The sequence below is a fragment of the Gilliamella sp. X-57 genome (genome assembly GCF_057063565.1).
In genome coordinates this window covers 1-56917 of sequence record NZ_JBXSQI010000020.1, presented here as the reverse complement: position 1 = coordinate 56917, position 56917 = coordinate 1, and the positions used below count along the sequence as shown (strand labels likewise).

The 56917-nt window shown below is 35.8% G+C and carries 51 protein-coding genes and 1 rRNA gene; 15 read left to right on the top strand and 37 right to left on the bottom strand.

From position 1 onward, the window contains the following. The 10 genes from ACYIAL_RS10005 to parE form a co-directional block, all read right to left on the bottom strand. A partial coding sequence (locus ACYIAL_RS10005; protein ID WP_483751594.1) for a GTP-binding protein occupies window positions 1-196 on the bottom strand: 196 nt, incomplete at its 3' end. A 68-nt stretch (window positions 197-264) separates the two neighbouring features. Next, entirely contained in the window at window positions 265-2367 is a 2103-nt protein-coding gene (gene fusA / locus ACYIAL_RS10000) for an elongation factor G (protein ID WP_065638791.1), read from the bottom strand. Between the two features lie 114 nt (window positions 2368-2481). Beyond that, complete coding sequence (gene rpsG / locus ACYIAL_RS09995; protein WP_034915550.1) at window positions 2482-2952, bottom strand: 30S ribosomal protein S7; 471 nt, start codon at window positions 2950-2952, stop codon at window positions 2482-2484. Window positions 2953-3052: 100 nt separating this feature from the next. Then, entirely contained in the window at window positions 3053-3427 is a 375-nt protein-coding gene (gene rpsL, locus ACYIAL_RS09990) for a 30S ribosomal protein S12 (RefSeq protein WP_034883792.1), read from the bottom strand. 308 nt (window positions 3428-3735) lie between these two features. Continuing rightward, window positions 3736-5046: an NCS2 family permease gene (locus ACYIAL_RS09985; RefSeq protein ID WP_174797749.1), complete on the bottom strand. Its 1311-nt coding sequence runs from the start codon at window positions 5044-5046 to the stop codon at window positions 3736-3738. Between the two features lie 195 nt (window positions 5047-5241). Then, window positions 5242-6816 carry a TerC family protein gene (locus tag ACYIAL_RS09980; RefSeq protein WP_483751593.1) on the bottom strand — a complete coding sequence of 525 codons (1575 nt, stop codon included), beginning with the start codon at window positions 6814-6816 and terminating at the stop codon, window positions 5242-5244. A gap of 142 nt (window positions 6817-6958) precedes the next feature. Then, window positions 6959-8404, bottom strand: a complete 1446-nt coding sequence (locus ACYIAL_RS09975) for a TrkH family potassium uptake protein (RefSeq protein WP_483751592.1) — start codon at window positions 8402-8404, stop codon at window positions 6959-6961. A gap of 11 nt (window positions 8405-8415) precedes the next feature. Beyond that, entirely contained in the window at window positions 8416-9261 is an 846-nt protein-coding gene (gene djlA / locus ACYIAL_RS09970; RefSeq protein WP_483751591.1) for a co-chaperone DjlA, read from the bottom strand. Window position 9262: 1 nt separating this feature from the next. Continuing rightward, entirely contained in the window at window positions 9263-11491 is a 2229-nt protein-coding gene (parC, locus tag ACYIAL_RS09965; RefSeq protein ID WP_174797745.1) for a DNA topoisomerase IV subunit A, read from the bottom strand. Window positions 11492-11518: 27 nt separating this feature from the next. Further along, window positions 11519-13408, bottom strand: a complete 1890-nt coding sequence (gene parE / locus ACYIAL_RS09960; protein WP_174797744.1) for a DNA topoisomerase IV subunit B — start codon at window positions 13406-13408, stop codon at window positions 11519-11521. Between the two features lie 449 nt (window positions 13409-13857). Between parE and ACYIAL_RS09955 the strand changes: the two genes are divergently transcribed. The 6 genes from ACYIAL_RS09955 (at window position 13858) to ubiA (ending at window position 22145) form a co-directional block, all read left to right on the top strand. Beyond that, entirely contained in the window at window positions 13858-15207 is a 1350-nt protein-coding gene (locus tag ACYIAL_RS09955) for a hypothetical protein (RefSeq protein ID WP_483751590.1), read from the top strand. 532 nt (window positions 15208-15739) lie between these two features. Then, window positions 15740-17089, top strand: coding sequence for a hypothetical protein (locus ACYIAL_RS09950; RefSeq protein ID WP_174797742.1), 1350 nt, complete (start codon window positions 15740-15742; stop codon window positions 17087-17089). Between the two features lie 360 nt (window positions 17090-17449). Continuing rightward, window positions 17450-19891: a DMSO/selenate family reductase complex A subunit gene (locus ACYIAL_RS09945; RefSeq protein WP_483751589.1), complete on the top strand. Its 2442-nt coding sequence runs from the start codon at window positions 17450-17452 to the stop codon at window positions 19889-19891. Between the two features lie 16 nt (window positions 19892-19907). Then, window positions 19908-20522, top strand: coding sequence for a DMSO/selenate family reductase complex B subunit (locus ACYIAL_RS09940; protein ID WP_483751588.1), 615 nt, complete (start codon window positions 19908-19910; stop codon window positions 20520-20522). Between the two features lie 82 nt (window positions 20523-20604). Beyond that, window positions 20605-21162 (top strand): TorD/DmsD family molecular chaperone, encoded by a 558-nt coding sequence (locus ACYIAL_RS09935; protein ID WP_483748474.1) that lies wholly within the window; start codon window positions 20605-20607, stop codon window positions 21160-21162. A gap of 155 nt (window positions 21163-21317) precedes the next feature. Further along, a complete protein-coding gene (gene ubiA / locus ACYIAL_RS09930) occupies window positions 21318-22145 on the top strand; it encodes a 4-hydroxybenzoate octaprenyltransferase (RefSeq protein WP_483751587.1) in 828 nt (275 codons plus the stop codon). Window positions 22146-22240: 95 nt separating this feature from the next. Here ubiA and ACYIAL_RS09925 read toward each other — a convergent pair whose 3' ends face one another. The 4 genes from ACYIAL_RS09925 to plsB all read right to left on the bottom strand — a co-directional run bounded on the left by ACYIAL_RS09925 (window position 22241) and on the right by plsB (window position 26372). After that, window positions 22241-22549: a hypothetical protein gene (locus ACYIAL_RS09925; RefSeq protein ID WP_483748476.1), complete on the bottom strand. Its 309-nt coding sequence runs from the start codon at window positions 22547-22549 to the stop codon at window positions 22241-22243. A gap of 210 nt (window positions 22550-22759) precedes the next feature. After that, window positions 22760-23245, bottom strand: a complete 486-nt coding sequence (locus ACYIAL_RS09920) for a CPCC family cysteine-rich protein (protein ID WP_174797737.1) — start codon at window positions 23243-23245, stop codon at window positions 22760-22762. An 89-nt stretch (window positions 23246-23334) separates the two neighbouring features. Next, window positions 23335-23859 carry an SMI1/KNR4 family protein gene (locus ACYIAL_RS09915; RefSeq protein ID WP_174797736.1) on the bottom strand — a complete coding sequence of 175 codons (525 nt, stop codon included), beginning with the start codon at window positions 23857-23859 and terminating at the stop codon, window positions 23335-23337. A 95-nt stretch (window positions 23860-23954) separates the two neighbouring features. Next, a complete protein-coding gene (plsB, locus tag ACYIAL_RS09910) occupies window positions 23955-26372 on the bottom strand; it encodes a glycerol-3-phosphate 1-O-acyltransferase PlsB (protein ID WP_174797735.1) in 2418 nt (805 codons plus the stop codon). A 435-nt stretch (window positions 26373-26807) separates the two neighbouring features. On the opposite strand from plsB, the gene dauA reads away from it, so the two are divergent. Both dauA and ACYIAL_RS09900 read left to right on the top strand, forming a co-directional pair. Further along, a complete protein-coding gene (dauA, locus tag ACYIAL_RS09905; RefSeq protein WP_174797734.1) occupies window positions 26808-28481 on the top strand; it encodes a C4-dicarboxylic acid transporter DauA in 1674 nt (557 codons plus the stop codon). Window positions 28482-28673: 192 nt separating this feature from the next. Continuing rightward, window positions 28674-29219, top strand: a complete 546-nt coding sequence (locus ACYIAL_RS09900) for an HdeD family acid-resistance protein (RefSeq protein ID WP_174797733.1) — start codon at window positions 28674-28676, stop codon at window positions 29217-29219. A 137-nt stretch (window positions 29220-29356) separates the two neighbouring features. On the opposite strand, the gene rsgA is transcribed toward ACYIAL_RS09900, so the two are convergent. After that, on the bottom strand, window positions 29357-30385 hold the full coding sequence (gene rsgA / locus ACYIAL_RS09895; RefSeq protein WP_174797732.1) for a small ribosomal subunit biogenesis GTPase RsgA: 1029 nt from the start codon (window positions 30383-30385) through the stop codon (window positions 29357-29359). 79 nt (window positions 30386-30464) lie between these two features. Between rsgA and orn the strand changes: the two genes are divergently transcribed. The 6 genes from orn to ACYIAL_RS09865 all read left to right on the top strand — a co-directional run bounded on the left by orn (window position 30465) and on the right by ACYIAL_RS09865 (window position 37451). Beyond that, window positions 30465-31028: an oligoribonuclease gene (gene orn, locus ACYIAL_RS09890; RefSeq protein ID WP_065638472.1), complete on the top strand. Its 564-nt coding sequence runs from the start codon at window positions 30465-30467 to the stop codon at window positions 31026-31028. A gap of 5 nt (window positions 31029-31033) precedes the next feature. Then, on the top strand, window positions 31034-32305 hold the full coding sequence (gene waaA, locus ACYIAL_RS09885; RefSeq protein WP_483751586.1) for a lipid IV(A) 3-deoxy-D-manno-octulosonic acid transferase: 1272 nt from the start codon (window positions 31034-31036) through the stop codon (window positions 32303-32305). Window positions 32306-32314: 9 nt separating this feature from the next. Continuing rightward, window positions 32315-33310, top strand: coding sequence for a ferrochelatase (hemH, locus tag ACYIAL_RS09880; RefSeq protein ID WP_483751585.1), 996 nt, complete (start codon window positions 32315-32317; stop codon window positions 33308-33310). A 195-nt stretch (window positions 33311-33505) separates the two neighbouring features. Continuing rightward, on the top strand, window positions 33506-34837 hold the full coding sequence (locus ACYIAL_RS09875; protein WP_483751584.1) for a CoA-disulfide reductase: 1332 nt from the start codon (window positions 33506-33508) through the stop codon (window positions 34835-34837). A gap of 93 nt (window positions 34838-34930) precedes the next feature. Further along, window positions 34931-36352 carry a cation:dicarboxylate symporter family transporter gene (locus tag ACYIAL_RS09870; RefSeq protein WP_483751583.1) on the top strand — a complete coding sequence of 474 codons (1422 nt, stop codon included), beginning with the start codon at window positions 34931-34933 and terminating at the stop codon, window positions 36350-36352. Window positions 36353-36902: 550 nt separating this feature from the next. Beyond that, entirely contained in the window at window positions 36903-37451 is a 549-nt protein-coding gene (locus ACYIAL_RS09865) for an NADAR family protein (protein ID WP_483751582.1), read from the top strand. Between the two features lie 251 nt (window positions 37452-37702). Here the strand turns inward: ACYIAL_RS09865 and ACYIAL_RS09860 are convergent, their stop codons facing one another. From ACYIAL_RS09860 to ACYIAL_RS09760, 21 genes are all read right to left on the bottom strand, one after another. Continuing rightward, window positions 37703-38497, bottom strand: coding sequence for an ABC transporter ATP-binding protein (locus ACYIAL_RS09860; protein ID WP_483751581.1), 795 nt, complete (start codon window positions 38495-38497; stop codon window positions 37703-37705). A 2-nt stretch (window positions 38498-38499) separates the two neighbouring features. Next, the gene (locus ACYIAL_RS09855; protein ID WP_174797724.1) at window positions 38500-39444 is read right to left on the bottom strand and encodes an ABC transporter permease; all 945 of its coding nucleotides are present in this window, start codon (window positions 39442-39444) and stop codon (window positions 38500-38502) included. A gap of 58 nt (window positions 39445-39502) precedes the next feature. Next, window positions 39503-40480: an ABC transporter substrate-binding protein gene (locus ACYIAL_RS09850; protein ID WP_483751580.1), complete on the bottom strand. Its 978-nt coding sequence runs from the start codon at window positions 40478-40480 to the stop codon at window positions 39503-39505. Window positions 40481-40773: 293 nt separating this feature from the next. Then, entirely contained in the window at window positions 40774-41733 is a 960-nt protein-coding gene (locus ACYIAL_RS09845; protein ID WP_174797723.1) for an ABC transporter substrate-binding protein, read from the bottom strand. Window positions 41734-41931: 198 nt separating this feature from the next. Continuing rightward, the gene (gene fdhE, locus ACYIAL_RS09840; protein WP_483751579.1) at window positions 41932-42840 is read right to left on the bottom strand and encodes a formate dehydrogenase accessory protein FdhE; all 909 of its coding nucleotides are present in this window, start codon (window positions 42838-42840) and stop codon (window positions 41932-41934) included. A 110-nt stretch (window positions 42841-42950) separates the two neighbouring features. After that, complete coding sequence (locus ACYIAL_RS09835) at window positions 42951-43643, bottom strand: formate dehydrogenase subunit gamma (protein ID WP_174797721.1); 693 nt, start codon at window positions 43641-43643, stop codon at window positions 42951-42953. Beyond that, a complete protein-coding gene (fdxH, locus tag ACYIAL_RS09830) occupies window positions 43636-44610 on the bottom strand; it encodes a formate dehydrogenase subunit beta (protein WP_174797720.1) in 975 nt (324 codons plus the stop codon). Before fdxH ends, ACYIAL_RS09835 begins: the two co-directional genes overlap by 8 nt. Window positions 44611-44625: 15 nt before the next feature. Then, a complete protein-coding gene (gene fdnG, locus ACYIAL_RS09825; protein WP_483748421.1) occupies window positions 44626-47694 on the bottom strand; it encodes a formate dehydrogenase-N subunit alpha in 3069 nt (1022 codons plus the stop codon). An 813-nt stretch (window positions 47695-48507) separates the two neighbouring features. Next, window positions 48508-49056: a hypothetical protein gene (locus ACYIAL_RS09820; protein ID WP_174797718.1), complete on the bottom strand. Its 549-nt coding sequence runs from the start codon at window positions 49054-49056 to the stop codon at window positions 48508-48510. 3 nt (window positions 49057-49059) lie between these two features. Continuing rightward, window positions 49060-49353 (bottom strand): hypothetical protein, encoded by a 294-nt coding sequence (locus ACYIAL_RS09815; RefSeq protein ID WP_483751578.1) that lies wholly within the window; start codon window positions 49351-49353, stop codon window positions 49060-49062. Window positions 49354-49466: 113 nt separating this feature from the next. Next, window positions 49467-49766, bottom strand: coding sequence for a hypothetical protein (locus ACYIAL_RS09810; RefSeq protein ID WP_483751577.1), 300 nt, complete (start codon window positions 49764-49766; stop codon window positions 49467-49469). Window positions 49767-49868: 102 nt separating this feature from the next. Then, the gene (locus tag ACYIAL_RS09805) at window positions 49869-50993 is read right to left on the bottom strand and encodes a hypothetical protein (RefSeq protein ID WP_483751576.1); all 1125 of its coding nucleotides are present in this window, start codon (window positions 50991-50993) and stop codon (window positions 49869-49871) included. Between the two features lie 102 nt (window positions 50994-51095). Further along, the gene (locus ACYIAL_RS09800; RefSeq protein WP_174797715.1) at window positions 51096-51365 is read right to left on the bottom strand and encodes a DUF7710 domain-containing protein; all 270 of its coding nucleotides are present in this window, start codon (window positions 51363-51365) and stop codon (window positions 51096-51098) included. Window positions 51366-51407: 42 nt separating this feature from the next. Next, window positions 51408-51800, bottom strand: a complete 393-nt coding sequence (locus ACYIAL_RS09795) for a hypothetical protein (protein ID WP_483751575.1) — start codon at window positions 51798-51800, stop codon at window positions 51408-51410. Between the two features lie 75 nt (window positions 51801-51875). Further along, window positions 51876-52205, bottom strand: a complete 330-nt coding sequence (locus ACYIAL_RS09790; RefSeq protein ID WP_483751574.1) for a DUF7716 domain-containing protein — start codon at window positions 52203-52205, stop codon at window positions 51876-51878. 141 nt (window positions 52206-52346) lie between these two features. Further along, the gene (locus ACYIAL_RS09785) at window positions 52347-52577 is read right to left on the bottom strand and encodes a hypothetical protein (RefSeq protein ID WP_483751573.1); all 231 of its coding nucleotides are present in this window, start codon (window positions 52575-52577) and stop codon (window positions 52347-52349) included. A 33-nt stretch (window positions 52578-52610) separates the two neighbouring features. Next, window positions 52611-52940 (bottom strand): hypothetical protein, encoded by a 330-nt coding sequence (locus tag ACYIAL_RS09780; protein ID WP_174797711.1) that lies wholly within the window; start codon window positions 52938-52940, stop codon window positions 52611-52613. 184 nt (window positions 52941-53124) lie between these two features. Continuing rightward, window positions 53125-53454, bottom strand: coding sequence for a hypothetical protein (locus tag ACYIAL_RS09775; RefSeq protein ID WP_483751572.1), 330 nt, complete (start codon window positions 53452-53454; stop codon window positions 53125-53127). Between the two features lie 181 nt (window positions 53455-53635). Beyond that, the gene (locus tag ACYIAL_RS09770; RefSeq protein WP_483751571.1) at window positions 53636-54016 is read right to left on the bottom strand and encodes a hypothetical protein; all 381 of its coding nucleotides are present in this window, start codon (window positions 54014-54016) and stop codon (window positions 53636-53638) included. Between the two features lie 459 nt (window positions 54017-54475). Then, the gene (locus tag ACYIAL_RS09765) at window positions 54476-54781 is read right to left on the bottom strand and encodes a hypothetical protein (RefSeq protein WP_483751570.1); all 306 of its coding nucleotides are present in this window, start codon (window positions 54779-54781) and stop codon (window positions 54476-54478) included. 90 nt (window positions 54782-54871) lie between these two features. Continuing rightward, window positions 54872-55321, bottom strand: coding sequence for an SMI1/KNR4 family protein (locus ACYIAL_RS09760; RefSeq protein ID WP_483751569.1), 450 nt, complete (start codon window positions 55319-55321; stop codon window positions 54872-54874). Between the two features lie 1055 nt (window positions 55322-56376). Here ACYIAL_RS09760 and ACYIAL_RS09755 point away from each other — a divergent pair. Next, window positions 56377-56670, top strand: coding sequence for a hypothetical protein (locus ACYIAL_RS09755; protein WP_483751568.1), 294 nt, complete (start codon window positions 56377-56379; stop codon window positions 56668-56670). 137 nt (window positions 56671-56807) lie between these two features. On the opposite strand, the gene rrf is transcribed toward ACYIAL_RS09755, so the two are convergent. Then, window positions 56808-56917 (bottom strand): 5S ribosomal RNA (gene rrf / locus ACYIAL_RS09750); the annotation flags it as partial.

Below are 56917 nucleotides of genomic sequence, written 5' to 3'. Positions count from 1 at the left end.
AAGTGTTGATGGTGATACCACGTGCTTTTTCTTCTGGTGCGTTATCGATTTGATCGAATGCACGAGCTTGACCGCCGTATTTTTTAGCAAGTACAGAAGTAATTGCCGCAGTTAAAGTTGTTTTACCATGGTCAACGTGGCCGATTGTACCAACGTTAACGTGGGGTTTTGTACGTTCAAATTTTTCTTTAGACATCTTAATGTTCCTTTATTAAATCACTTCCCTTATGTTATTAAGGGAAGTGTTACTTTATTTAGATAAAATTATTTTGCTTTACGAGCTTCAATAATTGCGGTTGCAATATTTGTTGGTGCTTCATTGTACTTCAAGAACTCCATTGAGTAAGAAGCACGACCTTGAGTTTGTGAACGAAGGTCTGTTGCATAACCAAACATTTCTGAAAGTGGAACTTGTGCTTTAACTGTTTTACCAGTTGCAGTATCTTCCATTCCTTCAATCATACCGCGACGACGGTTTAAGTCACCGATAACATCACCCATATAATCTTCTGGAGTTTCAACTTCTACTTTCATAATCGGTTCTAAAAGCACAGGTTTAGCTTTCATGAAGCCGTCTTTAAATGCCATTGAACCGGCAATTTTAAATGCCATTTCTGATGAGTCAACATCATGGTAAGAACCATCAAAGATAGTGACTTCAACATCAACAATTGGGTAACCAGCAAGAACACCGTTTTTCATCTGTTCTTGACAACCTTTATCAACTGCAGGAATGTATTCTTTAGGAACCACACCACCAACAATTTCATTGTTGAATTTGTAGCCTTCGCCACCCGCTTCTAATGGTTTGATTTTCAACCATACATGACCATATTGACCACGACCACCAGACTGACGAACAAATTTACCTTCTTGTTCTACTTCATTGCGAATTGTTTCACGGTAAGCAACTTGTGGTTTACCTACATTTGCTTCCACTTTAAATTCACGTTTCATACGGTCAACGATGATTTCCAAGTGAAGCTCACCCATACCAGAAATAATGGTTTGACCCGATTCTTCATCTGTGTGAACACGGAATGAAGGGTCTTCTTGTGCTAGTCGACCTAAAGCAAGCCCCATTTTTTCTTGGTCTGCTTTGGTTTTTGGTTCAACAGCAACCGAAATTACTGGCTCAGGGAATTCCATTCTTTCAAGGATGATTGGTGCGCTTTCCGCACAAAGTGTATCACCTGTAGTTACATCTTTAAGACCGATTGCAGCAGCGATGTCGCCAGCGCGGACTTCTTTAATTTCTTCACGTTTGTTAGCGTGCATCTGAACGATACGACCAAAACGTTCTTTTTTATCTTTAACAGAGTTAAGAACAGTATCACCAGAGTTAACCACACCAGAGTAAACACGGAAGAATGTTAAGTTACCAACAAATGGGTCTGTTGCAATTTTGAATGCTAATGATGAGAATGGTTCATCATCACTTGAATGACGCTCTGCAGCTTCACCGTTTTGTAATTCACCTTTGATTGCTGGTACATCAGTTGGTGCTGGTAAATATTCAATAACCGCATCAAGCATGAATTGAACACCTTTATTTTTAAAGGCACTACCACAAGTGACTAAGATGATTTCATTAGCAAGTACGCGTTCACGTAATGCTGCTTTCACTTCTTCTTCAGTTAACTCTTCACCACCAAGGTATTTTTCCATTAACTCTTCACTTGCTTCAGCAGCAGTTTCAATTAAGAAAGAACGCCATTCTTCGACTTCTTCAACCATATCTGCTGGTACATCTTCATAAGTGAATGTTACGCCTTGATCAGCATCATTCCAGTTGATTGCTTTACGTTTAAGTAAATCAACAACACCAGTAAATCCTTCTTCTGCACCGATTGGTAAAACTAAAGGAACAGGTACTGCTGCTAAACGAGTTTTGATTTGATCAACAACACGTAGGAAGTTAGCACCCATACGGTCCATTTTGTTAACAAATGCAATACGTGGAACTTTATATTTGTTTGCTTGACGCCATACAGTTTCAGATTGTGGTTGCACGCCACCAACTGCACAGTAAACCATTACTGCACCATCAAGAACACGCATAGAACGTTCAACTTCGATTGTAAAGTCAACGTGTCCCGGGGTGTCGATGATGTTGATACGGTGTGGTTCAAATTGTTGGCCCATACCAGACCAGAATGCAGTTGTTGCAGCAGATGTGATAGTAATACCACGTTCTTGTTCTTGTTCCATCCAGTCCATGGTAGCTGCACCATCATGAACTTCACCAATTTTGTGACTTACACCAGTATAAAACAAAATACGTTCAGTCGTTGTTGTTTTACCTGCGTCAATATGTGCACTAATACCGATATTACGGTAGCGTGCTATAGGGGTTGTACGAGCCATATTAATCCTCTGTTTAGAATCGCTTGCTTAATAAAACATCATTTTGGTTGACTGATAGCAAATAAGGGCTATCAGTCCTAATTCAAGTCACTTATATAAATACAAGTGTGAATATTACCAACGATAGTGTGCAAACGCTCTATTAGCTTCAGCCATACGATGAACATCTTCGCGTTTTTTCACAGCGGTACCTTTGTTTTCAAAAGCATCCATAAGTTCATTCGCTAGGCGTAAAGCCATTGATTTATCGCCACGTTTACGTGCAGCATCTACAATCCAACGCATTGCAAGTGCATTACGACGAACTGGACGCACTTCAACAGGAACTTGGTATGTAGAACCACCAACGCGACGAGACTTAACTTCTACAGTTGGTCTTACGTTATCTAGTGCAACTTCAAAAGCTGCTAAGTGGTCTTTTCCACTACGCTCAGCTAATTTATCAAGAGCTGAATATACGATTGATTCTGCGATAGATTTTTTACCATCTATCATTAAAATATTTACAAATTTCGCCAGTAACTCTGAACCGAACTTCGGATCAGGAAGAATTTTTCTTTGACCGACAACATGACGACGTGGCATTGGAATACTCCGTTTATATGTTATAAATTTTTCAGGTTTACCCAAAACTCAAATGAGTTAAATGGAATTATATAGTTTGGCCTTACTTAACGGAGTCCCATTAAGCTTTAGGTCGTTTAACACCGTATTTAGAACGGCTTTGTTTACGGTCTTTAACACCTGCACAGTCTAGTGCACCGCGAACAGTGTGATAACGAACACCCGGTAAGTCTTTAACACGACCACCACGGATTAAAATTACGCTATGTTCTTGTAGGTTATGACCTTCACCGCCGATATAAGAAGTCACTTCAAAACCATTGGTTAAACGTACACGACATACTTTACGTAATGCTGAGTTTGGTTTTTTCGGTGTAGTTGTGTAAACACGAGTACAAACACCGCGTTTTTGCGGGCATGCTTCAAGCGCAGGAACGTTACTTTTCGCTTCCTTTAGTGCTCTTGGTTTGCGTACCAGCTGATTAATTGTTGCCATTAATAAGCTCCTGATTAATTAAAATAAATTTAAAATTGCTTTTTAGATACGTAATTAATAACTGTAGACCAAAACCTATGTATATAAGTTTTGGGTCGCAAGATTCTAGACCCCAGAGGAGATAATGTCAAGTTTTTGCTATCAATAAGTGCTTGATCTTAGCGTTAATTATTTGTAGAAGGTGGTCGCTATTTTAATGAAGAAAAACCTGTAAATTTTAAAACGGGTAATAAGTATATCCAGACATATACTAGCTGTTTTGCTAATTGCTATATACCCCACCGTAAGTAACGATAGGGTATTATTTTTTAGTGGTGATCGATAAAAATAAATTTTAAAGCGAATAGTACAGCAAATATAATCACACACAGATTTAATTGTTTAAATTTACCCGTAAAGGTTTTTAACACTACGTAAGAGATAAAACCAAGTGCCACACCTTCAGTAATGGCAAAGGCAAATGGCATCATGATTGCGGTAATAAAGGCTGGCGTCGCCTCTGTTAAGTCAGACCAATTAACTTTAACTAAGCTTGAAACCATTAAGATCCCAACAAAGATAAGTGCGCCAGATGTTGCATAACTTGGTACTAAATGAGCAAGTGGCGATAAAAATGTCACGATTAAGAATAATAGACCCACTACAACCGCTGTTAACCCTGTGCGTCCCCCCACTGAAATACCGGCTGAACTTTCGATATAGGTTAACACTGATGATGTGCCAAATAATCCCCCTAAAGATGAACTAAAACTATCGATCAATAGCGCTTGGCGCATTTTGGGAAATCGACCTTTTTCGTCACTGATTCCAGCTTTATCAGTTAATGCTAAAATAGTGCCTGATGAATCAAATAGGCTGACAATCATTATCGAAAAAATAACGCCCATGATGCCGATATTAAGCGAGCCAGCTAGATCAACATGACCAACAACGCTAGTCACACTTGGTGGCATAGACACAATACCTTGGTAACTGATATTAGGATCAAGCCATAATGCCAGTAATGTTACGACTAAAATCGAAACTAATACGGCTGCATGAAAGTTACGAGCTGCTAAAATAACAATGATGAAGAAACCAAGCGATCCCAATAAAACTTTCAGCGATAAGATATTACCCATTGTTAAGAGTGTCGAAGGAGATGCAACCACAATCCCCATATTTTGAAAGCCCATAAAAGCAATAAATAGCCCAATACCGGCACTAATGCCTATGCGTAAACATTGTGGAATATGCTCAATTAACCAATGGCGGACTTTAAAAAGTGACAAAGCAAAAAAGGCTAAAGAGCCCCAAAATATGGCGCCCATGCCGACTTGCCAAGAGTAGCCCATTGCACCGCATATACCATAGGCGAAAAAGACATTAAGTCCCATCGCAGGCGCTAATGCAATCGGTAAATTGGCAAATAAACCCATTAGAATCGTCGCAAAGGCAGTAACCACACAGGTTAATACAAAAACAGCAGAAGTATCCATTCCAGTTGCAGATAAGATGGATGGATTGACGAAGATGATATAAACCATTGTTAAAAAAGTGGTACAACCAGCGATAATTTCGGTACCGACAGTTGTTTTTTTCTCTTTCAGCTGAAATATTTTTTCAAATATTGAATTCATAAGTTAAGGCCTAATTTAGATTGATAAGCAAGAATAAAAGTTTATTGAGTGCTATCTATTTTTACCAAGAGGTAAAAATAAAAAAGATGAAGAGCTGTTGCCCCACATCTTCAAATAAACAGAAATTTTACTGCTTTATTATTGCCAGTTATTTATTTTGGTCAAGCGTTATTCTAGTTATTTCGCTGCACTATACTATAACGTTACAGAATCAAGTTTGTTTAACGTGATTTTTACTTTAAGAATTCTGTGGCTTTCTATTTCGGCGACTTCAAATAAATAATCGCCGATTTGTAATGTTTCGCCAACATTGAGTAAATGCTGCGCTTTTTCCATTAACAGCCCTGCCAAGGTATGATATTCACGCTTATCATCAAGGGCAATTGGCACAAAACGCACTAGTTCTTCAACAGGAATGTAACCATTAGCCATCCAACTATTATCACCAAGGCATTGAATATCATGTTTGGCATCAATTTCCTCTTCTTCAGTTGGAAAATCGCCAGCAATGGTTTCGATAATATCTGTTACCGAAACAACCCCTTGCATTGAGCCAAATTCGTCCACCACAAAAGCAAAATGGGTTTTGGCTTTTTTAAATTGATCTAATGCAACTAGTAACGATACGGTCTCAGGGAAGATCAGCGGTTGTTTGATAAGCGAGTGAATATCAATGGGCTCTTTACTTTGTAGTATATCTTTTAATAGATCATTAACTTGGATAATACCTAAAGGCTCATCAATTGAATCATTATCGGTGACAACTAAACGTGAATGAGGATTATCAAAAATTTCTTTTATAATAGCGTCACGATCGTCATTAATATTAACCATATCAACGTCAAGTCGAGATGTCATAATGCTACTGACTGAACGTTGTGCCAGTCCAAGAACTCGTTCAACCATGCTCAGCTCTTGATGATTAAACACCGGAGCTTTTTTATGAGTATCTGATGCCACATCAGTAGTGTGACTATCTGGATCTTCTTCAGCATCCCCCTTTAATAGGTGTAAAATTGCTTCAGCTGTGCGTTCGCGTAATGGTTTTTTGTTTAATGCTTTGCGACGATTAAAAATAGCTAATTGATTGAAAAACTCAATCATAATTGAAAAGCCGATAGCCGCATATAAATAACCTTTCGGAATCATAAAATCAAAACCTTCGGCAACGAGACTAAAACCGATCATTAATAAAAAACTCAAACAGAGGATAACAATAGTTGGGTGAGCGTTGACAAAATTAGCCAGAGGTTTACTCGCAACCATCATAATACCTATTGCAATACATACCGCAATAATCATCACAGGAATATGCTCAACCATACCAACAGCAGTAATAACTGAGTCAAGTGAGAAGACGGCATCTAATACCACAATTTGCGCAACAACAGTCCAGAAATGAGACGTTTTTTTCGGTTTACCATCTTCATGAGATGAACCTTCTAGGCGTTCATTGAGTTCCATGGTTGCTTTAAATAGTAAAAATACCCCGCCGATTAACATAATCAGTTGGCGTGCATTAAAGTTGATTCCAAATATTGAAAATAGCGGCGTGGTGAGCGTAACTAACCATCCTGTAAACATTAACAATAAAACGCGTGTAATTAATGCGAAAGCGAGACCAGTAACGCGTGCTTTATCTCGTTGTTGGGGAGGAAGTTTCTCGGCAAGAATGGCAATAAAAACAATGTTATCAATGCCAAGGACGATTTCAAGTACAACCAGAGTGGATAAGCCAATCCAAATTGTAGGATCCATGATCCATTCCATATGTCAGGTGATTACCTCTAATAAATACAGCACATGCTGCGTTGTAATTCTGGCTGTAATTGAGCAAATAATCAATAAAATATTTATAAAAATTACGTATTTTGTCAAAAACTTTCAGGAAAGTATGTGTTTTAGTATAAAATCAGCTTCGCCAAAAAGTAGGCGTAAATAAAACCAATAGTGTAAAGATTTCCAACCGTCCAAATAACATATCAACAACCATTACCCACTTTACTATATCGCTCACACTAGCAAAATTATCGCTCACACTACCAAGGCCGACCCCTAAATTATTCAGTGATGAGGCAACAATGTAAAAAGAATCTGTAGTATCAATGCCGGTTGCCATAATAGCAAATAAGCTAACTAAAAAGACTAACGCATATGCCGAAAAGAATCCCCAAACAGCTTCAATAATACGTTCAGGAACTACTCGATTATTTAATTTTAAAGTATAGATAGCATTTGGATGAATTAAACGCTTTAATTCACGCGACCCTTGCATAAACAACAGCAGAACTCGAACTACTTTTAAGCCACCGCCAGTTGAACCGGCACAACCACCAATAAATGAAGCGCACAGTAAAAAAATCGGTAATGATGAAGGCCATGTGTTAATATCATCAACCGTAAATCCAACCGTTGCCGTTATCGATACAACTTGCAGTACTATTTTATCGATACTTAATTTCCGTTCTGGTTGATAAAAATAAATGCCAAACGTACAGATTGCAATTAAAACAGCTAAAATAAAAACAAAAGTTCTAAATTCTTGATCTTGCCAGTAAACTTTAATTGAAAATCCACTTAATGCGGCAAAATGAAGTGCGAAGTTACAACCCGATAAGATTAAAAAGAGAGTAACAATGTAATTGATTGTGGCGCTATTAAAGTAAGCAAGGTTATCGTCGTGAGTTGAAAATCCCCCCATTGATATTGTCGAAAAGCTATGTGATACAGCATCAAATACATTCATGCCAGCCAGCCAAAGACAAATAGCGCAAAGTGTTGTCAGCAAAATATAAATTGACCAAAGTGTTTTTGCGGTTTCGGCAATGCGAGGACGCATTTTACTGTCTTTTTGTGGGCCGGGGATTTCAGCGCGATAAAGTTGCATGCCCCCTACACCCAACAATGGTAAGATGGCGACAGCCAAGACAATAATCCCCATACCACCAAGCCATTGTAGTAATTGGCGGTAAAAAAGTAGAGCTTTAGGTAGATGATCTAACTTAACAATTGTTGTGGCGCCCGTAGTGGTTAGACTCGAGAACGATTCAAAAAAAGCATTGGTTAAATTTAAATTAATATGCGTATCAAAAATAAAAGGAAAGGCACCGATTGTACCAAGCACAACCCAAAATAGTACGACGATAAAAAAGCCTTCACGCGTGCTCAGTTCATGGCGATGGTGACGATTAGGTAGCCATAATAAACATCCTAATATCAATGCAGCAAAAAATGATCGAACAAAGATTGCACCAGCGCCGTCACGATAGATTAAAGCAATAAGAGCTGGTAGTAGCATAAATATCGATAACAGGGCAATTAATAGCCCAATAATGCGAAGGATTGATCGCCAATGCATAATAATAGTCTCTATTTAAAACCACGAGCTGTTTTGATAAGATCATAAGCAGCTTGAATTTCTTGTGCACGTTTTTTGGCAGCTTCCAACATTTCTTTTGGTAAACCTTTAGATACTAATTTATCTGGATGGTGTTCATTCATCAATTTACGATAAGCTCTTTTGATTTCTGAGATTTCAGCAGATGAGTCAATACCCAAAATTCTGTAAGCATTTTGTAGATCTGATTGCGTCGATCGGCCTTGATAACCACCATAATGATTACTACGTTGATATTGATCCCGCTGATTTTGTTGGTTGTTATAACTATTATGACGAAAATGGTAACTACCCATCATCATTTGAATATATATTGCCATTTGTTGACGTGGAATATTAAATTCTTCAGCTACAATAAAAAGAATTTGTTGCTCTTTTTCATCTAAAATTCCATCAACTAATGCCGCTTGGATCAATTGCTCACAAAAAATATTTAACACATTACGTCGGTAACGATATTGTGCATATAGCTCAGCTAAACGAGACCTGAGTGGATAGTCACTGGCTTTGCCTCGATTAAATGAGTCTTGTGCTAGTTTTCGACTATTTCGATCCAGTTGTAATCTGTCCATGAATTGGCTAGCCAGATTAATATCATCTTGAGTGACAACACCTTTTGCTTTACTTAAATGACCAAGGACTTCAAAAACAACCGTTAAGTAAAGTTCTGGGTTTGCTTTGGTTTTTTGTTCGGTTAATTTATTGCAAAATGCTTGGTAAAGCATTGGACCAATAAATAACCCAAATAAAAACCCCCATCCCGTTTTTAATACAATACTTAATACAAAGCCAGTAATCATCGCCCAGATAAAAGACATATTATTCGTTCACCTCAATCTTATCTATCTTTTGTAAACCTCGTGGTAACGCTGTGCCTTTGCGTGCGCGTTCTGCTCTAAATTTTTGTAAATCAGCAGGATTGAGTGTCAGTTTACGTTTTCCTGCATACAAAGTCACTGATGCCTCTGAGGTAATGAATATCATATAAGAAAGACTATCATCTGCGCCAGATAGCGACACAATTTTATTTCCTTTACCTTTGGCAAGTTCTGGTAAATCTTTTACTGGAAAGATGAGCATTCGACCTGCTTGAGTAATAGACAGCAGTAAACTATCTTCAGATAGAATTTCCATAGGTGTAAGTATTTTTGCATTATTTGGCAAATTGATAACCGCCTTACCGTTACGATTGCGAGCAACTAAATCATTAAATTGACAAATAAAACCATAACCTGCACTGGATGCCATTAGAAATTTTTGATTATCATTTTGACACATCAGCACATGTTCAACCGTTGCGCCAGCAGGTAACGCTAGTTTACCAGTTAATGGTTCACCTTGGCTTCGGGCAGATGGTAAGGTATTTGGCTCTATAGCATAACTACGACCTGTTGAGTCGATAAAGATAACTGGCTGATTGCTTTTTCCTTTCGCGGCGACTTTAAAGCTATCACCCGCTTTATAACTTAAACCTGTAGCATCAATGTCATGACCTTTAGCGGTTCTAACCCAGCCCATTTCAGACAAAATAACAGTAACAGGTTCGGATGGTGTTAACTCTTGTTCACTAATAGCTTTAGCTTCACTGCGCTCAACAATCGGTGAGCGACGCTTATCACCATATTTTTTTGCATCTTCTTGTAACTCTTTTTTAATTAAATTACTCAGTTTCTTAGGTGAAGCTAACAACGCTTGCAGATGATCACGCTCTTTTGCAAGCTCACTTTGTTCACCTTTAATACGTACTTCTTCAAGTTTGGCTAAATGACGGAGTTTTAACTCTAAAATCGCTTCGGCTTGAATATCGGTTAATGCAAAACGGCTAATTAATTCTTGTTTCGGTTCATCTTCGTTGCGAATAATTTCGATCACTTCATCAATATTTAAAAATGCAATCAATAGACCATCAAGGATATGTAGTCTTTTTAAAATTTTATCTAAACGATAATTTAGGCGACGAGTGACAGTGTTTTTACGATATTCAAGCCATTCAGTGAGAATTTCAACCAAACCTTTGACTGACGGGCGATTATCAAGCCCAATCATATTCATATTAACGCGATAACTTTTTTCGAGATCGGTGGTTGCAAATAGATGATTCATCACTTGTTCTAAATCGACTCGATTTGAACGTGGCACAATCACTAAACGAGTTGGATTTTCGTGATCTGACTCATCGCGTAAATCTTCAATTAAAGGTAGCTTTTTAGCTCGCATCTGAGAAGCAATTTGTTCTAGGATTTTAGCGCCTGACACTTGATGAGGGAGATCTGTAATCACAATATCTCCATCTTCTTTTTTCCATACCGCACGCATACGAATTGAGCCACGCCCTGTTTTATAGATTTTCGCGATATCATCAGGTGGGGTAATAATCTCAGCTTCGGTCGGAAAATCAGGCCCTTGTATGTGAGCCATTACTTCGCTTAAAGTTGCATTTGGATTGTCAGCCAGCATAATTGCCGCATTCGCCACCTCACGAATATTATGTGGAGGAATATCAGTTGCCATACCAACCGCAATCCCCGTTGTGCCATTTAATAAAATATTCGGTAGTCTGGCTGGTAACATTTTCGGCTCTTGTAAAGTACCATCAAAATTTGGCGTATAATCAACCGTTCCTTGCCCTAACTCACCTAATAATAATTCAGCATATTTCGATAAACGTGATTCGGTATAACGCATAGCAGCAAATGATTTAGGATCATCTGGTGCCCCCCAGTTACCTTGTCCATCAACTAATGGATAGCGATATGAAAATGGTTGTGCCATGAGCACCATAGCTTCATAACAGGCACTATCACCATGAGGATGATATTTACCAAGCACATCCCCTACAGTACGTGCTGATTTTTTAAATTTTGCTTGCGCATTTAAACCTAGTTCTGACATGGCATAGACAATACGTCGTTGCACGGGTTTGAGACCGTCACCAATAAACGGTAGTGCGCGATCCATAATGACATACATTGAGTAGTTTAAATAAGCGCTTTCGGTAAAGGTACGTAGCGACTGGACTTCTACTCCGTCATGAGTTATATCACTCATTATTGTTCCTCTAAATCATTCTGTTTGTTAGACATCAAGTTCAACTTGATCGCCTTTTTCTTGTAGCCACTCGCGGCGATCTTCTGCGCGTTTTTTGGCAAGTAGCATATCCATTAATGCCATCGTTTGCTCACTATCATCAAGCGATAGCTGTACTAAACGGCGCGTATTGGGATCCATCGTTGTTTCACGTAGTTGAAGAGGGTTCATTTCCCCTAATCCTTTAAAACGCTGTACATTTGGTTTGCCTTTTTTACGTTTAAGCTGCTCTAAAATGCCTTCTTTTTCTTCTTCATCTAAGGCGTAATGGACTTCCTTGCCTAGATCGATACGATAAAGTGGAGGCATAGCAACAAAAACATGCCCATGCTCAACCATGGTACGAAAATGACGAACAAATAACGCACAAAGTAAGGTGGCAATATGTAATCCATCCGAGTCAGCATCGGCTAAAATACAAATTTTACCATAACGTAATTGGCTCAAATCGTTGCTATCTGGATCAATACCTATTGCCACTGAAATATCATGAATTTCTTGAGATCCTAATACTTCGTCGGATGACACTTCCCAAGTATTTAAAATCTTACCTTTAAGCGGCATAATGGCTTGAAATTCACGATCTCGAGCCTGTTTAGCTGAACCGCCAGCCGAGTCCCCTTCCACTAAAAAAAGTTCAGTACGGCTTAAATCTTGCGATGAACAATCAGCCAGCTTACCCGGTAGTGCAGGGCCACTAGTTAGCTTTTTACGGATAACTTTTTTTGAGGCTTTTAAGCGTTTTTGCGCACTGGAAATTACCATTTCAGCTAATAATTCAGCTATTTGCACATGTTGATTTAACCAAAGACTAAACGCATCTTTCACAATTGCCGACACAAATGCCGCACTCTGGCGTGATGATAATCGCTCTTTAGTTTGACCTGCAAATTGAGGTTCTTGCATTTTAACCGAAATAACATAAGCACAGCGTTCCCAAATATCATCGGCAGTTAATTTTAAGCCTCGCGGTAACAAATTGCGAAACTCACAAAACTCACGCATTGCGTCTAACAAGCCTTGACGTAAACCATTAACATGCGTACCACCTTGTATCGTTGGAATTAAGTTAACGTAACTTTCAGTCAATAGTTCTCCACCTTCGGGCATCCAAACTAGTGCCCACTCTACGGCTTCTGTTTCACCAATATGGCTGCCAGTAAAAGGGATTTGTGGTAATAGTGGGTAACCACTAACAGATTCCATTAAATAGTCTTTTAGGCCATCTTGATAACACCAGCGCTGTTCGGTTTTGTTGATTTTATCTTTAAAAATAATATCAAGACCTGGGCAAAGCACGGCTTTGGCTTTAAGAAGATGAGACAAACGTAGGACAGAAAATCTTGGAGAATCAAAATATTTTTCGTCTGGCCAAAAATGCACTTTGGTACCGGTATTACGTCGCCCACACGTACCAGTAACATGCAGATCCTCAACCTTATTGCCGTTTTCAAAAGCTATTTCGTACACTTGACCATCACGATGAACGGTCACATCAACGCGTTTAGATAACGCATTGACCACCGAAATACCCACACCATGCAAACCACCCGAAAATTGGTAATTCTTGTTCGAAAATTTACCACCAGCATGTAAACGGCAAAGTAATAGCTCAATTGCAGGCACGCCTTCTTCCGGATGAATATCAACAGGCATTCCTCGCCCATCATCAATGACTTCTAGTGAATTATCTTCATAAAGAGTTACCTTGATTTGACGAGCATGGCCAGCGATGGCCTCGTCGACACTGTTATCAATGACTTCCTGCCCTAGATGGTTTGGGCGACTTGTGTCAGTATACATTCCTGGACGATGACGAACAGGATCTAGCCCTTTTAATACTTCAATATCAACGGCATTATAAGTGGATTGCGACATAATGTTTCTATATTACTCGAATAAATGGCGGCTATTATACCAACCTTTGAACAATAAGACCAAGGTCAATGGTAAAGGCACTTTAACAAGTGATGAGATCCGCTATTAATTAGGTAAGCTAAATAATACGATTTTTTAAGGAGGTAAGATAAAAATTTATTACTAAAAACACAAAATCGTTTATAATTCACCCTGATATTGATTGTTTATTAGCGTTTACTTAATGATTTTATTTTGATTTTTTAATAAAAAACAAACATAAATAATAAAATCCGCATATGGAAAGGAAATGAATAATGTTAGAAATAGTCACTTACCTGTCGTGGCAAGTAAGCCACAATTATAAGCATTTGGTCGTTTTATTTTTCGTTTCGATATTTTGCCTTTTTTATTGGTATTATTGTAAAACAAAACCAGTATTACATTATATTATACCGATTCTATTTTTCATGACATTCCGTAGTCATTATGCAGGTGCGTTATCGGCCACAACAGCAGATGTGATACACGGTCATGCACCTTATCTTACTTTTGATGGTGGTGCAACCAAAAGCGATATTAAAGCGTTATTCGGCATCAGACTCCCTGATGGGCGTGAATATGTGCCAGATGGTGGGAAGTCAAATCTATATCCAAATGCTGAAGTAGTCATAAATGGGTATGAACCAATTGAGTTGCCAAGCAATGCAAACACTTTTGATAGTATCCAAACACTAGTGCCTCTATCTGATTCAAGTATTAATTTAAACGATTTAATAGGTGAAAATAGCTATTGGTCAGATGATGATGGCGATGGGAATGTCAGTATAACAGGTCTTCTAGAACTTGCTTGGTATGATGTAAATGATAACTATATTACAGATACTACAAGTAATTTTGACCCCTGCTCGGCCCCCTATCAGTTAGAACTTTACTTAACCAACCCTCAACTATCAACTCAATATGGCGTACCAAGGACAAGGATCTTACCGAATGCTTGGCAACTGTACAGGTTTAAAGTGACAAATGAAGTACGTGTTTGTTATGCACAACCTCCGGCTCTGTATGGTATGGAAGGTACAAACTGGAGCAGAGGTCTTGGCTTTCAGGTGAAAAATATTGATGACCCCAAGCAAAACTTTCCGACAACGGGATCAAATGAACTCAGTTTCCGTTTACTGTTAGGCGGTATCACACCAAAGCAAATCATTGATGCGAATGGTACAACAGTGTCAGCAGTAAGTGGTGGTCAATCTGTGACATTATTATTAAGTACAGAAACAGGTCAAGGATGGGATGGCTATAATCAAGAGCTATTAAAGATAACATTAAAAGGTCCAAATAAAGATTCGAGTAACAAAAGTTTTAATCCCTCGTTATTTAAGCTTTACGCCGATGGTAGCCACAATAAATTGCTTTATAGCTTTAAAATAGAACGCTGGTATATTGCCAATCCAGATGATTCTAATGATGGTTCTTATGCTGAAGCTGAAATATTCTGTAATAGTTTAGGTAACGATTATCGTATACCTAGTGTTGGGGACTATACCAATGCGAATAACTCCTCTTGGCAGTGGGGCGAGCCGGGACAAGGAAATGAAAGCCTAAGACAACTAAGTTACAAAATTGATGACAAGTGGATAGGCGGTTTATTTAATGAATGGGGAGAATTTACCTACAATAATCGCCATAGAAATGACGATTGGAGCGATGACCAATATTGGGCATCTGACGGATATATAGTCTCTCCATATGGAGATATTACCACCTCAAATAATAATATCTACACCTACGCCGTGGCAGCATGTGTAACGCCTTAAAATAACGCGTGTTAGATTACCCGTTATTAAATGGGTTGCATATAGATAATCTCAATTTTTAATAAAGATTGGGATTATCTGAGTAGTATCTTATAAATAGATCTTTACAAATCTTAACCAAAAAAAAAGCGGTTTTTCTTTAAACAACATTGCTTTTTGTTTAAAATTAGAACAGTATTACTACTCAAAAGTGATATTTTTTAACATTAGCACCACAAAAACATTATTAGCAAATGGTTGAAAATAATTTAACTATTTATTTTTAAAATAAAAAAAATCATAAACTATATAAAATAGAATAGGTAACGGTATAATGTCGTCTAATAACACTCTTCAACAACCAAAACATTCAATTTCTCAAATATCGCCGCTTTTTAATTATTTAAAACTTTTTTTCAATTGTCTGAAAAAGTTATTTTATACCTCATATAAGTGTCATCTTTCATTTCTAAAATTTTTCTCTTTACATTTAACTCTATTTATTTGTATTTATCTTCTTCTATCTGCTAATAATGCGATAGCCTTGTCGACAATGACAAATCAAGTCATACATGGTAGTGCACCGTATTTAACTTTGGATGGTGGAATTACGAAAACAGAGAGTTTAGAAGAATTGTTAAGCATAACGTTATCAAATAATAAAAGCTATATTCCACAGGGTATAAACAATGGGTTATATCCTAGTGGTATAATAGATTTTTCAAGCGAAATCAACCCTATTGAGTTACCGAATAAAGCTGATACGTTTGAGAGTGTGCAAACAATAGTACCTGTGGCAAACTACCCACGCATTAACCTAGCTGAGTTGGTTGGAGAACCATATAATTATGGGAAAGACGATGATGGTGATGGGCGTGTGAATGCAACAGGTAGCTTAACGATTAAGTGGCAAAATAAAAAAGGCGAAGATATTACTGATGAGGTTAAAGCACACCCAAATAAACTATTAAATATTTGTAATGCACCTTATAAACTAACATTAACAGCAACCGATGCTGAGTTATGGACACCGTATGGTATACCAAAAGGGAGCCATTTTTCTGGATCTAGCCACTCATATTACATTAAACCAAAGATTGATATACCTTTAGTGTGCTATGCTCAACCTAATTTAAACAATGGTACGGGCGTATATGCGGGTCCAAAAGAACAGTGGAGTGAAAATGATGGATTTAAATTACAAAGCCTTAGCGATGCATCAAAGAATTTCCCTACAACTGGAGCAAATAATTTATATTTTAAATTAATACTTGCAGGTATGACTGCAAGACAAATGATTGCTATCAATGGCAGTATAGTAAGGCCAGTATCAGGTATGGGGATTACTCTGTCATTAACTGCTGAAAATAATGCATTAGACGAAAATGTTGTTCGGGTGACCTTAAAAGGACCAACAAAAGACTCGATGAATAAAATGTTTAAACCAGCAAGATTTGAACTTTATCGTGATATGGCAAAAAACTTGATATATCAATTTAAAATAGATCGTTGGTTTATCGTAAAATCAGGAGATACAGGTCAGCATTACGATAATGCGGTTTCGTTTTGTAAAAATCTTTCCTCACCACAAACGTATTTTGTCCCTGCAGCACAAGATTATACAAATGCAAATGGTTATGATTGGAATTTAGGGGTGCCAGGACAAGGAAATACGTATCAACGTAGAATTAGTTATTGGAATAATTCTCAATGGGTTGGAGGGTTGTTTAGTGAATGGGGAATTATTTATGATTATCGTGATGCAGGTTGGGATTCAGGTGACTATTGGGTAACAGATGTCTCTCAAGAAGGTAGAAGATACAATGTTTTCGCTCGATTGGGTGATGTAGATATTCACTTCTGGAATAATTCTAGTGATAGGGTTGCTTGTGTTGCTTGGTAAACGCTTAATAAATTTATTTACATAAGAATAATGTGAATAAATTTTGTTCCTTTGGATTTATACAGCAAATTTAAAAATGCTTGTTAATAAAGATAAAAAAGAAGTCCCTATAATATTAAATTTTTGATAGTGACTTCTTAGATAACAAATGGCATAGTATTTTACTTTTTTAAAAAATTTGATATCAAAATATTTATAATGTGGTGGATAAAATATTGACATTATATATTGCTAACCTATCTACTTAATCATTGCTCCATTGAATTTTGATTAATTTAATAGCACTTTTCGTTTTTAGTTTGTTTATTCATCTTTTAGTATTATTATCAACATAATTTCATATCAACATTAGGGAATGATGTGAGTAAATTACAGAATAAAACAAGCAAATGCGATTTTTTACAAAAACCGATAACAATTGATGATGTAGCTGCCCTGACTAATAATATACAATTACCTTTTTCCTACGTTGAACCAAGTACTAATGCTAATAGTACAATTTCAAATCCCACCGATGAAGAAAAAATTGTTTATAGTGCGTGTTTAGTTAACTGCGGTAGTCGCTGTCCTTTAAAAGTCCATGTTAAAAACGATATTATTACTAAAATAGCGTCAGAAGATGGGGTAAATGATGCCGTTTTTGGTTTACATCAAATCCGCCCTTGCCTTCGCGGTAGATCTGTTCGTTGGCGAACTTATGATCCAGATCGTTTAAAATATCCTATGCTACGCATTGGTCAACGTGGTGAAGGTAAATTTAAACGTATTTCATGGAGCGAGGCGATTAATTTACTGGCAGATAAATTGAAATATACTATTAATCGGTATGGCAACGAGGCAATTTATTACCAATATGGTTCAGGAACAACTGGCGCTAATCTTTCAGGTCGTAATGCATGTCAGCGTTTTTTAAGTACGATTGGTGGTTTTTTAAATTATCATGGTGATTATTCCAGTGGGCAAATTTCGGCTATTCGACCTTATATTTTTGGTAATGCTAAGGATTCTTTGCTTGATCAAATAAAGCATTCCGATTTAGTTGTGATGTTTGGGCATAATATTGCCGAAACCCGAATGTCAGGTGGAGGGCAAGTTACAGAGCTTTTTCATGCATTAGAACAGAGCAACGCACGGGTGATTATTATTGATCCGCGTCATAGCGAAAGCGTGGTGGCTTATAATGCCGAGTGGATCCCAATTATTCCCGGTACCGATGCCGCATTAGTTGCCGCAATTGGCTATACATTACTTGAGCAAGATCGCATTGATGAAAACATGCTTAATCAATATTGTATTGGTTGGAGTGCCGATTCTTTGCCTGATAGTGCGCCACCTTATAGTGATTATAAATCTTACCTTTTAGGATTAGGCTATGACAGAATGCCTAAAACACCAGAATGGGCAGCTAAAAAAACCGGTATTCCGGCTGTACAAATTCGTAAATTAGCGATGGAGATTATCAATGCTAAGGCAGCTTGGATTTCGCAAGGTTATGGTGTACAGCGTTGGCAAAATGGCGAACATACCGCTCGAGCTATTATGATTTTACCCATTATAACCGGTCAATTTGGTAAGCCGGGTACCAATATCGGCACGTGGGGTGGTAGTATTGTTTATCCGATACCTAGCTTTAATTTGCCAAATCCAGTAAAAACTAGCATACCTTTCTTTTTGTGGACGAAAGCAATTGCAGACGGCCCAAACATGACAGCTAAAAATGCTTACCTAAAAGGTAAAGATAAGCTGGATGTTGGTATTAAATTTATCTGGAATTACGCCGGTAATGTAATGGGAAATCAGCATTCGGATCTTAATTATACCCATCAAATTTTACAAGATGAGTCTAAATGTGAATTTATTGTTGTTTGGGATACGCATATGACCGCATCAGCCAAATATGCCGATTTATTATTACCGGATGTTTCATCAGTTGAAAATACTGATTTAATTAATAATTCTTATTCATCTGGTGCGTATAGCTATCTTATTCGTATGCAACGCGCAATTAAGCCACTTTGGGAAAACCGATCAGCGTATGATGTGTTAACCGAACTGTCCGAGAAAATGGGCGTAAAAGATAAATTTACCGAAAACCGTAGTCAAGATGAGTGGATAGCGTATTGTTATGAGCAGTTACGAAAACGTGAACCTCATTTACCCCCTTTTGCCGATACTGACGGTATGGGAGTAATTGATCGTAAACTTGCTGATAGTGATACTCAAATTGGATTAAAAGCCTTTAGAGATGATCCAATTAAAAATCCATTAAATACGCCGTCCGGAAAAATTGAGATCTATTCTGAAGCGCTAGCTAACATAGCCAATGAATGGGAACTTGATGTAGACGATATACTCTACCCCATTCCGGCGTATTTACCTGCGATTGAAGGCAGTGAAGATAAACTCAAACGTAAAAAATATCCGTTGCAACTTATCGGTTTTCATACCAAAGGGCAATGCCATTCCAGTTACAGTAATTTACCGCAACTGCGCGAAGCGGTTGCTAATAGTCTTTGGATTAATCCATTAGATGCTGAGCAAAGGCAAATAAAACATGGCCAGTTAGTTGAGGTTTATAATGACCGCGGTCGGCTTTCTATCCCTGCTAAAGTCACACCCAGAATATTACCGGGTGTCATTGCTATTCCGCAAGGGATGTGGGCAAAAACCAATGAGATAGGGATTGATATTGGCGGTTGTATTAATCGCTTAACATCATTGCGTCCAACAGTACTTGCAAAAGCGAATCCCCAGCATACCAATTTGGTTGAAGTCAAACCATTATTAAACATCATAAATTAAACAACGGATAATAAAAATGCAATATGGATTTTATATTGATTCTTCAAAATGCACCGGTTGCAAAACTTGCCAACTCAGTTGTAAAGACGAAAAAGATAATGCATTAGGTGTTCATTTTCGCCGTGTTTACGAGTATGGCGGAGGTACTTGGCAGCAAGTTGATGGTATGTGGCAAAACGATACTTTTACCTACTATTTATCCATCTCATGTAATCATTGCCAAGAGCCTGCTTGTGTACAGGGTTGCCCTACAGGTGCAATGCATAAACGATCACAAGATGGCTTAGTTGTTGTTAATCAAGATATTTGCATCGGTTGTCGAAATTGTGAAACCCATTGCCCTTATGGTGCACCGCAATTTGATCATCAAAAACAGGTCATGTCAAAATGTGATGGCTGCTATGAACGTGTTGCTGAGGGATTAAAACCTGTTTGCGTTGAATCGTGTCCACAAAGAGCCTTAGATTTTGACGAAATTGACAAACTACGTCAGCATCATGGTCATGAATGTGATATTGCACCACTACCAAGTTCGCAACTCACTAAACCCAATATAGTGATAAAACCCCATGCGCAAGCCAAGGCGTCTGGCAATACTTTAGGTAAAGTACTCAATCCTGAGGAGTTATAAGTAATATGCGCAACTTACCACTAGTGTTTTTTTACGGTTTTAGAACAATTAACTAATGACATAGTTTTGAGGAGATATTTCTTTGAATAAAATCGCTTCTATCACATTAGCAAAGCTACTTGGTGCTTTTTTTTATTATCCACCAAATAGTAACGTTACTACGCCATTAATGCAGGCATTATTACATATTAACCATTTGGTTAAGTGGCCAGATCCTGCTTTTATTGATAAGCAGTGTAGTATATTGGCTAATCATATGGATGATCCTGAACTTAACTATCAATTTTCATTACTATTTGAAGGTCAAGGAACGATGCCGGCACCGCCGTGGGGTTCATTTTACCTCGATAAAGAACACCTATTGCTAAGTGAATCACAAGCATACTATCGTAAATTTTTGCAACAACATGGTTTGACACTCAATACAGGCATAAATGAGCCAGAAGATCAATTTGGATTAATGCTAATGGCCTATGCCATGTTGCTTGAAAATAATAACGCTGTAGTGGCAAAACAATTAATCAATGAACATTTGATGATTTGGTCTTCTGCCTATCTAAAAAAGCTAAAGCAAAACAGGGTTAGCCCGTTTTATCAAGCTTTAGCGGAGATTGTTGATCAATATTTACAGATGCTTTAATGACATAATATGCATGCTCATTGATCAAAAGCTAGTTATTTTATTCAAATATTCATTTTGTTTCGTTATAAGAGATAACCTACGATATCATAATATTGCAGCTTTTATCGTAATCGGTATAATGCCTCCTCTGATTTTTAAGGTAAATAATATTGATGTTAGCTTATATACAATTAATGCGGTTAGACAAACCAATTGGCACCTTATTACTACTTTGGCCTACACTCTGGGCAATTTGGCTTACTGGCTTACCTTATACTTATATCACGCTCATTTTTATTTTAGGTGTATTTGTTATGCGTGCAGCTGGCTGTGTAGTCAATGATTATGCCGATCGCCGTTTTGATGCACACGTTGAACGGACAAAAAATCGCCCCCTTGCCCGTGGTGCATTGACCGAAAAAAACGCATTATTGACCTTATTTATATTATTATTTATCGCCCTTTGTTTATTATTAACTTTAAATAAACTCTCTTGGTTGATTGCCTGTTTTGCATTATTAACCGCACTTATTTATCCTTTTATGAAGCGTTATACCCATTTACCACAAGTCATATTAGGCATTGCATTTAGTTGGAGCATTCCGATGGTATATGCGGCAACCATTGAGCAGTTTCCGTTAACCTGTTGGTTGCTTTTCTTCACCAATATATGTTGGACAATTGCTTATGACACTGAATATGCCATGGTCGATCGCAATGACGATGTAAAAATTGGCATCAAATCCACCGCCATCTTATTTGGATGTTATGACAAATTAATCATTGGATTATTGCAGATAGTTTCAGTTATTGGTTTATTATTTATTGGTTTAACTAATCAGTTATCACAGATCTTCTATATTGCTTTATTACTAGCCACAGCACTATTTATTTACCAACAATGGCTAATAAAAGATCGAGTTCGAAACAGATGTTTCAACGCGTTTATGAATAATAATTATGTGGGTTTTATCGTGTTTTTAGGTCTGTTTTTTGCTTAAAAATTAAAGGTATTTGTGAGGTTATAGATTGATTGGTATAAATATCGCCATGATAAAATTTTATTTAGGGCTCCCTTTTGCTATTAAAAAAATAATTAAAGCACTTCAACAGTTGCTACTTGTTTAGGTCCCTCATAAATAATTATTTTAAACCCTTTGTTGAGTAAATAACTGGGCGCATTTTCCATTAAAAAATAAGCTTCCCCAAAACCTATTCTTTCGTGAGTATTAATGTTCTCATTATTTTTAACATTTATTACCAATGACCAACTTGTCATATCACCCTGCTTATCTTTAAGCGGTTCAGTGATCGGATAGTATTTTGTATTTATGGGAAGCGTTTGTTTTCCACCTTGTTGTATAGATCGCCAATAAATTTTGACATTAACTGTCGAACGTTGCATTTTTAGATTCCTATTTAGTTATTTGTTATTCTTTTATTTTTCAATATGTGTACCAATTTATTTAAAGGGCTTCTTAATAATAAATTATCAAATTTTACTTAGCCATAAAGATTCTTTTGTGTTTAAAAAAGACAGATCTTACATACTCCCATTGTGAGAGGAAAATTTATATAGAAAATTACACTTGCTTCAATTTTAAGTGGTAGGTGTCTACCTTCTTATAAATATATCACTAAATTGCTCAATCATTTCTTTTGTGACGATATTATTTTTATAATCTGTTAAGTAACTTTTGTTTAATTTGCTATAACCATTTTTATCCAATTTATCCACCTGCCAATTGCAAACAGGGCATAGTTCAAAAAGAGCATCTTCAGCGCTTTCGAACACCATAAATTGGCAACAAACACAAGCTACCCCTGATATTTCACTATCTGGATGATCAATAATCTTGATTTTATTACCGGTAATTTGCTCGATTTTTGTTTCGAGATAACGATTTTTGAATAACGGTGAGGGTTTATAATTATCAAGAATATCATTATTAAATATTGCTTGTTTAGCATGCTCGCAAGATTGCTGGTTTATCATGCCATTTTCAAATAAATACGTTGTTCTAGCTTGTAAGCTTAAACTAAATAACGCATGATAACTTAAAAAATTGATGACCTCATCACGCAAAAAAGATATACACATAATACTGCTATGTCTCTATTAAGCTCATAATTAAATGAACGCTATAGTGCTAATTACCTATTTAGAAAGAATATAATTACCACAAACGGTCATTTTTTGAAATAAATGTAAAGCACAATTGAAACTATAACCCAACTCCATATAACAATATCTAGCTGGCGATTTTTCTTATATTTTTTGTCAAGAGACTGTAATACCTCATCCAAAAATAAAATAAAACGGTTAAATGAATCAAATTGCAATGTTAATTCTTGCTCTACGACTGACCAGTAGTAAACACAACCATTATCTTGAGGCCTTAATGAAAGCAGGTAACAATTCAAGTTTAGATCAGAAGCAAAAGGTAGCATATCTTGTAGCTGCGGAAAATCTCGCCTAAACTGCGCATAAATATTTTCTATTGTAAGGCCATATTTTATGCTAAAAAAATTAATCAAAAACTTGTCATCAACATAATTACTCATTTTACTATCAACTTGTATAAAAGTTCCTCCGTTAAATTGGCGGTAAAAGCTGATAAAATCATCGGGAATTTTATTCCCAACTAATTGACTAAATTCGTTGAGTTCTTCATCAGTTAATTGCTGTTGTGTTTCTTCTAGTTTCAATACCATCTGTTTTTTCTTTTCACCAAAACCGTATCAACTAAAAAGCATGACTTATTATTTTTTTATTTAATAGCTTCATCATGCACTTTTTATTATTTGAGTTATAAATTGATTTCATCGATAGTTTGCATTACTCGTGCTGTAATTAAAGGCTTAAGTATTGTATTCATGGTTTCAATTTTTGCTAAGTTGGTATCATTCTGGTCATCTAAATAACCTTGCTCTCGTAGTGATGCAACTAATGTTGAAAAGACACCTTTGTCGAAGAATTCCGGAGCATTAATACCATGCAAAACAGATAACCTCTCAGCAATGAGTCTCGCCTCTTTTTCTAGTGTCGCACGGCTAATCGTTGGATCTTTTTGCAATAAAGAAAACGCAATGGCATAACGTTGCAATGTATCTTTAGATGATGACGCAATTAACTGTAAATCCGACATTTTTAAATAATTCAATGTTAATTTATCTGGTGAATAGCTGATGAGGTTTAATTCGGCATACGTTTTAATAATTTTATTCACATATTCAGTAAGTTGTTCTGCATTATGATAAACAAATAGTTCTGATTTGATTAAAGGAAAAATTAGTTTTACCTGTTCTAGCACTTCAGTAGATGAAATTCGATTATGTTTGAGTAAAATTCTCGCCACGATAGCAGGAATAATCAGCAAATGCTGAATATTATTTCGATAATAAGTCATTAAAACCGCTTGTTCGGAAGTAAGACCGACGATTTCGCCAGCTTCATCTGTTGTGATAACAAATTTCCCCATTTCTTTGGCATGTTCATACAATTCTTCTGGTGTTTGATCTGGAATAGTTATCAAATCTGAATAAGGAATACTTTTTAATAATTTTAACAAATGATCTATCTGTTCAATTAACCTAACTTTAGTTAGCGCTCGTTGATCTGCCGCTAATAATATTGAACAACATAAATTCATCGCGTTGATTGCCGCTGATGAATTAATATGCTCCATAATTTGCTTAGCAAGTAAGTTAGTTGTTGGTGTCAACCATTGTGGGCGTTGGGTGCCGGTTGGTTCGATAGCATCTCGCCATTCTGGTATATGTTGGTTCAAAAATTGGTTTAACGGTATCGGTTGACCAAAATTGACATAACCAAACCCCAATTTTTTTAGTTTTAAAAATGCTTTTATAGTACGCCATAAACTCTCTTTTTCTTTTTTTGCTCCTCGTAATTCATTAGCATAGGTAGCAACTTCTAGTACATGCTCATAACCAATATAAACGGGCACAACAGTAATTGGTCTTGCATCACCTCGTAATAATGTTTGAATTGTCATCATTAACATGCCTGTTTTAGGATCGAGTAACCGACCGGTACGTGATCGCCCACCTTCAACAAAATATTCAACAGCATAACCGCGGATAAAAAGTTCAGCTAAATATTCTCTAAAAACCGAAGTATAGAGTTTATTACCTCTGAATGAGCGGCGAATAAAAAATGCACCTAATCGCCTAAAAATAGGACCTGCGGGCCAAAAGTTCAAGTTAATGCCAGCTGCAATATGGGGCGGGACTAGCCCTTGTCGATAAAGTACATAAGATAATAATAAGTAGTCCATATGGCTACGGTGACAAGGGGCATAGACAATTTCATGACCATTTTGCGCTAACTCACGAACAGGATCAGCATTTGTCACTTTTAACCCTTGATAAAGCCTATTCCACGCCCAAGTGAGGACAAAATCTGTAACTCTTAGCATACGATAAGAAAAATTAGCCGCAATTTCATTTAAAATGACTAATGCATTTTTTTGGGCTTTATCAAGACTCACATTTTTACTTTTGGCTTCTTCTTGTATAGCTTCAGAAAGTACTTGTTTTTTGAGTAAATTATTTAACATTGCTTGACGAACAGGAAGTTTAGGGCCAATTGAGGCCATGCGCTGTTTTGCAAAATGAATCCGTGCAACACGTGCTAATTTATGTGCTAAAACAGGAAGATCTTGCTGTTTATCCACATGAATATCTTTAAATGAAACCGTGCGAGAAAATCGCGTATAACAGTCTCTGCCTAGCGTAATTATTTTAAAAAACTTACTGGTTGCACCAAGCACTTGTAGTGATAACTTTTTTTTCCCTTCAATATCGGGACGACGCCCAAACATTACCGAAACAGGTAACATTTGGATATCAAGATCATGATTTTGTTGATGTGCCGAAATATAATCTCTTAAAATTTCAATCGCTTTGTTTTTTTGTTGATTAGAGGCAAAAATACCTGGCCCTTTATCAATATAGAGATAAGCAGGAATGTTTTTACCATTGATATCAATGCCAACTAATGGATCAGGTAAATTATATTGTAAACAAAGAGAACGAATGACCATCAAATCAATTTGAGAGTTATAAGGTAACACATATAAAATTGGTCTGTCGGTATCAAGGTCTAATTCTGTTATTGGATCGGTAGGAATCGGTTTACTTTTAACAAAAAGTTTGACCAAGATTTGGATAAGAAAAAAATAAACTTTAGTCCACCAAGAAAACATAAAAAATAAACCTCATACTTTTGCGTTATTGATATACCTAACTAATTTTAATTATTTAACCCATCAACCAAACAAAAATAAAAGTTTTGCTTGTAAAGCTAGATAGTGTTTTTATGTATTAAAAAGAGCAATGAATTAAGTATATACTTGTTACCGTTTGACCGTTAACAAATTTGCACAATCTTTAGTCCATGTAATTTTAGGTAAATAAAAAACAGATTATAACGTTTTATTGCTATCAACGCCACGAATCTACTTGGCTTTTATCTTCAATATTAATCCTGTAATATTGATTAGATAATGAGTTGATTAATCCTTGCCTACATAAACATCTTTACAAAAAGGTGTTTATTTTTATAACACTCTTTTATTTTTTGTAAAAAAGATTATCTTATTAGACACCCAAGATAACTTCCCTCTAATTGATTAAAAACAATGAAATTATATGGCCTTTCTAGCACCAAAATTAGCTGTGCATTTATATCAGCATGTATAAACACCCCTTATAACACAACTCGTTTTATCAAGGATTTAATAGCGGGAATAACTGTCGGTATTATTGCTATACCACTAGCAATGGCGCTAGCAATTGCTAGTGGCGTACCACCACAGTATGGTCTATACACCGCAATTATAGCGGGCTTTGTGATCGCATTAACGGGCGGATCACGTTTTAGCGTTTCAGGTCCTACTGCAGCATTTGTGGTTATTTTATACCCGGTATCGTTACAATATGGATTATCTGGATTACTCGTTGCAACATTACTGTCTGGCATATTTCTTGTATTAATGGGATTGATTCGACTAGGGCGATTAATCGAATACATTCCATTACCCGTGGTATTAGGTTTCACATCAGGTATTGCCATAACTATAGCAACCATGCAAATTAAAGATTTCTTTGGCTTAACGCTTGAGCATATGCCAGAGCGCTATATTGAAAAAGTTATTGAGTTAACGAAAACACTACCCACCATAAATATTGCTGACACTATAGTCGGAACAGTAACACTGATAGTGTTAATTGTATGGCCAAAACTTAAAGTCAAAATATCGGGGCACTTACCGGCACTGGTTGCTGGCATTGCTGTCATGTTTATTTTTAATCAATTTGGTTATCAAATTGAAACCATTGGTTCACGATTTACCTATACGCTAGCCGATAATACAATAGGTCATGGCATACCCTCTGTATTACCAGAATTTATTTTACCTTGGCAGCATGCTGAATTTAATTGGGATTGGTCAACACTGACCGCCTTATTACCGATTTCGTTAACCATGGCAATGTTATGCGCAATTGAATCGCTATTGTGTGCTGTCGTATTAGATGAAATGACGCATACCAAACATCACTCAAATAGCGAACTTATTGGTCAAGGTTTAGGAAATATTATTGCGCCCTTTTTTGGTGGCATTTCAGCAACAGCAGCTATCGCGCGGTCGGCGGCAAATGTCAAAGCCGGTGCAACATCGCCGATTGCTGCCGTTTTGCATTCACTCGTTGTGTTACTTGCACTAATTTGCTTTGCACCTGCATTATCGTTTATCCCACTTTCTGCAATGGCTGCATTGTTACTTATCGTCGCATGGAATATGAGCGCGGTTCAACGCGTCATTTATATTATTAAATGTGCGCCAAAAGATGATATATTGATTATGCTTATTTGCATGTCGCTCACAGTTCTATTTGATATGGTGATTGCAATTACACTCGGGATTGTGCTTGCATCAATTCTATTTATGCGCCGTATTGCTCGAATGACTCGCTTAGTTGAGCTAAATCGCAGTGACGATAAAACTTTAGTGTTACGTATTAATGGGCCACTGTTTTTTGCTGCTGCTGAACGCACATTTTTAGAGATCTATCAAAAGATTAATGGATATAAGCACATAGTGCTACAATGGGATGCAGTACCTATTCTTGATGCTGGTGGACTTAATGCTTTAATACATTTTATCGATGAACTACCTGAACATGTTGATTTATCAATTTGTGAATTACAATTTCAACCATTAAAAACATTAGCTCGCGCCAAAATTGTTCCAATTTCTAATAAACTCATGTTCTATTCGACGCTAGACGAAGCACTGAAAGATAAAAGTTAATTCTCAATTTAGTTTTATTATATTGACTAATTTATATGCACAGTGAAAGTTTGCATAAAAACGCATTACTGTGCAATAAATTGTACCTTCATGACCTTTCTTTTCATTTACTCATCGCTGTTAACAGACTAAGGTCTTTGCAGTGGTTTGCATTTGAAATCCAAAATTAACTCATAAAAATAGGTAAATAACATGATATCTAACGAACACAAGTTCCACGCTCTTAAAGAAAAATCAAGCTGGTTTATTTTAGTCGGTGTTATTTTAATTGTATTAGGGTGCTTAGCATTAGGTTATCAGTTCATTGCAACCGTTTTTTCTATCTATTTTATTGGTACATTAATTCTCATTGCAGGTATTGCCCAAGCACTACATTCTTTTAGCATCAAAAGTTTTGGTCAATCAGCCTTATGGGCAGTAATGGGAATTTTATATATTTTTATTGGATTAATGTCATTTTTCCAACCCGTTGCTGTTTCATCTGCCTTAACATTAGTGATGTCGTTCTTGTTAATTATGGGCGGCTTTACCCAAATATTTGCGGCTCTAAATAACCGCAATTTACCTCGGTGGGGATGGGTTTTAACCTCTGGGATTATTACATTAATTTTAGGATTTATGATTATTGCAGGTTGGCCGTATGACAGTCTTTGGATATTAGGTATGTTTTTAGGTATTGATCTTATTTTCCAAGGTTGGGCATATGTCGTTATCGGCTTTGCACTAAAAAATCGTTAATACCTAATATTTTTTATTTTGCTACTCCCAATTTAAATTTCACAAATTGTGAGTAGCAACAAATAATATTCGAGCCTATCATTACTAAACCAACTAAAATTAAATTTTTTAATTTTGTTTAAAGCTCATTATTTATATTATTTATAGCTTTTATTCGTTTTTGCCTTTACTTCTTGCATTGTCTGTAAAATTCGATGATAGTTATCAAGCCTTGATGGGGCAATTTGACCGTCTTGCATTGCTTTTTGTAGCAAACAACCTGGCGTATCAAGGTGATTACAATCACGAAAGTGGCAACCACCTAAATAATTGTCAAATTCTTTAAACCCCCTAATTACCTGTTCTGGCTCTAAATGCCATAAGCCAAATTCGCGGATCCCTGGTGAGTCAATAATATCGCCACCATTTGGTAAGTGGTAAAGCCGAGAGGATGTGGTTGTATGTTGACCAAGACCTGATATTTCTGAAATACCTCCAGTCATCGCTGATTGTGATTGATGAGGTAACAGTAAATTAATAATACTTGATTTACCTACGCCTGACTGCCCAACTAAAATAGAAACCTTACCTTGCAAGGCATCTTGCAATACCGCAATACCTTGTTGATTTTGGCATGAAACATATAATAATTGATAACCAATATGAGTATAAATCGCCAATTGTTTTTCAACATTAGCGCGTTGCTGATCATTGAGTAAATCAATTTTGTTTAAAACAATAATGGGTTGTATATCAGTACTTTCACAAGCCACTAAATAGCGATCGATAATATTTAGTGATAGTTCTGGCAAGACAGCCGAAATAATCACGATTTGATCAACATTTGCGGCAACGGGTTTAACACCATCATAAAAATCAGGCCGAACAAGTTCAGAATGCCGAGGATGAACCGCTTCAATAATACCATTGGTGTTCGGCTCTAAACTTTCGCGCCACAAAACTTTATCGCCAGTGACTAACGACGGTAACGTGCGCCGAATACTACAACGATAAATCAGGCCTGCATCATCTTCGACATCAGCCGATTTACCAAAACGACTTATCACAACACCATCACGAGGGGATGAAAAATTTGATAGACTTTCATCTTGTTTTATAGCTAATCGTTGCTGGTGTTTTGCCGCTACGCGCCTTTTTTGATTTTGGGAGAGTTGATTTTTTGCCATAGCACTCATTTTTTACTAAAACAGATTGTCAGTTATGCTACACTACTCAGTATCAAAAAGAAAATGTCTATCGCAAATTATGAGCAAACAACCACAAATTAACAGTAGCAATCTTATTTGGATTGATCTTGAAATGACAGGACTTAATCCAACCACTGATCGCATTATTGAAATTGCAACCATTGTTACCGATTCTAATTTAAATATCCTTGCTGAAGGACCTGTAATTGCCGTTCATCAATCTGATGAGCAATTAGCATTAATGGATGAGTGGAATCAAAATACCCACGGCAAATCAGGACTTATTGAGCGCGTTCGTACAAGTACTATTAGCGAACAACAAGCCGAACAACAAACCATCGAATTTTTAAAACAATGGGTACCTGAAAACAGCTCACCAATTTGTGGTAATACTATTGGGCAAGATCGTCGTTTTTTATTTAACTATATGCCTAATTTAGAACGTTATTTTCATTATCGTTATTTAGATGTTAGTACAATTAAAGAATTAGCTAAACGCTGGAAACCTGAAATGTTAAAAGGGATTAGCAAACAGAGTTCGCACCAAGCGCTTGATGATATTCGTGATTCGATTGCCGAACTGGTTTATTACCGCGAACATTTTTTTGATCTAACCAAATAATTAGCATGCAAATTTTATATACTGTTTTATTATATTTGATTCAACCCTTTGTTTGGCTAAGGCTACTTTGGCGTAGCTGTAAAGCGCCCGCTTATCGTAAGCGTTGGCTTGAACGCTATGGTTTTTGCCAAAATAAAGTTGAATCTAACGGTATTTTACTGCATGCCGTATCAGTGGGGGAAACGATTGCCGCTATTCCACTAATCAAAGCATTGCAACAACAATATCCTAATTTACCTATCACTGTGACCACAATGACGCCAACAGGCTCAGAGCGAGTGAAATCGTTACTCGGTGATAGTGTTCATCATGTCTATTTACCTTATGATTTACCTTGCGCAATAAATCGTTTTTTAAAAATAGTTCAGCCAAAATTAGTGATTATTATGGAAACTGAGCTTTGGCCTAATTTTATTTGTCAGTGTTACAAACGAAATATTCCGCTGGTTCTTGCCAACGCTAGATTATCAGAACGATCAGCTAACCGATATCGCAAACTAGGACGAGCGATTAGCCATTTACTATCAAAAATCAGCACCATTGCCGCACAAAATAAGCAAGACGGTGAGCGTTTTGTATCACTGGGTTTGCCGAGTGATCATTTAGCCATAACCGGCAGTATTAAATTTGATATTGATTTAACGGCTCAACAGCAGCAAAAAATTGCAATGCTAAAACAACAATGGCAATTAAATCGCCCTGTCTTTATTGCTGCAAGTACACATAGTGGCGAAGATGAAATCATCTTGTCTGCCTTTGAACGATTATTAAAAACATGCCCTGATTTGTTATTAATCGTTGTTCCCCGCCACCCTGAACGCTTTAAAACCGTCGAAAAATTAATTAATGACCGTGGGTTAAATTATATTAACCGCAGTAGCAACCAAGTTCCGACTAAACAAACACAAGTCATTTTGGGCGATACAATGGGAGAGTTAATAGAACTTTATGGCATTGCCGATATTGCCTTTGTTGGTGGTAGTTTAGTGAAGCATGGTGGGCATAACCCATTAGAGCCAGCACTTCACCACATCCCAATCATTAGTGGCGAGCACTTTTTCAATTTTAAAGTTATTTGTGAACAGCTCATTTCAGCTAACGGGATGATCATTTGTACTAGCTCAGCAGACGCTCTTTATTCAGCGGTTAATACGCTTTTGGAAAATAAAAGTAATAGTCAGCAAATTGGCGAACAGGCATATCAAGTATTAAAACAAAATCAAGGGGCACTAGATCGGCTGCTTAACATTATCAACCATTATCTTTGCGCAAAATAAGGATTGCTTGTGGAAAAAAAACAAGGTCTATTATTGGTTAATTTAGGCACGCCAAGTTCGGCAACGCCAGATGCAATAAAGCAGTATTTAACCGAGTTTTTGCTCGATCGGCATGTGGTTGATTTGCCAAAGCTGTTTTGGTCTCCCATTTTAAAGTACTTTGTGATACCAAAACGAGTACCTTATATTATTCACCATTACCAAAAAATTTGGATAAATGGCGCATCACCTTTATTGCATTATAGCCGATTATTATGTGATAAATTACAACGTCATTTACCGAATATACAATGTGAATTAGCCATGACTTATGGTGAACCGGATATTCAATCGGCATTGAATAACCTTCGATCATGTTCAAAAATTACCGTATTACCACTCTTTCCGCAGTATTCCACAACCACAACTCTTGCAGTACTTGATAAACTCAAACAGATTATTGCCTCTGATCAAATCATTGATAATATCTGTTATATTCGTGATTATGCTGATCATCCAAGCTATATCAATGCACTTTATTTACAAATTAAACAGGCTTTTCAAGATCAAGGAGAACCTGAAGTGCTCGTACTTTCTTATCATGGTATCCCAGAGCGTTATATTCACAAACGAAAAGAGGATTACATTGAACGTTGTGAAATGACCACGCAGTTATTAATCGAAAAATGTCGAGCAAATGGTATAAATCGACCAATCCAAATGGCGTATCAATCAAAATTTGGTAAAGGTAAATGGGTTACGCCAAGTACCAGCGACACACTACAAGCATTGGCACAAAGTGGTGTTAAAAACGTGCACGTCATCTGCCCGGGGTTCTCGGTAGACTGTATTGAAACCCTTTATGAAATTGATGAAGAAAATCGAGAACTGTTTTTTAATGCAGGCGGAAAAACGTTTTATTATATCCCCGCATTAAATGAAAGCGACTTACAGATTAATTTAATCGTAGCGTTAATCAATCATACTCAACCAATTATATTTAAAAACTTATACTCAAACACATAGTTTCCTGAAACTTTTTGACAAAAGCCATTTGACTTAAAAAGATGATACAAAGTTGGTAATTGTTAACGTTCAAATTATTCAAATTTTAAATTAATAAATATTAATGCTAAATAGCTATCTATCTCCCCAATAATTTATGACGTATGATAGGATATTATTAATAATTGAATATCTGAGCACTGAGGAGAAAATTAAGTGAAAATCATCATCATTGGCGCTCAAGCCGCAGGTGCAAGTGCTGCCGCAAAAGCCAAAAGAATGAACCCAGAGGCAACCATCCGTATTTATGAGAAATCGAATATTGTCTCGTTTGGCGCTTGTGGTTTACCCTATTTCATTGGTAACCACTTTACTGATGCCAATGAAATGATATCTCGAACACCAGAACAATTTCAAAAAGATGGTATTGAAATTAAAACGTTACATGAAGTAATGGCGATTGATGTTAATCAAAAAAAATTAACCATTAAAGATCACAATACTGGGCATTGCTTTGATGACAACTACGATAAATTATTACTGGCGGTTGGCGCAAGTCCTATTATGCCTGCTTTTAAAAATGGTCAGCTAAAAAACATTTTTACATTACGCGATCTGCACGATGGATTAGCAATCAAACACGTATTATCAGACCAAAACACCCAAAATGTTATTGTTGTCGGTGCTGGCTATATTGGGCTTGAAATCGCTGAATCGCTGGTCGCCTTACAAAAAAAGGTTAAATTGATCCAATTGGATGACAGAATCCTTGTCGATGCGTTTGATGAACAAATTACCGACCTTATTGAAGAAAATATTAAACAACATTGCGACCTACACTTGCAAGAACGAGTACTTGGCTTTGAAGGCTCACACAGTGTCACGCATGTGATTACCGATAAAGGACGATATCCCGCTGATATGGTTATTATTGCAACAGGAGTAAAACCAAATAGTGATATCTATAAAGATCTTGGCATCAACACACTTGAAAATGGCGCCATAATCACTAACAGCTTAGGGCAAACCAATATTGCCGATATTTATGCCGCTGGCGATTGCGTCGCGCTTTACCATAAAGTTAGCCATTCAATGATATATATCCCGCTCGCCACAGGAGCAAACAAGCTTGGCAAAATTGTAGGCGAAAATTTAGGTGGCGGACATTGCGAATATCCCGGCACAATTGGCACTTCAGCGTTAAAAGTTTTTGATATCGAAGCCGGACGCACTGGTTTAACCGAAAACGAAGCCAAAAAAGCCACAATCCCCTATAAAACTGTCATGGTTAAAGATAAAAATCACAGTAATTATGTTGCTGGACAAACAAGTGTAACAGCAAAACTTATTTATCATGCCGATACGCGCGTGATTTTAGGTGGACAAATAGCCGGTGGGCAGGGCGCGGTATTAAGAGTGAACACGTTAGCAACGGCTATATGGGCGAATGTGAAAATTGATGAATTGGCCATGATGGATTTTCTGTATGCGCCACCTTTTTCCAGACCTTGGGATATTTTAAATATTGCCGGCTCTATAGCCAAATAAGCAGCATTAATGTATTTATAGTTAAACAGCAAGTCATGTGATTAAATATAGATTGTTAACCAGATAATTGAATTATCAAAAGAGAGGCTAATTATGTCAGATGCCATTTTTCAGGGGACTTTTTTTGAAAAGTTCCTATCAATAACTCATTATCAAACCCTCATTGGTATTGGGCTACTTCTCATCTGTTTTTTTGCGGTAATGAAACCGTTACAAGATAAAAAAGTCAATTTTTCAATTCGTATGTTAGTTGGCTTAATCCTTGGTGCTGTGCTTGGCTTAGGCATTCAAGCTGTAGCGGGCTTTCCTGATACATCAACCATTTGGATGCAGGAAACCGCAACATGGTATGGGCTATTTGGTCGAGCATTTATTGCCTTTATCCGAATGCTAGTGATACCACTTATTTTTGTATCGATTGTTAAAGTGATTATCGACTTTTCGGGCAAAAAAAATCTACCTCAAATTGCATTTAGAGGGATTTTTTGGTTACTGTTTACAACAGCCATTGCCTGTACCATCGGTATTTTGCTAGCGAATCTATTTGCTTTAGGTGAAATAAGCTCAAGCCCTGTACATCAAGCCCAAGCAAAACAATACACTAATATTATTGATACCTTTGTGAATCTAATTCCAAGTAATATTATTGCATCAATGGTAAATGAAAACATTGTTGGATTAGTCATTTTCTCGGCTTTAATGGGGCTTGCCGCCAATAGAATGGAAAAGAAGAATCCACAACCTATTGCACTTTTTAAAACATTTATCGAAGCACTTTACAAAATCGTAATGTCCATTGCGATGACAATCATTAAATATATGCCTTACGCAGTCATTGCGTTACTGGCTCGCACTATTATTTCTAATGGAATACCGGCTATTATTCAGGTTTCAAGCTTTGTTGCCGCCATCTATATTGCCACATTGATTATGCTAATTGTGCATGTCGCCATTGTCTCGATTCATGGTATTTCACCAATCATGTTTATCAAAAAAGCATTAGGAACATGGTTATTAGCCTTTACTAGTCGCTCATCAGTTGGCTCACTACCTATGACTATTTCAACGTTAACCGTTCGAATGGGAGTGAATACCGGCACGGCAAATTTAGTCGGCTCACTTGGCAGCACTATGGGAATGAACGGTTGTGCTGGTTTTTTTCCTGCTTTACTTGCCGTGATGGTAGCCCATATGGTTGGCATTGAAACGAATATCCAATTTTATATTATGCTTGTCATTGTGGTAGTTATTGGTTCAATCGGCATCGCCGGCATTCCCGGCACAGCAACTGTTGCCGCAACCGTTGTTTTATCTGGTATGGGGATGGCTGAATACTTCCCATTAATTGGGATGGTTTTAGCCGTGGATCCAATTATTGATATGGCAAGAACTTTAGCCAATGTATCTGGCGCCATGACAGCGGCTGTGGCAACTGATCGTGAAATTGGCCTTATGGATATGGCTGTGTATAACGATCCTAATATCACCCTTGAAAATGAGCCGTCAGAAGTTTGACGGCAATAACTATTTCAAAAAAGGGAATATTCACTCTGTTTTAACGCATCGGCTATGATTTGTTTGTAACAAAGCATAGCCTTGCATCTCTGTTTACCTCATTAACCTCACTCATTTATCGGCATATTGTGATGCTAGATTAATCGCAATATCAACCTTTGGATGCGATAAAATATTAGTTGAAAAATTACAATAAATAACACGAATAATTCCTATCCTTACGCAACGAAATGAGTTCATTAAGAACCTTTAATAAACCATTTAATCGTATACCTACATTTTTATCTTATTGATTAGTTTAATACTGACAAAGGGCGATTGATATCGAGCTATAGCAATAACTTTTGAGCGAACATATTCAATAGAAAAAGAGAAAAACATCGCAGCTTGAAGCAAATAACTAATCTTGCCATTTTTATAAACAAAAATTTATACTCATTATGATAATATTATTTATATAGCCTTTCTTATGCAATTGAGGGCGTTTTTTATTACTTTTTAATAAATATAACAATGATAATACATCGTTTATTATACATAAGGAGAGATTGTGGATATTGATGAGTTATGCCAACGTTATAGAGCAGGAGAAAGGTTTAAATATGTATATTTTTGGGGGCATAACCAAAGAGAGCCTTCCTCTATAATTACCAAAGCTTGCTTTAGCCAATGGTACCCTAGCGGATTTATTGTTGATGATATTTATTATGCTACAGCAGAACATTATATGATGGCAGCGAAAGCAAGATTATTTGATGATAAAAAGATATTACAAGAAATTCTTAAAGCTAACAGCCCAGGCCTTGCTAAGTCATTGGGGCGCCAAGTCAGAGGATTTGTTGATAAAACATGGGATGAACAATGTTTATCTATTGTTATAGAGGGTAACTTCGCTAAATTTTCTCAGAATCGACAATTAGCTGATTTTTTATCATCAACTCAACAAAGAGTTTTAGTTGAAGCCAGTCCCGTTGATAAAATTTGGGGAATCGGTTTAGCGCAAGATACTCCTAATATAGATAATCCTTTGACATGGCAAGGTAAAAATTTATTAGGCTTTGCCTTGATGGCGGTTCGCCAACAATTGAAATCATATTAATTGGTTATTAAAAATAGCTAATTAGAATTTTTGGATTTATTGATTTTGAGACTCAATGATTGATAATTTAATATTATTTCTTTGATATTATGAAACGTTTTATACTCAAACATAGGTTATTTTATTACAATTTGTAATAAGAAGTAAATATAATGGCTCGATGCATAACACGATGTGACCAGAATAAAATTTGTAGCAATAAGTATAAAAAAGCAATATTTTTGATAGAAATATTGCTTTTTGATTTTTCGTTAACCTAAAAGTAACGCATCATCAGTAACTTTTTCACCGCGCGTTTTTTCAAACATATCTAATAAATCAGTTACAGTTAATTTAGCTCGTTGTTCTCCAGATACATCAAGCACTACTTGCCCTTGATGAAGCATCACTGTTCTAGTGCCATACTCTAATGCTTGTTTCATTGAATGAGTCACCATCATGGCCGTTAATTGATTTTTTGAAACAATTTCATTGGTGAGTTCTAAAACAAACTGTGCAGTTTTGGGATCAAGTGCTGCTGTATGTTCATCAAGCAATAATATTTTAGATGGCTGTAAAGTTGACATTAACAAACTAATAGCTTGCCTTTGACCACCAGAAAGTAATCCCATCATATCTGATAACCGATTTTCAAGACCTAAATTTAATGTGTCCAATTTTTCTTTAAATATTGATCTGATTTCGTAATTAAGAGCTGAAGATAGCCTAAAACGATGTCCACGATTATAAGCGATAGCAAGATTTTCTTCGATAGTTAAATTTTCACAAGTTCCAACCATAGGATCTTGGAATACACGAGCCACCATACCAGCTCTTTTCCATGCTGGCCAGCGAGTTACATTTTGACCATTAATGACAATATGGCCTGAGTCAACAAGTAAATCGCCACTAATCACATTAAGCAACGAACTTTTCCCCGCTCCATTACTGCCTATAATAGTGACAAATTCGCCCTGACTAATATTGAGATTTAACCCTCGTAAGACATGATTTTCAATAGGAGTACCTCGATTAAAGGTTAATTGCAATTGTTCTACTTTAATCATGCTTACTTCCCTCTTATCTTAGCGTGTTTTTTTAATTGCTTAGGCACAACTAGAGCTAGCACAACAAGTATTGCTGTGATTAGATTGAGATCTTCTGTTCCGACACCGATTTCTTGTAAAAACTCATTACTAAGTGCAAAAGCAATGAATAAACGATATAAAATAGAACCGAAAATAACGGCTAGCATCACAGCCCAAATACGTTTAGCTGGGAATAGGCTTTCACCAATAATAATCGAGGCAAGACCAATTACAATTGTACCAACACCAATGGTAATATCAGCACTACCTTGCGTTTGCACAAAAAGGGATCCACCTAACGCAATTAAACCATTTGAGATGGCCATACCCAAAATGGTTATGCTATCTGTCGGTATGCCTTGAGATTTTGCCATTCGAGGATTAGTCCCTGTTGCTCTTAAGGCTAGTCCTTTTTGGGTACTTAAAAATAGATTTAGTAACATCCAAAATACAAGCACAAATCCTAATATCATAAGGGGTTGTACAAAATATTGATTACTGTAGTCTTCAGCAATAAATGGTGAAAATATTGTTTTGGCATCAAGTAAAGAAAGATTAGGTGAACCAGCTAGTCGAGTTGTTTCATCCATCACATAAGGCCCTATACCTAATATCCTTAAATTAATAGAATAGAGCCCTATCATAACAATAATACTTGATAATAATTGAAGAATATTGAGCTTCACATACAGTATTCCTGTCATGGCACCAGCAAAACAGCCAGCAAGCATACCAAATAATGTTGCGATCCAAGGATCGATGCCTACATAAATGCACAATCCACATACTGCGCCACCAAGAGGGAAGCTCGCATCTGCGGTAAGATCGGGAAAATCAAGTAAACGGAAGGAGATAAATACACCTAAACTTACTAGTGCATAAATAAGTCCTATTCCAATTGAGCCTAATAAAAATTCAAAAGACATGAAAAAATCCATTAAAGTTAATCGCCAAAGTTGGCGATTGAGTTAGAAAATAGTAAATTTATTTTTCGACAATTTTGGTCGCTGATTTTAATACATTTTCAGATAATATAACACCTTGCCGTTCAGCCGCTTTTTTATTTATTGTTAATTGAGTGATATTGCCTACTTGTGGTGCAATATCGCCTGGATTTTCACCATTAAGTATGCGGATAACAATTTTACCAGCTTGGCGACCAAGATCATAATAACTCATACCTAAAGCGGCAATTGCGCCACGTTCTGCCGATTCAGGATTAGAAGCAATAAGTGGGATTTTACTTTCATTAGCCACTTTAGCTAAAGCTTCATAAGCAGAAACTACGTTATTATCAGTAGTAGTATAAATCATATCTACCTTACCTTTTAAACTTCTCGCTGCTGTTGATATATCAGAAGTGCGCTGGGCTGGAGCGGCAATAATTTTCATACCTCGTTTTTCTAGTTCAACCTGCAATTGTTTTAGTATGAGGGTTGAATTAGTTTCGCTTGGACTATAAACATAACCAACATTTTTAGCATCAGGTTTAATTTTTAGCATCAGGTCAATTTGAGCATCAAGTGATAAGGCATCAGATACACCTGTCACATTTGTTTTTGATGCATCCCAACTTGGTGTTAATTTGGCTACCACTGGATCGGTAACGGCAGTGAAAACTATCGGAATGCGTTTTGTTGTCGCAACTAATGCTTGTGAACTTGGCGTGGCTATTCCGACGATAACATCTGGTTTACTTGCTACAAATTGTTTCGCAATTTGGGCCGCATTGGCACTACTACCTTGTGCGCTTGAAAATTGTAATTTTAAATTTTCTCCCGCAATGTAACCATTGTCCTTTAACTCATCTTCAACACCTTTGCGTACATTATCTAATGCTGGGTGTTCAACGATTGCTGTAATAGCAACAAATTTTTGTTCAGTTTTAGGATCAGCTGAAGAGTAGAATGCTGCAAACGATAAACTAAGTAGCATAAAAAGTTTAATAATAGAATTACGCATAAGGCACTCCTGTAATATTTTTTTTACAACCAAGCTAAATGTTGAGCTACTATAAAGCAAAAATAGATAATTTTCTAGCGTAAAAACCGTTATAACTGTAAATATTTTATTACACTTATCAGTAATTTGCTGTCATATCGGCATACTATGTTAAGTGATACTAATCTAGTTATTGGATGGCAAGAATTATAGGTTATATTAATTGGTTAAAAGGGGGGGGGATTTGTACCATTTTCCCTTTGCCCACTTCACTAAATGAGCAAAGTTCTTGATTTATTCTAGTGGAGTTGGGCTTAATTATTGCCTATGACTTTGTAAGCGGATTGAATAACGTCAGAAGGCAAGGTTATTCCTTGTTTTTTAGCAGCTTCAATATTGATGACAAGGCGTAGGGCTTGCCCTATTTCTGGGGTAATACTTCCTGGCTTTTCACCTTTTAATATTCGAACAACTAGTTTACCTGATTGACGTCCTACATCATAGTAACTCATACCATATGCTGCAACAGCTCCGCGTTCGATTGCATCAGGGAACGAAGCTAAAAGTGGGATTTTATTTTCATTCGCAAATTTGACTAAAGACTCATAAGCTGAAACAACATTGTTATCGGTTGTTGTATAGATTAAATCAACTTTACCTTTTAATGTATTAACAGCTGTTGAAATATCCGCAGTTCGTTGGGCAGGCACTGCAAACAAAGCAATATTTTGTTGAGATAAAAGCTTTTGTAGATTTTTTAACACGACAGTTGAATTAATTTCGCTTGGGCTATAAATATAGCCTACCGATTTGACATTAGGGACGATTTTCTTCATAAAGTCGATTTGTGGACCCATCTCTTGATAATCAGAGACACCGGTGATGTTTGTGCCTGTTGGTTGCCAGTTTTTAACTAATTTAGCCGCGATAGGGTCGGTAATGCCGGAAAATACGACTGGGATTTGTTTGGTTGCAGCGGCAGTTGCTTGAGCGCTTGGTGTTGCAATTGCCACAATGACGTCTGGTTTAGTGGCGACAAATTGTCTAGCTATTTGGGCTGCTGTAGCACTGCTTCCTTGTGCACTTTTATATTGCACCGTTAAATTGTCGTTTAACTTATAGCCGTTTTCTGCCAATTCATCTTTAACACCATCACGAATTTGATCTAATGAAGGATGTTCAACAATCGCCGTAATAGCGACATTTTTTATTGTATTTGCGAAACTCAAAAAAGGTGTAAACAAAATTATGATTAATAAAATAAAGCGTTTCATAAGTCGAACTCGTAAACTAGTACAATGGTTCTATTCTAGCTTTATTAATCAAAAAAGTTAAGTTGTATTTGTTAATTAATTATTATATAAACTAATACCATCATCGCAATATAATTTAAATAATTAATTATTTTGAATAAATTTTATATGCTGATCCCCATAAAACTTATTTTTTATAGGTATCAGTATATAAGTTTTTTATTTAGCAAATATAAAAGGGTTTATACCACTTTTTGCAAAACCTTCTTCTTCTGTTTTAATATCTAATATCAATGAGGCAATATCATCAGCGATGGCTTCAATATGAGGGTCTTTGTCTTGATCAAGTATTTTTAGATAACTATGGCAAACGTCACAACACTCAGTTTTTGTTGCTGCGAGTTCCTTTTCTAGTGAGAGATATTGTATGTCTTTCATGTTATCGCAACAAGTACATTTAACTCTAGGTACATACCATTCACTTTCACATAAACTACAGTGCAAATAGCGCAAACCATTGTGGCTACCTAATTGAATCACGCTAGCTGTTGGCATGCTATTACAAACAGGACACAACCAAAGTTTATCGGTATTTTCTGCGATAGCTTTACCTTTAATCTGGCTGGCAAGTTGGCAATAATAAACCGATAATGATGACCAAATAAATATTGTTTCATTGCCATCGACTCGATCAAATTCTCCTTTAAGTAAATGCAATGCTTTATCTTGTAATTCTAGAGAACTATTTTTTTTTAGCTGATCTATGACTAAAGTGATTTGCTGCGTTGTATCAGAAAATGAGTTCAATAATGCAGTTAAGTAATCTTGCCAAGTGTTTTGAAGTGGTAAATTAGCTAAACTAAGTGGCGGGTGATCGCTGTTTAATAAACACGATACATCAATATCTATAGGCTTATTTTTAATTAAATTCGCTTGTTTTTCAGCGATTATTGCACAAAATTTCAAATAATCACTAATAGGACTATTGTTTGCAAGGCTCGTTAAACGCTCTGCTCGACGAATATACAGCGTTTTAGGCGATGGATAAAAGAGTAATGGAATTTGTTTAATAACTGAGTTTGTCGCTTGTAGTTCAAGTTGATCTTGAGGGATGATTTTGATACTCATTATAAATGCTCATTGATTGTGATTTCACTTATCACTGATTTTTACTTTTAAGATAACTCCGCTGATAGTAACTATCAGCGGAAAATACAATTACAGATAGAGGTGAACGACTATGCTGGCTTGTGCTCAACGTCTGTAGATTCAGCTTCAGATTTGGCCTTTGCATTTAGTTCATTTTGATAAACTTTTTCCATTTCTTCCTCATACCAAGTAGAATGATTTTTTCGTGCCCAAGCACGTGATACGTAACCTGTTATCATCCCTTTAATAGAGCCTTTAACCCAAATTGCCATATAAGCATGGCCAATAGCAAGTAAAATTAAAGCAATAGCGGCAAACGAGTGGAAGAATATCGCAATACGTACAACCTGTACTGGAAAATAATCAGAAATATATCGGCGCCACATGATTAGCCCAGTAATACACAATACAAAAATTAAGCTCATAATGCACCAGAATAAAAACTTCTGACCGACATTATACTTGCCAATTGGAATACCTTCTTCTTTGCCCATAATGACGCTTTTAAAGTTTTTTAACCATACAATATCTTGTTTGTTAGGTATATTATGACGAGCAAGCTTTAAAAACATAAACATCAGTAAGACAAAAACAACACAACCAATAATTGGGTGTAATGCCCTCACTAATTGTGGTGTACCAAGGAATAAACCAAACAGTTTAATTGATGGAAAAAACAGGGATAAGCCCGATAGTGCAGTAAGAATAAATAGACACACCATACACCAGTGACAAAAACGAACAATAAGTGGTGTTCTTAAAATCATGCCTTTTTTATTCATGTTGATTCTCCTGTTGTGATGAATTAGCACTATTTTTGCGACCAAAAACGGGTAATCCTAAACGTTTTCGCGCTTGCCTATCAGCTTGTTCTTCTTGTTCTATGTCATCTTCATCCACTTCAATTGCACCAACCCCCATGTAATGAAAAAGCAACCCTCCAAATGTTGCAACAAATGCAGCTGCGGATAACGGTTTCCAAATACCTTTCCAAAATTTGACGATTTCACTAATGTGAGGGTCTTTTGGTAGGCCGTGATACAGCTCTGGTTGATCAGCATGGTGTAAAACATACATAACGTGAGTACCACCAACACCTTGAGGATCATAAAGACCAGCATGTTCAAAACCGCGTTTTTTCAAGTCTACAATTCGATTTTCAGCATGACGAATCATATCTTGTTTAGTACCAAAGTGAATAGCACCAGTTGGACAGGTTTTAACGCAAGCAGGCTCTTGCCCAACCGCAACGCGATCCACACATAAAGTACATTTGTAAGAATGATTATCTTCTTTACTAATTCGAGGAATATTGAACGGGCAACCTGCGACACAATAACCACAACCAATACAGTGTTCCGATTGAAAATCAACAATACCATTGGCGTATTGAATAATAGCGCCTTCTGATGGGCAGGCTTTCAAACAACCAGGATCAGAACAGTGCATACAGCCATCTTTACGAATCAGCCATTCAAATTTGCCGTTAACCTCAACTTCTGAATACCGCATCACTGTCCATGCTTTCGGCTCTAAATCAGCCGGATTATCATAAACGCCGACAGTATTACCCACTTCGGCACGAAGATCATTCCATTCGCTACACGCAACTTGACAAGCCTTACAGCCAATACATGTGGTTACATCAATTAATTTAGCCACTTCTTGTTGGTAGTCGCGTGCTCGTGGCGCTGGCGTTAACGAATTGGTTCCCGAGCGGCGAATAATATCTTGTGTTTGTAATGACATAATTTATCTTCCTCCCTATGCCGCACTGGTCACTTTTTCAATATTGACTAAGAATGATTTATATTCTGGCGTTTGTGAATTGGCATCACCTAAATGTGGCGTTAATTCATTCACCAAAAATCCTTTCTTCGTCTGACCTGTGAATCCCCAAACAATAGGAATTCCAATAGTCTCGATTTCTTTACCATCAACAGTTAATGTCGGAAGGCGCTTTGTCACAACAGCTTTAGCTTTGATATAACCGCGATATGAAGTCACTTTTACGGTATCGCCTAGTTTTATGCCTTTTTTATTGGCTAAGTTTTCGCTAAGCTCAATAAACTGTTCTGGCTGAGTAATAGAAGCCAGTCTGGCATGTTGAGTCCAAAAATGGAAATGTTCAGTGATACTGTAAGTGGTACCAACATAAGGAAATTCACTGGCATTTCCTAAACGAGCCAAATCCTCTTTAAATGCGCGCGCCACAGGGCTGCTCACTTGATTTGGATGTAATGGATTATTGGTAATTGGTGTTTCAAACGGTTCATAATGCTCAGGGAACGGACCATCGACTAATCGATTTAAACAAAACAATCCGCCTAAACCATCGTTATTCATAATAAAAGCTCCCGCTCCAGCACTTGGTGATAACGTTGCGGTAAAATCAGGAACATCATTACCGTCCCAGCTTGAACCATTCCATTTTACCAGTACGCGTTTGGGATCCCATGGCTTGCCGTTTTCATCCGCTGAAGCACGATTATAAAGTACACGCCGATTCATCGGCCATGCCCAAGCCCATCCGGCATGAATACCTTTACCTGACGGGTCGCTAGGATCGCGCCTTGCCATTTGGTTACCTTGCTCTGTCCATGAACCGCAAAATATCCATATTCCTGATGAAGTTGTTCCATCTGCTTTTAATTGAGAAAAACCACTTAATAGCTGACCTTTTTTAAGGATAACATTGCCATTGGCATCGGTGAGATCAGCAAGGGCTCGCCCATTATAATCTTGCGCTAGCTCTTCTGCAGCAGGGCCTTCTGGATTTTGATAATTCCAAACTAAGTTATTGATTGGCTCATGATATGCCCCCCCTTCTTCGGCATATAACTCTTTCATTCTAAGAAAGATACGAGCGATGATTTCTGGATCATATAATGACTCATAAGGCGGTCTTGCTGCAGCCCAGTGCCACTGCAGTAAACGCGAAGAGTTAACGATAGTTCCATTTTCTTCAGCAAAACAGTTTACAGGAAGCCTAAAAACTTCTGTCTGGATTTGGCTTGGATCGACATCATTCGATTCACCATGATTTTTCCAAAACTCTGCCGTTTCAGTTGGCATAGGGTCAATGCTCACTAAAAACTTCAAGTTGGATAATCCGTTACGGATACTATTTTTATCTGGTAGCGCTGCAAGGGGATTGAAACCTTGGCAAATAAGACCATTGGCTTGACCATCACGCATCATTTTACTGAATCTTAATACATCATAGGTTTTATCCCATTTTGGTAACCAGTCAAATCCCCAATTGTTATCTTGAGTTGATTTATCACCATACATTGATTTCATAAAACTGACAAAGAATTTTGGGTAATTAGCCCAAAAATTAACTTCGTCTGGTCCTAGAGGTTTGGGCGTTTTTTCCTCTAAATACTGTTCGAGTGAAACTTGAGAATCTTTAGGTAAATCAAGATAAGCGGGCAGGCGATTTGATAATAAACCAACATCAGTTAAACCTTGAATATTGGAATGGCCTCGTAATGCATTAATTCCACCACCCATTACGCCAATATTACCTAAGATAAGCTGAATCATCGCAGCCGTACGAATAATTTGTGAACCATAAGTATGCTGAGTCCATCCTAATGCATATAAAAAGGTGGCTGCTCTATCATGGGTTTTGGTACTTGCAAGTGAGCGACAAACATGTAAAAAACCTTCAATTGGGCTTCCTGTCACTTTATTTACCATTTCAGGCGTATAACGACTGACATGGTTTTTAAGTAGATTCCACACGCAGCGAGGATGGCTGAGTGTTTTATCTCGAAGCGCATAACCATTTTCATCTTTTTGATATGCCCAACTGGTTGGATCATATTGGCGATTAGCTGAATCATAACCGCTAAATAACCCACTATTGGCATCAAAATTAAAATCATCACGAACAATTAAACTTGCATTACTATGGGTCACTAAATAGTCAAAGTTAACTTCGTTATTGGTAATAAGATAATTAATAATACCGAGCAAAAATGCAATATCAGATCCTGAGCGAATCGGTACATAGTGATCGGCAACCGAAGCCGTTCGATGAAAACGTGGGTCAATGGCAATCAGTTCTGCACCATTATTAATTTTTGCTTCTATGGCCCATTTAAAACCAACAGGATGAGCTTCGGCCGCATTCCCCCCCATTACAATAACAACATTGGCATTTTTAATATCATTCCAATTGTTAGTCATAGCACCGCGACCAAAAGTGGCGGCTAAACTTGATACAGAAGGACCATGACAAACCCTTGCTTGGGTTTCAAGGCTTAGCATGCCTAATGCACGTGCAACTTTAAATGCCAGCCAACCTGTTTCATTACTCGCAGCAGAGGTAACAAGCCAGCCTGTTGTTGTCCAGCGATTAACTGTCGTTCCTTGTTCGTTTTTTTCAATAAAGTTTTTATCTCGGTCAGCTTTCATTAAGCGAGCAATGCGGTCAACAGCTTCATCCCAACTAATTTTTTGCCATTTATCAGAGCCTGGAGCGCGGTATTCAGGGTATTTGACGCGTTGTTCACTTTTGATATAGTCAAGTACACCAGCGCCTTTAGGACAAAGCGAACCTCGACTAACAGGATGATCTGGATCACCTTCAACGTGGAATATGGATGATTCAGCATTTTTTGCACCATCTCCACGGCTATAAAGTAGCATTCCACAGCCAACTGAACAGTAAGTACAGTTATTACGGGTTTCTTTTGATTTGAGTAATTTAAATTGGCGAGTTTGTGCGAGCGCCATATTAGGAGCTAGTCCTAGTGTGGCAACCGTTGTTCCTGCCATACCACCAGCGCAGATCTTAAAGAACTGTCTACGGTTAAATAGCATATGGACTCCTTAAAAAGCTGACATTACATTATTTGATTTGTTATATTGGAATCTATTAACATCCCTATAATTTGTAATGATAATCTTTAATGACATGGAAATAAAGGGAAAAACAGATATGAATTCATAAAGTTTGACATATATCAAAAAAATAAATTTATGACAGCCTGATTTATGTTGAATATACTCAAAAATGATATTGATATAAAAAATTTCAGGTAACACGGCATTTTAGTATAAAAACGCAATTTTATTATCGCCAATTTAAAACATTAACTAAGATAGGCTGATTATCATATGTTTTACCAAATAGAAACTGTGACTTCTCAATTAATCATGAAACGGTATAGAATCCTGAATATTTTTTACAAAAATATAATTTAACAAGTAAATACTACGTCTTTATTAAAGTCCCAATCGCTTTCAGATTTCCCAGTCATTTGCGGTCAGGCGAATTTCTGGTATTGTTTATTGATACAATGATGATCATACGTTTTACCAAATAGAGACTGTGACTTCTTAATTAATCATGAAACGGTATAGAATCCTGAATATTTTTTACAAAAAATATAATTTAACTAGTGAACAGTTGTGTAAGTGCCCCATAAAGAGTACAAAACTGGCGGATAAAATCATGCTGAATGTTTTATACGCAATGGATTCTTCAACTTTAACTAGACGTTTAATGCCATCATTGATGGTTTAATATTCCTTTTTATGGGTTACGGCGACGAACAGCTTCAATAGGGCTTTTTTAGCATGTTATCAATTGAATAATTATATTAGTTTGATTAACTCATTTTTAAACTAACACTAAAAATAAGAATAAGGTTTGGGTATACGGCGTTTTTTCGGGGTTTTCTTTTTCTGTGGCTTGAGCTGCCATTGAGAATAATCCGTGACGTAAATTTCATTAAGTTTTAAATCATAGGGGATATCTTCTAAATTGTCAGCGATTTCATCATAAGGTGAAGGTAGTGTAAAAGATAGACCATAATCATCATCAACAATCAACATACCAAGTAAGAGGTGTCGAAACTTAGTAAGATAGCATAGTTCTTCCATGGTAATGCCAGCATATAACTCATTTTGATATTTATTCAAATATTTGCCTTGATAATTTTGGTTGCATCCTATTCCAATAATGTTGCCGTCAAATGTGGTAGTGATTGTCAATGTGCCATCGTTTAACGAATAGAAGCACCATCTATTTTGCTCACTAGGTGGAGAATACAATTCACATTCTTGACACTTAATGTCAAAACGTTGATACATTTCATCCATATAGCTGAGAATGTTATCACCTATTTGAATATTTCCTATTGATTTATAGCTAATAATGTTAGCATTCAATGCGATCATGACTTACCACCCTGACATTTGTCCATCGTCATCTAATATTTTAATCTCAGTCTGACTTCTTATCCATGTAAATAACTGAGCTAAATCTTTTTCGATCCTAGGCGGATGAGCACTTATTTCAATAAAAATTTGAGTATCTTCCAAAAATAGTCTGACATCGAACAATCTACTCTTATCATTATCCCAATATGATGAGCCTGATAAACAGTATGCGCTATTTTTAGCAATATAAGTGGGTAATGATAAAATTTTATTGGCAATCTCACAGGCATTTTGCTGATACCATGTGTGATTCATAAATACTAATCTAAACTCGGCTGACATTGAGTGGTGTTATCCCCATCATAATAAGTTTTATTACTAAAACGTATGGCTAAGTATTTGATATCCATTATTCAATAACTAAATAGTTAATCACCAGTAACACGTAATTGTTTAATATTTTTTTGTTTAAGCGTGATGATCATCCGTTGCAGTTCAGGAGTAAAATTTTCAATTTGTGGCATAATTTGCGTTAAATCAGTTATCAATATTGCCAAATTGCTAGCATTAAACACAACATTAACGGTGTAATAGTCACGAATTTTTTTTAATTGTTTAAGGCTCTTCCAGCAGGTTGATGTACTAAATATTTTTCCATGGAGATCTTCGCTCATGGTGAATGTTGCCGATTGCTGATTGTCAAAGTCGATAATAAAATCTAGCGCCATAAATTTAAATACCTTATTAGACAGTGAATAATAAGATATTATCTTATATATTTACAAAATAGTTTGGGTAATATTTTAGGTTTTACCATAATTATCAGACAGCTAATGGGCTGTTAGATGAAAAGGTTTATTCAGTTTTTTAGCTAATTTTTTTACACATTCCCTAGCTGCGGTTTTGTAATTGATTGCATTTTCATAGGATTCATTTTTATCAACATGTTCTTCAAATGTTTTAAGTGCACCTAAAAAACGAGCAGCAACAATAGTAAATTCATTATTGATCCAACAAGCAAAAATTGTTGAAGCAAACCCTTCAAGATTTTTATAATAAACAATATTTTCGATTTTTTCGATATCTAAAATCAATACATGATTTACCTGTAAACTTTCTGGTAATCGTTTAATATCTGTCGCATCAATGTATAAAGTTCCATTTACGGTTAAATTTTCAGGCAAGGTATTAATTTTTAGATTTTGTAAACTTAAATAACCTCCAACTGATAAATTTTCTGATAATTTATTGATTTGCGTGTGAAATAAATCTAGATCACCACCTACAGTCAGATTACGTGGTAATGTTCTAATTTCGGTATTTTCAAGTTCTAAACTTCCAGAAACAGAAAGGTCTTCAGGCAGGTTTGTTAATTTAGTGCCACTTAATGCTAACTTACCATTAATAGAGAAATTTTCCGGTAAACTTGTGATATTTGTATATCTTAAATCTAATCCTCCACCAATTGATAAATATGTTGGTAATACTTCAATTTGAGTATCGTATAAATTTAAATTTCCCTTAACTGTGATATGTTCAGGTAATGTTTTTATCTTAGTATATTGCAAAATTAAGTTACCAAGTACGATTAAATTATCAGGTAATGATTCTATTTTTGATGAGTCTAAATCTAAATTGCCTCCACAAAAAAAAGTGTTAGGTAATGTTTTAATATCGCTGTAAGCTAAATATAAATCACCACCAACTGATAGATTATCAGGCAATGTTTGGATATGGGTATAACTTAAATTTAGATTACCACCAATCACTAAATTTTGAGGTAATTCTTCTATATGTGAATGAGCTAAATTTAGATGTCCACTAATTGATAAATTATTAGGAAGTGCCTTAATATTTGTATGATATAAGTCCACATTACCATCAATGATTATTTTATTGTTTTTAATAAAATAATTTATTCCCTTTTTTTTAAGTAATATGATAAATTTTTCCACCACTTATTTCCTTTCTTTGTCAATGTTTTAAATGGTATATTGTGTCAATAACTCAGTGTTTTCAGAATAGCTTTAATGATTAGTACTGTTTTTGTTTTAACGCTATTGCTGCTGTCCTGCTTCAAAATGGTAGTGTTCCATTGAGGCACAAGTAAAAGATTCAATAAAAGCAGGCTTGGTATGCCACGTTTGTTTGGCAGTAAACAAATCATTAGCAATCGCCCAATCATACACCCCAGTATTCACTGGATAACGGGTTAACACACCAGTTAATTGATGTTTTTCAATCCAAGTTTTAGCTTCAGTTAACGAGGTGAATACACCAGCAGGAAAACTTGCACCTGCACCATTAAATACCCATATTTCGTTCATTTTTTGCTATCCTATCTGATCCATTCTCATTGCAACATAGTATTATGTAATAAAATTAATATGTGATTTAATACATGACAACAATTTAAGAGAAATGTTGTCGACAATAGTCGACTCAAAATTATCAATATTATCTTGATATTCCATCACTTTATCCATGCCATAATTTGAGTAAACAAAGCAAGTTACATGTATCTTATTATTTGTTAGGCGAATATTAACAATATCATTATCAAATAGTTCCATACTGTTAATTGATAATTTGAAACGCAGATAAATTCGCTGTTTTAAGATATTAACATGCACATAACTAGCCATATCCGTTAATTTAAACTGCCTAGCAATATTCGATTGTAAAAAAATCCCTATTTGATTAAGTCTATTCGATAAGTGTGATAGCAAATCAACTGTTTTTTTATTGTCAAAAATCATCATACTTGAATACTATAAAAGATTAACTTACTTACGCTATCGGTGACCAAAAACAAAGTACATAATTTTTTAGCTAGCTTAATTAGCGTATTGTAAGAAAGCATCGTTTTCAAAATAAAAGACAAAAGAGCTAAATAAATCCTCTAATGTTGGATTATCTAATTCATTGTTAGCCACACTAATAATATCTTCAATCTCGGCTTTTTCTAGGGTTGGTATCCAACCTTCTTGTATAGCTTGTTTAGGCAGGTTTGAATCACAATCATCTAAAATATCTTCATCCTCAAGACTAAAAATTCCTTGGGTATCAAGTGTCCAAGATGAGTGATCAGCGGGAAGATAAAAAAAACTGTATGGCATGTTTTCTATGTTAGAAAGCATATCTCGTATAGTAATAAAATTCATCATTTTCTCCAAAAAATTAATATCTTTTCAATATGTAGATATCAGTGTAATGGCATATTAAATGATTGTCAGTATATCTCAATAAGTAATGTATTCATTTAATCACCATCAGCAATAATAACTTCTTTTTCACGCACGGCTTGCTTAAGCCACATGATTAGCTTTGGATTTCGTTGTCGTGATGTTTTGTAACAAGTTAATTAATATTCTTTGATGATTAGGATAGATTCTACATCGACCATAAGCATCAATTATGATGCCAGTTTTCCGCTTTAAATCGATAAAAGCTTGCTCAAGTAATTGCTCTTTTTTATCACTTAAAACAAGAGATGGCTTACTGTCTTTTTGATCTGATAAGTAGGAAAAATCTAGCATCTTTTATATTCCTTGATATTAGTAATGCGTTGATTATTCTTGGTTACATAAATTAAGAATATATTGAGGTGTCTTTTTTCGATAACGTATGCTCTGTTTTAAACCGATGGAGCCTTGCCTTACACATTTTAGCAGATCCTCATCACTAATAATAAAATCACTATCTTCCAGAAAAATATCAATCACTGCTTCGGCAAATGAATCTGGAATATAATTTAAGGCAAAGTTAAAAATACGATTTTTTGCGTCGTTATGTTGTAATATTGATTCAATGATGATCGATGCATTTTGCTGCCACTTTTCGGCAAACCATAGAAAATCTTGCTCATTGAACGTATCTTGCAGAATGATTTTAGCTACCATTTCGCCTCTTTAATAATATTGTAAGGTAAATAGAATTGTTATTTAAAGATAAATCCTAACTCACAACAACGATCATCGCTATATTGATTACCAATATGCAAAAAATATATAGATAATTCATTATAAATGATTTTTCATCTTAACAACTATCTAGTATTTCAATACAAAGATTTTAGTATTTTATCTATTTAAGTGGTATTTTATTCTTTTTGATCAAAAAATAGCGTTGGGAAGAAATTGGACGGGAGATGTAAGGTAAATATCTAAGTGCAAACTGAAAGGTTTTTATAGGTTTGTTAAAAAGTTCGAGCAACCAACCATCAGAATCCTTAAGCGACATAAATTCAAAACTTATCGTATTATCGGATAAAATTTTAATATCATCAATACCATACCCAGCAAACCAAGAAGAGTAGCCACCGCCAATTCTAGCTCGATCGACAATTTTATTCCTTTTTAAATCAAGTAAATAAATAGATAAAATCTCTTCCCAAGCGTCACCATTTTGCGACACAAAAAGTAAGATATAATCATCATTATAACTAAAAGCCGCTTCTAAATAGCCCCCTTTCAGTTTTTCATTACAGCCAACACCATCAACTTCAACTAGTAATAGATTTCGCCAGGTTTTCTGAGAGGTAAAGGCTTTACTATAACATTGGATATCATTTGTATCATACTTTATCCTAAAAAGCTTATTTGTTATTTAAAATATCAATAGAAAGCCTATCAACATTAAACTTAATAAAATCATCACTTAAGTAAGAAAAATCATAAAATAAATCATCTTGAAACACAAGATTCGATAGTACTACTCTATTTTCAAATAGATAACCATTAATATGATGAACAAAAGTATCAGCTTGTTGCATAATAGAAAAATGCTTATCTCTAGATAGTTCAGGATTTATCTCGTCAATAAAACACAAATTAAGTTCTAATAGATAAATATTGCCATGATTTAGCGCACAAGCGGAAGAATTGATAAAACAGCAAAGTTGATATTGACCAAAATCAAAAGTAGCCTGCTCCTCAATATATGGATCTATAGCAATTAGCTTTGCATAATATTTCATTGTTTTTCCATGATTCTAGTATAGGAACTGGTTGAATAGTAAAAATAGTTACGTATTTATTTCTCATCTTCATATGAATTTGATACTAAAAATATCCATATTATCACGTTAGTTTGCAAAGCAAATATATTCTGCCAAAATAATAATTTATATAGTATTATTTTAAATAGAATAAATTTTAGCTTATTGCATATTAGCAGTGATGGTAAGATAACTAGGCAATAAATAATCTTATCTTCATGACCAAAACTAATGCCATTTTGTTTGATTTTAACTAGTAGGTGATCGCATAATTAGGCGATAATGATAGAACATTCAGACGCATGAGATCACTAAAATTCAGTTGTATTATTCTATATTTATTTTGCTGTGTAATAGCATGATATTGATTTACTAATTGTGTAAAATAAATAATGTTATATAAAAAATGAACTTAATATCTTTATCACTTTTCCCAAATCAAAATATTATTTTTGATCCTTTTGCTGGCCCCAATTGATCTATATCAATACCAATAGAGCCTAAATAATCTATCATTTGTTGATACAAATTGAATTCATGAATTTCATCAATAATTGTTTCATGTTCGTCGAAAAAATCCACACCATCTACTAATTTTATAACTTCGTAAAGAACCCTATACTTTTGATTTTTAAAATTTATTGCAATAGTGGTAAATTGCGAAGCATTATTGGGCAGATCATCGATAATTGTTGTTTGTAATGTTCGCCCTAATCGAATATATTCATCTTTAGTATATTTCATATAACCATAACCTTATTATTCAATATGATTTTAGTACCTAACAGGTTTGTCATCATTTTAATAGGCGCTAAGGCATAAAAATAACATCATTTACTCTGTCTGATACGTTTTATACAATGCTATTTCAGCCGATATACATTGGCTAAACCTGTAATTTAAATTCTTTATTACGTCACCTTCTGTATAACAATAGACCATAGGATCATCATGTCTATCCATAAAGAATAGACTTGAATAACCTTGATGTAATAAAAAAGCGTAGAGATTATTGGGAATAGAAATATTGTTTTCAGCCATTAAGACTAAAGTTCCTTGGTTTATATCTTCAATTTCATGAAATAACACGGCTGTACCGAGCATAAAATCACCCGCATTAACCCCCAGTTTTGACAGAAAAATTTTATAATATTCAGGAAGATGACCATATTGGCGTTCAAGTTGAGCCAATTGTTGGTCATTATAGCCTTTTATCACAAACCCTTTGGATATCAAAATAGCAATTAATTCATTGATTTGATGATTAAATTCTGGTTTATTCATTTTAATTTTAGTTTTATTTCTCTAGCTGGTAGATATCTTTAACTTGCAGTTGCATTTTAAAACAGCCGAGAGCGCTTAGAGCCAAACTACAAATACTATCAGTATGATTTATTTTTTCGACATAAATAAAATGCCCAATATCGTCATTTTATTGAGTAAATTACTAAGCGCAGTTGCCGCTATGTAGAAAAACACTGGATTGTTTGCACTTCATGATTAAAATAATCTTCTAAAAAAACATAAGGCGTTTTACTCGAAATCCTTTTATGTAGTTTAACCGTATTATAAACGTTAATAAACTACTTAACCTTTTCATTTTCTATATTTTATAACAACTATTTGCTGATTATACACATCACCATTAAAGTGCGTGTCACGCTTTCTACTTTTCCATTCGATTGAAGAAAAGTATATTAAATAACTTTTTGATTTATAAAATGATTACTACATTTTTTAACTAATAGACGCCTAGCCCTTAATATTCTCATCATTATCCAAATAAATATATTCCGTGGTTAAAAGCATTGGGCTAACACACCATATTCAATCTGGCTTTTAGCTCGTTATAAATGGTTAAACGTTTAGCCAAATTGGTGACAAATATTTTTCTTTATCTATACTCATTACAGTAATTTCTCAAATTATTGTAAATAACACCATTAATTCCTACAATAATAGAATATATTAGGGAAAAATGTTGGGAATAAATAAATGAAGTACTGTGTTAAAAATAAATAAATCACAGTTAATGAAAATCTAATTCAGAAAAAAATTTAAACTCGTCGATAAAATTTTGCTATTAGTCATAGTTAGATTTAACACATTCAAAAATCGACATATTACCTGACAGTAATATTTAGTTTAAATAATAGCAAAAATAGGGATGACAAAAGTGACTCAAAATCGAGCCATATATTGCAAATCAAAATATTCAGCTAGCTATAAACTATAAAGATTTTTTTGATGATAGAAAAATATAAAAAGAGAAATTGAAAGTCCTTACAAAGAAAAAACACGCAAATAAACGATTGAAATTATGAAATAGGATTGATTTTATGCCGGCATTATCTGAATATTCAAACATATCAAACACTGCACTCAATATATTAGATAAAAAAGGGTACCAAATTTGGTATGACGAAAGGTTAAAAATATACTGTGCTGAAAAGAATGGTTGGGATTTCATGGCAGATTCTCCATCAGGTTTGTTAGGTTTAATTAGCATTTATGAGTTTAAAAAACCCACTATATATAAAGAATATTGGTGGAAAGATGATGATAAAAACTTACTCAATAATTTAAGAAAAAAACCTAAATACACATCAGTAACAGATAAAAATATAAGATAGATTAAAGTTAAGTTCAAGCTACTACAGATAAAGCAACTCGGTATATTTTTTTACATATAATAAAATAATGATATAAAAAATAAACCGTTAAAAGCAAAAAAGCCCAGCATCACTGCTGGGCTCTCTCAAATTTAAAAGTCTGGCGGCCCCCTACTCTCACATGGGTAATACCCACACTACCATCGGCACTACGGCGTTTCACTTCTGAGTTCGGCATGGGGTCAGGTGGGACCACCGCGCTATTACC

What these genes read in the sequence shown, in the direction of transcription:
- ACYIAL_RS09765 (WP_483751570.1), bottom strand. Translation starts at nt 54,781, where the DNA reads ATGAAATATACTAAAGATGAATATATTCGATTAGGGCGAACATTACAA.
- ACYIAL_RS09845 (WP_174797723.1), bottom strand. Translation starts at nt 41,733, where the DNA reads ATGAAACGCTTTATTTTATTAATCATAATTTTGTTTACACCTTTTTTG.
- ACYIAL_RS09975 (WP_483751592.1), bottom strand. Translation starts at nt 8,404, where the DNA reads ATGCATTGGCGATCAATCCTTCGCATTATTGGGCTATTAATTGCCCTG.
- fdxH (WP_174797720.1), bottom strand. Translation starts at nt 44,610, where the DNA reads ATGTCATTACAAACACAAGATATTATTCGCCGCTCGGGAACCAATTCG.
- ACYIAL_RS09955 (WP_483751590.1), top strand. Translation starts at nt 13,858, where the DNA reads ATGACATTCCGTAGTCATTATGCAGGTGCGTTATCGGCCACAACAGCA.
- parE (WP_174797744.1), bottom strand. Translation starts at nt 13,408, where the DNA reads ATGTCGCAATCCACTTATAATGCCGTTGATATTGAAGTATTAAAAGGG.
- dauA (WP_174797734.1), top strand. Translation starts at nt 26,808, where the DNA reads ATGAAATTATATGGCCTTTCTAGCACCAAAATTAGCTGTGCATTTATA.
- ACYIAL_RS09850 (WP_483751580.1), bottom strand. Translation starts at nt 40,480, where the DNA reads ATGCGTAATTCTATTATTAAACTTTTTATGCTACTTAGTTTATCGTTT.
- ACYIAL_RS09815 (WP_483751578.1), bottom strand. Translation starts at nt 49,353, where the DNA reads ATGAATCACACATGGTATCAGCAAAATGCCTGTGAGATTGCCAATAAA.
- ACYIAL_RS09780 (WP_174797711.1), bottom strand. Translation starts at nt 52,940, where the DNA reads ATGGTAGCTAAAATCATTCTGCAAGATACGTTCAATGAGCAAGATTTT.
- ACYIAL_RS09755 (WP_483751568.1), top strand. Translation starts at nt 56,377, where the DNA reads ATGCCGGCATTATCTGAATATTCAAACATATCAAACACTGCACTCAAT.
- ACYIAL_RS09795 (WP_483751575.1), bottom strand. Translation starts at nt 51,800, where the DNA reads ATGATGATTTTTGACAATAAAAAAACAGTTGATTTGCTATCACACTTA.
- ACYIAL_RS09790 (WP_483751574.1), bottom strand. Translation starts at nt 52,205, where the DNA reads ATGATGAATTTTATTACTATACGAGATATGCTTTCTAACATAGAAAAC.
- ACYIAL_RS09980 (WP_483751593.1), bottom strand. Translation starts at nt 6,816, where the DNA reads ATGGAATGGATCATGGATCCTACAATTTGGATTGGCTTATCCACTCTG.
- ACYIAL_RS09860 (WP_483751581.1), bottom strand. Translation starts at nt 38,497, where the DNA reads ATGATTAAAGTAGAACAATTGCAATTAACCTTTAATCGAGGTACTCCT.
- ACYIAL_RS09925 (WP_483748476.1), bottom strand. Translation starts at nt 22,549, where the DNA reads ATGCAACGTTCGACAGTTAATGTCAAAATTTATTGGCGATCTATACAA.
- ACYIAL_RS09940 (WP_483751588.1), top strand. Translation starts at nt 19,908, where the DNA reads ATGCAATATGGATTTTATATTGATTCTTCAAAATGCACCGGTTGCAAA.
- waaA (WP_483751586.1), top strand. Translation starts at nt 31,034, where the DNA reads ATGCAAATTTTATATACTGTTTTATTATATTTGATTCAACCCTTTGTT.
- ACYIAL_RS09950 (WP_174797742.1), top strand. Translation starts at nt 15,740, where the DNA reads ATGACAAATCAAGTCATACATGGTAGTGCACCGTATTTAACTTTGGAT.
- ACYIAL_RS09820 (WP_174797718.1), bottom strand. Translation starts at nt 49,056, where the DNA reads ATGATCGCATTGAATGCTAACATTATTAGCTATAAATCAATAGGAAAT.
- rpsG (WP_034915550.1), bottom strand. Translation starts at nt 2,952, where the DNA reads ATGCCACGTCGTCATGTTGTCGGTCAAAGAAAAATTCTTCCTGATCCG.
- ACYIAL_RS09870 (WP_483751583.1), top strand. Translation starts at nt 34,931, where the DNA reads ATGTCAGATGCCATTTTTCAGGGGACTTTTTTTGAAAAGTTCCTATCA.
- ACYIAL_RS09900 (WP_174797733.1), top strand. Translation starts at nt 28,674, where the DNA reads ATGATATCTAACGAACACAAGTTCCACGCTCTTAAAGAAAAATCAAGC.
- ACYIAL_RS09810 (WP_483751577.1), bottom strand. Translation starts at nt 49,766, where the DNA reads ATGGCGCTAGATTTTATTATCGACTTTGACAATCAGCAATCGGCAACA.
- plsB (WP_174797735.1), bottom strand. Translation starts at nt 26,372, where the DNA reads ATGTTTTCTTGGTGGACTAAAGTTTATTTTTTTCTTATCCAAATCTTG.
- fusA (WP_065638791.1), bottom strand. Translation starts at nt 2,367, where the DNA reads ATGGCTCGTACAACCCCTATAGCACGCTACCGTAATATCGGTATTAGT.
- parC (WP_174797745.1), bottom strand. Translation starts at nt 11,491, where the DNA reads ATGAGTGATATAACTCATGACGGAGTAGAAGTCCAGTCGCTACGTACC.
- ACYIAL_RS09800 (WP_174797715.1), bottom strand. Translation starts at nt 51,365, where the DNA reads ATGAACGAAATATGGGTATTTAATGGTGCAGGTGCAAGTTTTCCTGCT.
- ACYIAL_RS09855 (WP_174797724.1), bottom strand. Translation starts at nt 39,444, where the DNA reads ATGTCTTTTGAATTTTTATTAGGCTCAATTGGAATAGGACTTATTTAT.
- fdhE (WP_483751579.1), bottom strand. Translation starts at nt 42,840, where the DNA reads ATGAGTATCAAAATCATCCCTCAAGATCAACTTGAACTACAAGCGACA.
- ACYIAL_RS09760 (WP_483751569.1), bottom strand. Translation starts at nt 55,321, where the DNA reads ATGAATAAACCAGAATTTAATCATCAAATCAATGAATTAATTGCTATT.
- ACYIAL_RS09770 (WP_483751571.1), bottom strand. Translation starts at nt 54,016, where the DNA reads ATGAAATATTATGCAAAGCTAATTGCTATAGATCCATATATTGAGGAG.
- ACYIAL_RS09985 (WP_174797749.1), bottom strand. Translation starts at nt 5,046, where the DNA reads ATGAATTCAATATTTGAAAAAATATTTCAGCTGAAAGAGAAAAAAACA.
- orn (WP_065638472.1), top strand. Translation starts at nt 30,465, where the DNA reads ATGAGCAAACAACCACAAATTAACAGTAGCAATCTTATTTGGATTGAT.
- rpsL (WP_034883792.1), bottom strand. Translation starts at nt 3,427, where the DNA reads ATGGCAACAATTAATCAGCTGGTACGCAAACCAAGAGCACTAAAGGAA.
- ubiA (WP_483751587.1), top strand. Translation starts at nt 21,318, where the DNA reads ATGTTAGCTTATATACAATTAATGCGGTTAGACAAACCAATTGGCACC.
- djlA (WP_483751591.1), bottom strand. Translation starts at nt 9,261, where the DNA reads ATGTCTTTTATCTGGGCGATGATTACTGGCTTTGTATTAAGTATTGTA.
- fdnG (WP_483748421.1), bottom strand. Translation starts at nt 47,694, where the DNA reads ATGCTATTTAACCGTAGACAGTTCTTTAAGATCTGCGCTGGTGGTATG.
- rsgA (WP_174797732.1), bottom strand. Translation starts at nt 30,385, where the DNA reads ATGGCAAAAAATCAACTCTCCCAAAATCAAAAAAGGCGCGTAGCGGCA.
- ACYIAL_RS09835 (WP_174797721.1), bottom strand. Translation starts at nt 43,643, where the DNA reads ATGAATAAAAAAGGCATGATTTTAAGAACACCACTTATTGTTCGTTTT.
- ACYIAL_RS09785 (WP_483751573.1), bottom strand. Translation starts at nt 52,577, where the DNA reads ATGCTAGATTTTTCCTACTTATCAGATCAAAAAGACAGTAAGCCATCT.
- ACYIAL_RS09920 (WP_174797737.1), bottom strand. Translation starts at nt 23,245, where the DNA reads ATGTGTATATCTTTTTTGCGTGATGAGGTCATCAATTTTTTAAGTTAT.
- ACYIAL_RS09915 (WP_174797736.1), bottom strand. Translation starts at nt 23,859, where the DNA reads ATGGTATTGAAACTAGAAGAAACACAACAGCAATTAACTGATGAAGAA.